At 61.4% G+C, this 56,441-nt stretch carries 51 protein-coding genes, 1 tRNA gene and 1 other RNA gene (2 of these 53 cut by a window edge); 29 read left to right on the top strand and 24 right to left on the bottom strand.

The features are described 5' to 3' along the window. Window positions 1-627 carry the 3' portion of an NTP transferase domain-containing protein gene (locus ACOYNB_RS06670; protein ID WP_422838332.1) on the top strand. 117 nt of this gene lie to the left of the window's left edge, so 627 of the gene's 744 nt are visible here — the last part of the coding sequence; the start codon falls outside the window, past its left edge; it ends in the stop codon at window positions 625-627. 15 nt (window positions 628-642) lie between these two features. Here the strand turns inward: ACOYNB_RS06670 and ACOYNB_RS06665 are convergent, their stop codons facing one another. The 7 genes from ACOYNB_RS06665 to ACOYNB_RS06635 form a co-directional block, all read right to left on the bottom strand. Beyond that, window positions 643-1,677: a glycosyltransferase gene (locus ACOYNB_RS06665; protein ID WP_422838331.1), complete on the bottom strand. Its 1,035-nt coding sequence runs from the start codon at window positions 1,675-1,677 to the stop codon at window positions 643-645. Between the two features lie 2 nt (window positions 1,678-1,679). Then, the gene (locus tag ACOYNB_RS06660; protein ID WP_422838330.1) at window positions 1,680-2,807 is read right to left on the bottom strand and encodes a deoxyguanosinetriphosphate triphosphohydrolase; all 1,128 of its coding nucleotides are present in this window, start codon (window positions 2,805-2,807) and stop codon (window positions 1,680-1,682) included. 15 nt (window positions 2,808-2,822) lie between these two features. Further along, window positions 2,823-3,947, bottom strand: coding sequence for a 3-dehydroquinate synthase (gene aroB, locus ACOYNB_RS06655; RefSeq protein ID WP_422838329.1), 1,125 nt, complete (start codon window positions 3,945-3,947; stop codon window positions 2,823-2,825). A gap of 91 nt (window positions 3,948-4,038) precedes the next feature. Beyond that, window positions 4,039-4,136: signal recognition particle sRNA small type (gene ffs / locus ACOYNB_RS06650), an RNA gene on the bottom strand. Window positions 4,137-4,159: 23 nt separating this feature from the next. Further along, window positions 4,160-6,856: an ATP-binding protein gene (locus ACOYNB_RS06645; protein ID WP_422838328.1), complete on the bottom strand. Its 2,697-nt coding sequence runs from the start codon at window positions 6,854-6,856 to the stop codon at window positions 4,160-4,162. Between the two features lie 8 nt (window positions 6,857-6,864). After that, a complete protein-coding gene (locus ACOYNB_RS06640) occupies window positions 6,865-8,010 on the bottom strand; it encodes a response regulator transcription factor (protein WP_422838327.1) in 1,146 nt (381 codons plus the stop codon). A gap of 152 nt (window positions 8,011-8,162) precedes the next feature. After that, the gene (locus ACOYNB_RS06635; protein ID WP_422838326.1) at window positions 8,163-9,284 is read right to left on the bottom strand and encodes an AIR synthase-related protein; all 1,122 of its coding nucleotides are present in this window, start codon (window positions 9,282-9,284) and stop codon (window positions 8,163-8,165) included. A 109-nt stretch (window positions 9,285-9,393) separates the two neighbouring features. On the opposite strand from ACOYNB_RS06635, the gene ACOYNB_RS06630 reads away from it, so the two are divergent. The 7 genes from ACOYNB_RS06630 (at window position 9,394) to ACOYNB_RS06600 (ending at window position 13,972) form a co-directional block, all read left to right on the top strand. Further along, on the top strand, window positions 9,394-9,768 hold the full coding sequence (locus ACOYNB_RS06630) for a DMT family protein (RefSeq protein ID WP_422838325.1): 375 nt from the start codon (window positions 9,394-9,396) through the stop codon (window positions 9,766-9,768). Window positions 9,769-9,987: 219 nt separating this feature from the next. Then, the gene (gene rpsP / locus ACOYNB_RS06625; RefSeq protein WP_374256311.1) at window positions 9,988-10,248 is read left to right on the top strand and encodes a 30S ribosomal protein S16; all 261 of its coding nucleotides are present in this window, start codon (window positions 9,988-9,990) and stop codon (window positions 10,246-10,248) included. A gap of 10 nt (window positions 10,249-10,258) precedes the next feature. Further along, window positions 10,259-10,891 carry a ribosome maturation factor RimM gene (gene rimM, locus ACOYNB_RS06620; RefSeq protein ID WP_422838324.1) on the top strand — a complete coding sequence of 211 codons (633 nt, stop codon included), beginning with the start codon at window positions 10,259-10,261 and terminating at the stop codon, window positions 10,889-10,891. Between the two features lie 24 nt (window positions 10,892-10,915). Next, complete coding sequence (gene trmD, locus ACOYNB_RS06615; RefSeq protein WP_422838323.1) at window positions 10,916-11,704, top strand: tRNA (guanosine(37)-N1)-methyltransferase TrmD; 789 nt, start codon at window positions 10,916-10,918, stop codon at window positions 11,702-11,704. A 94-nt stretch (window positions 11,705-11,798) separates the two neighbouring features. Next, window positions 11,799-12,155 (top strand): 50S ribosomal protein L19, encoded by a 357-nt coding sequence (gene rplS, locus ACOYNB_RS06610; protein WP_374256305.1) that lies wholly within the window; start codon window positions 11,799-11,801, stop codon window positions 12,153-12,155. Window positions 12,156-12,231: 76 nt separating this feature from the next. Further along, window positions 12,232-12,924 (top strand): CoA pyrophosphatase, encoded by a 693-nt coding sequence (locus ACOYNB_RS06605; protein ID WP_422838322.1) that lies wholly within the window; start codon window positions 12,232-12,234, stop codon window positions 12,922-12,924. 55 nt (window positions 12,925-12,979) lie between these two features. After that, entirely contained in the window at window positions 12,980-13,972 is a 993-nt protein-coding gene (locus ACOYNB_RS06600) for a CobD/CbiB family protein (protein WP_422838321.1), read from the top strand. An 85-nt stretch (window positions 13,973-14,057) separates the two neighbouring features. Here the strand turns inward: ACOYNB_RS06600 and ACOYNB_RS06595 are convergent, their stop codons facing one another. Genes ACOYNB_RS06595 through ACOYNB_RS06585 form a run of 3 tightly spaced genes read right to left on the bottom strand, consistent with a single transcriptional unit; the run spans window position 14,058 to window position 16,602 of the window. Then, window positions 14,058-14,321 carry a hypothetical protein gene (locus ACOYNB_RS06595; RefSeq protein ID WP_422838320.1) on the bottom strand — a complete coding sequence of 88 codons (264 nt, stop codon included), beginning with the start codon at window positions 14,319-14,321 and terminating at the stop codon, window positions 14,058-14,060. 35 nt (window positions 14,322-14,356) lie between these two features. Next, window positions 14,357-15,322: a ribosome small subunit-dependent GTPase A gene (gene rsgA / locus ACOYNB_RS06590; RefSeq protein ID WP_422838319.1), complete on the bottom strand. Its 966-nt coding sequence runs from the start codon at window positions 15,320-15,322 to the stop codon at window positions 14,357-14,359. After that, the gene (locus ACOYNB_RS06585) at window positions 15,319-16,602 is read right to left on the bottom strand and encodes a M48 family metallopeptidase (protein WP_422838318.1); all 1,284 of its coding nucleotides are present in this window, start codon (window positions 16,600-16,602) and stop codon (window positions 15,319-15,321) included. Before ACOYNB_RS06585 ends, rsgA begins: the two co-directional genes overlap by 4 nt. Window positions 16,603-16,712: 110 nt before the next feature. On the opposite strand from ACOYNB_RS06585, the gene orn reads away from it, so the two are divergent. Together orn and ACOYNB_RS06575 are read left to right on the top strand one after the other, a co-directional pair. Further along, window positions 16,713-17,300, top strand: coding sequence for an oligoribonuclease (gene orn, locus ACOYNB_RS06580; RefSeq protein ID WP_422838354.1), 588 nt, complete (start codon window positions 16,713-16,715; stop codon window positions 17,298-17,300). Window positions 17,301-17,302: 2 nt separating this feature from the next. Further along, the gene (locus tag ACOYNB_RS06575; RefSeq protein WP_422838317.1) at window positions 17,303-17,668 is read left to right on the top strand and encodes a cupin domain-containing protein; all 366 of its coding nucleotides are present in this window, start codon (window positions 17,303-17,305) and stop codon (window positions 17,666-17,668) included. Here the strand turns inward: ACOYNB_RS06575 and gluQRS are convergent, their stop codons facing one another. The 5 genes from gluQRS to ACOYNB_RS06550 all read right to left on the bottom strand — a co-directional run bounded on the left by gluQRS (window position 17,669) and on the right by ACOYNB_RS06550 (window position 22,378). Beyond that, the gene (gene gluQRS / locus ACOYNB_RS06570; protein WP_422838316.1) at window positions 17,669-18,547 is read right to left on the bottom strand and encodes a tRNA glutamyl-Q(34) synthetase GluQRS; all 879 of its coding nucleotides are present in this window, start codon (window positions 18,545-18,547) and stop codon (window positions 17,669-17,671) included. Between the two features lie 10 nt (window positions 18,548-18,557). Beyond that, entirely contained in the window at window positions 18,558-19,502 is a 945-nt protein-coding gene (locus ACOYNB_RS06565; protein ID WP_422838315.1) for a LysR family transcriptional regulator, read from the bottom strand. Between the two features lie 14 nt (window positions 19,503-19,516). Next, window positions 19,517-20,383 (bottom strand): 23S rRNA (adenine(2030)-N(6))-methyltransferase RlmJ, encoded by an 867-nt coding sequence (locus ACOYNB_RS06560; protein ID WP_422838314.1) that lies wholly within the window; start codon window positions 20,381-20,383, stop codon window positions 19,517-19,519. A 76-nt stretch (window positions 20,384-20,459) separates the two neighbouring features. Continuing rightward, window positions 20,460-21,407, bottom strand: a complete 948-nt coding sequence (locus ACOYNB_RS06555) for an alpha/beta fold hydrolase (RefSeq protein WP_422838313.1) — start codon at window positions 21,405-21,407, stop codon at window positions 20,460-20,462. Window positions 21,408-21,457: 50 nt separating this feature from the next. Then, window positions 21,458-22,378 carry an alpha/beta hydrolase gene (locus ACOYNB_RS06550; protein ID WP_422838312.1) on the bottom strand — a complete coding sequence of 307 codons (921 nt, stop codon included), beginning with the start codon at window positions 22,376-22,378 and terminating at the stop codon, window positions 21,458-21,460. A 79-nt stretch (window positions 22,379-22,457) separates the two neighbouring features. Here ACOYNB_RS06550 and ACOYNB_RS06545 point away from each other — a divergent pair, with 79 nt between their 5' ends. Continuing rightward, complete coding sequence (locus ACOYNB_RS06545; RefSeq protein WP_374256288.1) at window positions 22,458-23,126, top strand: TetR/AcrR family transcriptional regulator; 669 nt, start codon at window positions 22,458-22,460, stop codon at window positions 23,124-23,126. A gap of 40 nt (window positions 23,127-23,166) precedes the next feature. Continuing rightward, on the top strand, window positions 23,167-26,709 hold the full coding sequence (gene dnaE / locus ACOYNB_RS06540) for a DNA polymerase III subunit alpha (RefSeq protein WP_422838311.1): 3,543 nt from the start codon (window positions 23,167-23,169) through the stop codon (window positions 26,707-26,709). 26 nt (window positions 26,710-26,735) lie between these two features. Here dnaE and ACOYNB_RS06535 read toward each other — a convergent pair whose 3' ends face one another. The 4 genes from ACOYNB_RS06535 to ACOYNB_RS06520 form a co-directional block, all read right to left on the bottom strand. Further along, window positions 26,736-28,517 (bottom strand): acyl-CoA dehydrogenase, encoded by a 1,782-nt coding sequence (locus ACOYNB_RS06535; RefSeq protein WP_422838310.1) that lies wholly within the window; start codon window positions 28,515-28,517, stop codon window positions 26,736-26,738. Window positions 28,518-28,537: 20 nt separating this feature from the next. Next, the gene (locus ACOYNB_RS06530; RefSeq protein ID WP_422838309.1) at window positions 28,538-30,208 is read right to left on the bottom strand and encodes a cation acetate symporter; all 1,671 of its coding nucleotides are present in this window, start codon (window positions 30,206-30,208) and stop codon (window positions 28,538-28,540) included. Continuing rightward, window positions 30,205-30,513, bottom strand: a complete 309-nt coding sequence (locus ACOYNB_RS06525) for a DUF485 domain-containing protein (protein ID WP_422838308.1) — start codon at window positions 30,511-30,513, stop codon at window positions 30,205-30,207. The genes ACOYNB_RS06530 and ACOYNB_RS06525 overlap by 4 nt, the downstream gene beginning before the upstream one ends. Before the next feature lie 91 nt (window positions 30,514-30,604). Next, a complete protein-coding gene (locus ACOYNB_RS06520; RefSeq protein ID WP_422838307.1) occupies window positions 30,605-32,251 on the bottom strand; it encodes an acyl-CoA synthetase in 1,647 nt (548 codons plus the stop codon). 217 nt (window positions 32,252-32,468) lie between these two features. On the opposite strand from ACOYNB_RS06520, the gene ACOYNB_RS06515 reads away from it, so the two are divergent. From ACOYNB_RS06515 to ACOYNB_RS06505, 3 genes are read left to right on the top strand one after another with little or no spacing between them, the layout of a single operon-like run. Further along, the gene (locus ACOYNB_RS06515; RefSeq protein WP_422838306.1) at window positions 32,469-34,496 is read left to right on the top strand and encodes a PAS-domain containing protein; all 2,028 of its coding nucleotides are present in this window, start codon (window positions 32,469-32,471) and stop codon (window positions 34,494-34,496) included. Further along, the gene (locus tag ACOYNB_RS06510; protein WP_422838305.1) at window positions 34,493-35,209 is read left to right on the top strand and encodes a response regulator transcription factor; all 717 of its coding nucleotides are present in this window, start codon (window positions 34,493-34,495) and stop codon (window positions 35,207-35,209) included. Before ACOYNB_RS06515 ends, ACOYNB_RS06510 begins: the two co-directional genes overlap by 4 nt. A gap of 51 nt (window positions 35,210-35,260) precedes the next feature. Further along, window positions 35,261-36,385: a PA0069 family radical SAM protein gene (locus ACOYNB_RS06505; protein ID WP_422838304.1), complete on the top strand. Its 1,125-nt coding sequence runs from the start codon at window positions 35,261-35,263 to the stop codon at window positions 36,383-36,385. Window positions 36,386-36,410: 25 nt separating this feature from the next. On the opposite strand, the gene ACOYNB_RS06500 is transcribed toward ACOYNB_RS06505, so the two are convergent. Next, window positions 36,411-37,076, bottom strand: a complete 666-nt coding sequence (locus tag ACOYNB_RS06500; RefSeq protein ID WP_422838303.1) for a glycine zipper 2TM domain-containing protein — start codon at window positions 37,074-37,076, stop codon at window positions 36,411-36,413. Window positions 37,077-37,242: 166 nt separating this feature from the next. Between ACOYNB_RS06500 and ACOYNB_RS06495 the strand changes: the two genes are divergently transcribed. Both ACOYNB_RS06495 and ACOYNB_RS06490 read left to right on the top strand, forming a co-directional pair. Continuing rightward, window positions 37,243-38,718: an argininosuccinate synthase gene (locus ACOYNB_RS06495; protein WP_422838302.1), complete on the top strand. Its 1,476-nt coding sequence runs from the start codon at window positions 37,243-37,245 to the stop codon at window positions 38,716-38,718. 60 nt (window positions 38,719-38,778) lie between these two features. Next, entirely contained in the window at window positions 38,779-39,096 is a 318-nt protein-coding gene (locus ACOYNB_RS06490) for a pyrimidine/purine nucleoside phosphorylase (protein ID WP_422838301.1), read from the top strand. An 84-nt stretch (window positions 39,097-39,180) separates the two neighbouring features. Here the strand turns inward: ACOYNB_RS06490 and murB are convergent, their stop codons facing one another. Next, on the bottom strand, window positions 39,181-40,245 hold the full coding sequence (murB, locus tag ACOYNB_RS06485; RefSeq protein WP_422838300.1) for a UDP-N-acetylmuramate dehydrogenase: 1,065 nt from the start codon (window positions 40,243-40,245) through the stop codon (window positions 39,181-39,183). 35 nt (window positions 40,246-40,280) lie between these two features. Between murB and ACOYNB_RS06480 the strand changes: the two genes are divergently transcribed. Genes ACOYNB_RS06480 through ACOYNB_RS06470 form a run of 3 tightly spaced genes read left to right on the top strand, consistent with a single transcriptional unit; the run spans window position 40,281 to window position 42,195 of the window. After that, the gene (locus ACOYNB_RS06480) at window positions 40,281-40,772 is read left to right on the top strand and encodes a YajQ family cyclic di-GMP-binding protein (protein WP_420816370.1); all 492 of its coding nucleotides are present in this window, start codon (window positions 40,281-40,283) and stop codon (window positions 40,770-40,772) included. Between the two features lie 18 nt (window positions 40,773-40,790). Then, on the top strand, window positions 40,791-41,444 hold the full coding sequence (locus ACOYNB_RS06475) for a retropepsin-like aspartic protease family protein (RefSeq protein WP_422838299.1): 654 nt from the start codon (window positions 40,791-40,793) through the stop codon (window positions 41,442-41,444). 13 nt (window positions 41,445-41,457) lie between these two features. After that, the gene (locus ACOYNB_RS06470) at window positions 41,458-42,195 is read left to right on the top strand and encodes a pseudouridine synthase (protein WP_422838298.1); all 738 of its coding nucleotides are present in this window, start codon (window positions 41,458-41,460) and stop codon (window positions 42,193-42,195) included. A gap of 12 nt (window positions 42,196-42,207) precedes the next feature. Here the strand turns inward: ACOYNB_RS06470 and ACOYNB_RS06465 are convergent, their stop codons facing one another. After that, window positions 42,208-44,499 carry a putative bifunctional diguanylate cyclase/phosphodiesterase gene (locus tag ACOYNB_RS06465; protein WP_422838297.1) on the bottom strand — a complete coding sequence of 764 codons (2,292 nt, stop codon included), beginning with the start codon at window positions 44,497-44,499 and terminating at the stop codon, window positions 42,208-42,210. Between the two features lie 227 nt (window positions 44,500-44,726). On the opposite strand from ACOYNB_RS06465, the gene ACOYNB_RS06460 reads away from it, so the two are divergent. From ACOYNB_RS06460 to ACOYNB_RS06445, 4 genes are all read left to right on the top strand, one after another. Further along, window positions 44,727-45,698, top strand: a complete 972-nt coding sequence (locus ACOYNB_RS06460) for a bifunctional riboflavin kinase/FAD synthetase (RefSeq protein WP_422838296.1) — start codon at window positions 44,727-44,729, stop codon at window positions 45,696-45,698. A 17-nt stretch (window positions 45,699-45,715) separates the two neighbouring features. Continuing rightward, window positions 45,716-48,637 (top strand): isoleucine--tRNA ligase, encoded by a 2,922-nt coding sequence (ileS, locus tag ACOYNB_RS06455; RefSeq protein ID WP_422838295.1) that lies wholly within the window; start codon window positions 45,716-45,718, stop codon window positions 48,635-48,637. After that, complete coding sequence (lspA, locus tag ACOYNB_RS06450) at window positions 48,637-49,173, top strand: signal peptidase II (protein WP_422838294.1); 537 nt, start codon at window positions 48,637-48,639, stop codon at window positions 49,171-49,173. Before ileS ends, lspA begins: the two co-directional genes overlap by 1 nt. Before the next feature lie 108 nt (window positions 49,174-49,281). After that, complete coding sequence (locus tag ACOYNB_RS06445; protein WP_422838293.1) at window positions 49,282-50,418, top strand: aminotransferase class V-fold PLP-dependent enzyme; 1,137 nt, start codon at window positions 49,282-49,284, stop codon at window positions 50,416-50,418. 1 nt (window position 50,419) lies between these two features. Here ACOYNB_RS06445 and ACOYNB_RS06440 read toward each other — a convergent pair whose 3' ends face one another. Then, window positions 50,420-51,040: a rhomboid family intramembrane serine protease gene (locus ACOYNB_RS06440; protein ID WP_422838292.1), complete on the bottom strand. Its 621-nt coding sequence runs from the start codon at window positions 51,038-51,040 to the stop codon at window positions 50,420-50,422. Window positions 51,041-51,238: 198 nt separating this feature from the next. On the opposite strand from ACOYNB_RS06440, the gene ACOYNB_RS06435 reads away from it, so the two are divergent. The 4 genes from ACOYNB_RS06435 to ACOYNB_RS06420 all read left to right on the top strand — a co-directional run bounded on the left by ACOYNB_RS06435 (window position 51,239) and on the right by ACOYNB_RS06420 (window position 54,384). After that, on the top strand, window positions 51,239-53,020 hold the full coding sequence (locus ACOYNB_RS06435; protein ID WP_422838291.1) for a methyl-accepting chemotaxis protein: 1,782 nt from the start codon (window positions 51,239-51,241) through the stop codon (window positions 53,018-53,020). 33 nt (window positions 53,021-53,053) lie between these two features. Then, window positions 53,054-53,138 (top strand) — tRNA-Leu (locus ACOYNB_RS06430). Between the two features lie 76 nt (window positions 53,139-53,214). Next, complete coding sequence (cysM, locus tag ACOYNB_RS06425; RefSeq protein ID WP_422838290.1) at window positions 53,215-54,117, top strand: cysteine synthase CysM; 903 nt, start codon at window positions 53,215-53,217, stop codon at window positions 54,115-54,117. Window positions 54,118-54,144: 27 nt separating this feature from the next. Further along, window positions 54,145-54,384 (top strand): sulfurtransferase TusA family protein, encoded by a 240-nt coding sequence (locus ACOYNB_RS06420; protein WP_374257400.1) that lies wholly within the window; start codon window positions 54,145-54,147, stop codon window positions 54,382-54,384. An 18-nt stretch (window positions 54,385-54,402) separates the two neighbouring features. On the opposite strand, the gene ruvB is transcribed toward ACOYNB_RS06420, so the two are convergent. After that, window positions 54,403-55,497: a Holliday junction branch migration DNA helicase RuvB gene (gene ruvB / locus ACOYNB_RS06415; RefSeq protein WP_422838353.1), complete on the bottom strand. Its 1,095-nt coding sequence runs from the start codon at window positions 55,495-55,497 to the stop codon at window positions 54,403-54,405. 205 nt (window positions 55,498-55,702) lie between these two features. Between ruvB and ACOYNB_RS06410 the strand changes: the two genes are divergently transcribed. Further along, window positions 55,703-56,441, top strand: the 5' portion of a protein-coding gene (locus ACOYNB_RS06410) for a porin (protein ID WP_422838289.1). Its footprint extends 317 nt past the window's final position; 739 of the gene's 1,056 nt are visible here — the first part of the coding sequence; its start codon is at window positions 55,703-55,705; its stop codon lies beyond the right edge, outside the window.

Below are 56,441 nucleotides of genomic sequence, written 5' to 3'. Positions count from 1 at the left end.
TGGCGTTTGCTGGATGTGTTGAGGCCCCATGATCCGCAGCCCACGGTGGTGGTCAGTCCAGGTGGTCAAGCGGATGTGGCCGCCAGCCTTCAGTTGGGGGGCTATACGGCACACCTCGTGGTGCAGCCCGAGCCCCGGGGCATGGGGCATGCGGTGTCCTTTTTCAAGGATTCACCCGCCTATGCCTGCGTCGAGCATGTGATTCTGGTCTGGGGTGATATCCCGTTTGTGCAAGCGGAAACGATCAGCGAGATGGTGCGCGTGCATCGGACACATGTCAATGATTTCACCTTCGTGACGCGGGTCGTTGATGAGCCGTACACCATCGTTACGCGCGATGCGCAGGGGCAGGTGAGGGGCGTTGTCGAAACGCGCGAGGCCGGCAGTGAGAAGCAAGCGCATGGCGAACGTGAGATGGGGCTCTTCCTGTTTCGCAAGGAGGCCGTCATGTCGTTGCTGCAAGACGAGCTGCCAGGCAAGTGGGGCGGCCACACGGGTGAGCATGGCTTCCTGTACCTGATCGGCCACCTTGTGGCGAAGGGCTACAAGGTGGAGGCCATTCCTGTGGCCACCGACATGGATCTGGTATCGCTCAACAGCCTGAGTGACATTCGCGACTATCTGTGAGTTCGCAAAAGAGGATCAGCTTCCCAGTAGCTGATCCAGCAGGTTGAGGTTCTGACGGGCGAGCACGCTGCCTCGTCCATGCACAGCGCCCTCCAGCGATGGGTTCTCGCCGATCGCCACGCAGCGTTCCCAAGCTTGACGAATCATGGGGACCAAGTGCCCGGCTTGTTCCGGGTTGGCCACAACGAAGTCCAGCAACACATCGCCCAAGACAAAGTAAAAGTCGGGCGAATCAGGCCAGGTGGGCATTTCTGTCTCGGCGTATTGCACCGCTTCAGACAGATGGCCCAATGCCTTGAGCGTGAACAGTCGGCGCAACACCAGGTCGTGGCGCCAACTGGGTTCACGGCTTGTCTCCGGGGGCAGCAACGACAGCGCCTGGTCGTAAGCTGTCAAGGCTGGCTCAAAGCGGTCGTGCACTTCATGGTCCTTGCCCAACTGGTAGTGCAAATAGGCGTTGTGAGGGGCTTGCTGTACGGCCAGTTCAAGTAACTGGCGGTTGCGGTCGCCCTTGGTACGCATCTGCTCTGGCAGGTAGCCATCGTGGTCGAATCGGATGGGCAGATTGCGCTTGGGCAGCGTGGAAGATGGCTGCTCGTGAATCCGACCTTCAAAGCGGACGCTGTGGGGCAGCACACGAGGCAACCAACTGGATGCCTCCTGCGACGAACCTGAGGTGCCTGTTGCACCATAGCCGCTACACACCTCCACCCGTCCCACGAAGTCGGGTTGCCGCTCACGCAGGTCCAGCAATTGTTCGCCACCGTGCTGAAGGACTTCGTCGGCATCCACGATGATGTTCCAGTCCGCGTCGCTCAGATCCAGTGCCGCATTGCGTGCGGCCGAAAAGTCGTTGACCCAAGTGAAGTGGGCCACGCGAGCGCCTGCCGTCTTCGCGAGCACGACGGTGTCATCGGTGGACCCGGTGTCGAGCACGATCATCTCATCCACCCATGGCTTCATGCTGTGCAGCACGGCCGAGATGAGGCGGGCCTCATTGCGCGCAATCATGACCAGCGCCGTCTTGAAACGACCGTGGGAGGCAGTCATCGTCAAAACACCTTCCGCCCAGTCAGCCGCTCGTGCTCGCGCACGGCAAAGCGGTCTGTCATGCCAGCGATGTAGTCCGCTACGGCGCGATGCAGGTCGTCGCGGCGCGCGAAGTCGTCGCGCATGGCCGATGGCTGTTCGACATAGGCGGCAAACAACTCCGACAGCACCTGCTTGGCTTTGGCGGTGGTTTCATTCACCTGCGGATGGCGATACAACTCTTTGAACAGAAAACGCTTCAGTGCCGTACTGGCTTCGCGCATGGGCTGACTGAATCGCACAAGGGGTGGGCACTGACGCGCCTCGTCGGCCGATGTGGGCCGATGCTGATCGAGGTTGGCTCGGGTGGCGTCAATCACGTCGTACACCTGTTGCGAGAGCATGCGGCGGATGGTGTCGAACAGCAAGCGGCGACCCTGGAGGTTCGGATACTCGGACAGGGCCTCGTCCCGGAATCGAGTGAACAAGGGCACGGCCTCCAGTTGAGTCATCGTGATCAGTCCTGACCGGACTCCGTCATCAATGTCGTGTGCGTTGTAGGCAATTTCATCGGCCAGGTTGCACAACTGTGCTTCAAGGCTGGGTTGCGTGCCATCCAGAAAGCGTCGGCCCACGCCACCGGGCTCGCGGGCGTCCAGCATCTCTGCGTGCTTGCGAGAGCAGTGTTTGAGAATGCCTTCTCGCGTTTCGAACGCCAGATTGAGGCCGTTGTAAGCGGGGTAGCGCTCTTCCAGTTCATCCACCACACGCAGCGACTGCAGGTTGTGCTCGAACCCGCCGTGGGTCTGCATGCATTCGTTGAGGACATCCTGACCAGCGTGCCCAAATGGCGTGTGGCCCAGATCGTGAGCCAGTGCCACGGCTTCGACCAGGTCCTCGTTGAGGCCCAGTGAGCGTGCAATGGACCGGCCGAGCTGCGCAACTTCCAAAGAGTGGGTCAACCGTGTGCGAAACAAGTCGCCCTCGTGGTTGAGAAAGACCTGCGTCTTGTAAACCAATCTGCGGAAGGCCGTGCAGTGCACGATCCGATCTCGGTCGCGCTGGAAGTCACTGCGGGTGGGGGCGGGTGACTCGGGGAAGCGGCGCCCCCTTGTCTGCGCTGAATGGCTGGCGAAGGGAGCGAGTGTCATGGGCTGTCGACTGGATCAGCAGGTATGTGCGGCGATCACGTCGCGCACCACAGACTCGGGTGCTGGGCGCATGCCGGCTTGCCCCAGCGGCCCGATTACCACGAAGCGAATTTCTCCGCCCTCGGCCTTTTTGTCGACCTGCATCAATTCCAGATAGCGGTCGGCGCCGAGATTGGGGCCCTTGGTGGGCAGGCCTGTGCGTTCGATCAGGGCCGTGATGCGTGTCGCAGTGGCGGCATCGATCAATCCCAGGCGTGCAGACAGGTCTGCAGCCATGACCATGCCGCAGCCGACCGCTTCACCGTGCAACCACTCGCCATAACCCAAGCCTGCCTCGATGGCGTGCCCAAAGGTGTGGCCGTAGTTCAGGATGGCGCGCAGTCCCGACTCCTTCTCGTCCTGGCCCACCACCCACGCCTTGATTTCGCAGGAGCGCTTGATGGCGTGTTTCAACGCTTGGCGGTCGCGGGCCAGCAGGCGATCCATGTTGACTTCCAGCCAGGTCAGGAACTCGGCATCGGCGATGGGGCCGTACTTGATGACTTCAGCCAAACCAGCCAGCAGTTCGCGCTGGGGCAGGGTATCGAGCGTCACCAAGTCGCAAATCACCCGCTGAGGCTGGTAAAACGCACCGATCATGTTCTTGCCGGCGGGGTGGTTGATGGCGGTTTTGCCACCCACGCTCGAATCCACCTGGGCCAGCAGGGTGGTGGGGACTTGCACAAAAGGGACACCGCGCATGTAGCAGGCCGCGGCAAAGCCGGTCATGTCACCTACCACGCCGCCGCCCAGTGCATACAACACGGTCTTGCGGTCGGCGGCTTCTTCCAGCAGTTTGGTGAAAATCTGGTTCAGTGCAGGCCAGTCCTTGTACTGTTCGCCATCTGGCAATTCAACGTCCAGCACTTCTTTGTGCAAGGGCGCAATGGCTTCGCGGAGACGGGCTGTGTACAGCGGGCCAACGGTGGTGTTGGTGACGATCAGGCCCTTGGATGATTTGGGCAGGCCAGCGAATGTTGCCGCTTCTTGCAGCAACCCCTCACCGATCAGGATGTCGTAGCTGCGATCACCCAAGTCGATGGCGACCGTGGTGTGGCCGGCGCTGGGAGCTGTCGCGGGAGAGAGGGGAGTCGATGCCATGAATAGACCGTCGCTGAAAGAGAGGCGTGGCGCCCCGAACTTCGCGGAAGTCCGGTCCCAGCCGCGACGCGTGGGGCATCAAACAAAATAAGGTGACGAGCCTTGACCTGGCACTGTTGGCTAACGGTTAGGGCTGCTTCGTTCCCGACCTGACCCGGTTGGCCGCGCCCCCATGCAGGGAGGCCCGTCAACGTCGATTGTACGCGAAGTACTTACGACTTGTCGGCGGCCAACCACACTGCCAGTGCTTCCAGATGGGTTTGTAACGCCGCCTGGAACTGATGGAGTGCCGAGCTAATCTGGACGGCATCGCGCAGGACCAAGGCTTCCTCCAGCACGCCAGCTTGTGTGGACAGCGCAGCCATACCCAAGTTGCCTGCCGAGCCCTTGATCGTGTGAGCTTGTCGACGCGCTAACTCAGGATCTTGTGCGACCCATGTCGCCCAATTGGGCAAGGACAGGCGCTGTTCGTCGTGGAACCGTCCCAACAACTTGCGCAGCAAGGCGTCCTTGCCCGCGCAACGTGCCAGTGCGGCGGGGATATCCAGCAGGGGGGAGTCGGTGACTGTCGGTGTCGATGCGAGCACGCGGGCGGCGGGCTCGGAATGCGGTGGGACCTCATCCAGTGCACCGCTGATCGTGTCTTGTGCTCTGCTGCGTGACCACTTCAATACCATGCGGATGACATCCTCTGGCTCGAATGGCTTGGGCAGATGGTCGATCATGCCGGCATCTTTGCAGCGCTGGGTTTCTTCCGGCATGGCGTGTGCAGTCAGTGCCACCACGGGCAGGTCCGGATCACGCATCTGCAGCAACTCAGTGGCCTGCAAGCCGTTCATCACGGGCATTTGCACATCCATCAGCACGATGTCGTAATGACCCTTGCCATGCTGTTTCAGCAATTCGACCGTGCGCTTGCCATCTTCCACGCAGTCGACGATGGCCCCTTCTTGCTCCAGCAGCGTGGCCACGATGTCGCGGTTGATCTCCACATCATCGGCAGCCAAGATGTGCAAGCCCCGCAGGCGTGGCCCTTGCTCCTTGGCCGCCAGCGGCGTGGCGGTGGGTGCTGGGGCATTGGCCAATTCCAGCGGGATGCACAACGTGAAGGTTGCGCCCTCTGCCAGCGCGCTCACCAGTTCAATGGTGCCGCCCATCAATTGCGCCAATTGCTTGCTGATGCTCAGGCCCAAGCCCGTGCCACCATACCGACGCGATGTGGAGCCGTCCGCCTGTTCAAAAGGCTCAAACACACGTGCCTGGGCGTCAGGGTGCATCCCAATGCCAGTGTCTTTGACCGCAAAGCGCAGTTGCCGCTCGTTGGCAGAAATGGTCAGTGAAACTTCGCCCTGCTCGGTGAACTTCACCGCGTTGGACAAGAGGTTGATCAAGATCTGATTGATGCGGAGCGGATCACCCATCACAGCTTGAGGTGCTGCTTCGCAATGCAGGGTCAGTGCCAGCCCCTTGTCACGAGCCCGCTCGGCGATCACGGCGATTGCGTCTTCTGCCAGTTCTTGCGGTGACAGGGGGGTGTGCTCAATTAGCAGTTTGCCAGCTTCAATCTTGGTGAAGTCAAGGATGTCGTTGATGACGCCAAGCAAATGCTTGCCAGAGTGACTGATGCGCTCCAACACCGTTTTCACCTGGGGATCGCATGGTGGCAAGTTCAGACCCAGTTGCGCCAGACCCAGGACGCCATGCAGGGGCGTACGGATCTCGTGACTCATGTTCACGAGGAACGAGCTCTTGACCTTGGCCAGTTGCTCCGCCTCGACCTTGGACGCTGCCAATTCTCGCAACAGGGCGTTTTGCTCGGAAATGTCGACGGTCAGTGACATGATGGCAGCGGGGTTGCCATCGCGATCTGGCAGGGTAATGGATGTGGTCAGGTAATCTTTGCGTGAACCATCCGGCAAGAAATTGGCGATTTCGTAACGCAGCAGCGGGGTGCCACTCAGCAGTTCGTGATCGTGCTTGATGATTTGCTCGGCCACCGCGGGTGCGAACACATCTTCCACGCGCTGGCCAATCAGCTTGTCCATGCTGGACCCTGCCAAGCCCGCAAACACCCTGTTGCAAAGCTGATAGCGATTGTCCAGTCCGCGGATGCTCATGCTCAGGGGCATGGCTTCGATGATGGTTTGCAGGTGTTGCTGCTGCAGGGCCAACCGTTCGGTGCGTTCCAGCACCAGCTCTTCCAGTTGCTCTCTGTGTTCGATCAGGGCTCGCTCACTGGCCAGCAAGCGGGCTTGTGTCTGATCCTGCATCTCCACTTTTTTTTCAAGCTCCATGCGAGCTTGCTCAATCGTGGTCATCGCATTCCAGAACAACCGGCTGAAGTGCGCAATCACGGTTCCGATGGTCATGAACACGATGACCTGAACCACTGCGTAAGACAGCGACGGCGGCGCCGCCCCCTGGCTGATGCCTTTGATCCACCCGCCGAATTCCAGCCCGAACAGCGCCAGGCTTCCCAGTACGGCCACACGTGTGGTCCAGATGGCGGCTCTGGCACTCAGTACAAAGCCGGCGACCACGATGAGGCATGCTGGGACGACCGCCGCAGAGGAGCCGACCCCTGACCCCAAGTAAATGCTGATGCCGACGATCAGCACATACACGGCAATGCCAAAGAAGGCGATGGCTCGCCGGATGCCCAGGTATCGCTTGGTCACGAGTGCCCCGAGGGCAATCAGTGTCAGCAGCAGGCCGCTCCCCATCCGCGCAATGCGCACTTCGTCCGACTGATGCGGAATGAATGCCAGTGCGATGTTCAGGAAGATGCCGCCCAGAGCAGCCACCACCAAGACAGACGTGACGGTCGCAGTCAGCGCATCTTTCAGCCCTGAGCGAACGTGCTCAAGCGTGGGGGGAGCGTCGGCGTGGTTTGCCGTGGGCGCACTCATCTGGGCGATTAGCCGTTGGACGCCAGTTTGGCGATCAGTCGAGCCATGTGCTGATCAATCTGGTTGCTTTGGTCAAAGACGCTCATGGCTTGATTAATGTGCCGACGCAATGTGTTGGAGAGTGTCTCCTCCTGCGTTTCGCTCAGTCCAAGGTGAATGAACGACTCTTCGACTTCTGCATGCATGTGCTGGAGGATTTGTTCGAGTTGAACGCGAATGGCGTGTTGCTGCGCCGAAATGTCCACCAGTGTGTCGCGGGTGAGGTCGACAAGTCTTTGCGTGTGCTCAAGGTCAGTCTTTTCGCTTTCAACATCCAGGGATTGCAGCCGGGCGAGTAGCCCTTCTGCCATCAGGGCGACGTTGTCACGCGCGCGCGCCAAACGGTCAATTTCTTCACTGCTGTATTGGTTGGGATCGGGCGCCTGGGGCAGTTTGCGCACCAGCATGATCACATTGCCGTACTTGTAGCTGGTGTTGTCTGTACCGACGGGCTGAATGCTGACGCCGTTCTTCACCTCGATGTGATCAAGGATCGAATTCTCCAGGGCGCTGCATTCGGCTCGCGCCGTGCGAGACAAGACGCCTTGGCGGCCAGATAGCCGCAGGCAGCCATCAAACCCCAATCGCTCCAGCGAGTTGAAGAAGGCGTTGGCCAGTTCGGGATAACTATGGCAACTGGAAAGTTGCCGCTGAAACTCCAGCACCAGCCCCACTTCGCCATACATGTCTGCCGTACTCAAGACGGTGTTCATGGCCTCCTCGAACTGTCCGTTCAAGGCTTGATGGCGTGCGCGTTGCTCGACCGCACGCTCAATCTTGGCGGTCAATTCCGCCACATCGAATGGCTTGGTCAGGTAATCATCCGCGCCGACCCGGTAGCCGCGAAGTCGCTCGTCGATGTTGACGCGTGCGGACAGGAATATCACGGGCAGGTCTGGGAACTGGCCCTTGATGGACTCGCAGGCTTCATAGCCATCCATCTCAGGCATGTCCACATCCAGCAAGACCAGATCAAAGGTGTCTTGCTGCACGTTCTCAACAGCGGGGCGTCCGCCCGTCACGGTGCACACGTCGTAATGATCCTGGAGTGCTGCATCCAGCATTTCCAGGGTCAATTCATCGTCGTCTGCAATCAGGATCTTGGCTCGATTCATGGCCTGCTTCTGTTTCAGGCAAAAAACCTCTCAGGACCATTCATGGTGTCCAAAGAGGGCCTGAAGCTCCCTAGCGACCTTATCGGCGATTCCTGGCAAAAATTGAGTACTGAACACATGCGGGACACGGCTTGTGCCCCGCTGCCCAGTGTTCAGCGCAGTTGCAGTTCTTCTGCGCCGTAGGTGACGTTCAGGGGCTCGATGACCACCTGCTTGGGACCCTCTTCCACGCGGCCGGCTACCAACGCAGGAATGCCCAGACCTTGTGCCACTTCGACCACGCGCTGCGCCTGATCGGCCGCCACGTACAAGGCAAAGCCCGCGCCCATGTTCAGGGTGCCATAGGCTTCGTGATCGTCCAGGCCACATTCCTGTTGCATGAATGCCAGCACGGGCGTCTTGTCTGGCAGGGCGGTGATGCGGTAGGTCAGTGCCTTGGGGTGACGCAGCAGCTTGCGCCAGCCGTGACCGGTCACGTTTGCGCAGTAGTGAGGAATGATGCCTTCCTTGGCCAAGGCTTCGGTCACGGGGGAGTACAGCACCGTGGGGGCCAGCAGGGCTTCACCGTAGGTCTGCCCGTTGCCGACGTCGGTCAGGTAACCCTTGGGCAGGCGCTCGGCCAGCTTGCGGGCCAGCGACAGGCCGTTGGCGTGGATGCCGCTGGAGGCCAGCAGCACGATGGCATCGCCTGCGCCCAGCTTGTCGCCCACCGACAGGCGCTCCTTCGGGCTGATGATGCCGGTGCACGATGCGGCCAGGTCGACACGGTTGTCTGCCACGATGCCGGCCAGTGCGGGTGTTTCACCACCGCCCCAGGCCACATTGCAGATTTCGCAGGCCTTCTTCCAGCCCGCGACCAGTGCATTGGCGCGGATCTTGTCGCCGAACCAGTCCGAGCCGCCGGCAGCCCAATAAGCCTGCACCACCAGCGGGGTGGCGCCGACGGTGATCAGGTCGTTCACGGCCATGGCAATCGTGTCTTGCGCAATGCCGTCGTAATAGCTCTTGCCCGTCAGCGTGGCCATCTCGTCGGCCACCAGGGTCTTGGTGCCCAGGCATTCCACGATCGAAGCCAGGTACATCGGGCCCACGTCCACCACATAGGCCGATTCGCCGCGCGAGGCCAGCACTTCCGAGAAGCCGTGGCTGGCCAGGTTGGCCCCCGTTTCAGCGGCGGCGCGCTGGGCAGCGACCTTCAGCGGGTCGATCAGGTCGTAGTTGACACCGGCCTGGTCATAGGTGAGGGGCGCGTTCGGTTGGGTGGGCGTGGTCATGGCGCGTCGGTAAGCTGAGGGTTCGCAAAACCCGGGATTATCCGGTATGGGCGAGCGGATGTCGCCCCCTCTTGGCAAGGTGTGTGCAAGGTTACATAGACTGTGCTCCATGAACAGCCTCTTCTCCAGCCTTTCGTCTGCCTTGCCCATCCCGCTGCAAACCGCGCTGTTGCTGGTGGCGTCCAATGTGTTCATGACCTTTGCGTGGTACGGCCACCTCAAAAACATGGCCAGCAAGCCGTGGTTCGTGGCTGCGCTCGTCAGTTGGGGTATCGCGCTGTTTGAATACTTGCTGCAGGTGCCCGCCAACCGTATCGGCGCGCAGTCGCTCAATGTGGGACAACTCAAGGTCATGCAGGAGGTGATCAGCCTGAGCGTGTTTGTGCCGTTCGCCGTGTTTTACCTTGGGCAGCCCTTCAAGCTGGACTATGTGTGGGCAGCGTTGTGCCTGGTCGGGGCGGCGTATTTCATGTTTCGAGCTTGAGGCTCAGGCAAAAGCTGCACAAAGCGATCGACTTGGCTCTATAATCCGCGGTTTTCCGGCCCGAGTTGGGTGCTTTCACCTGCGTGAGAGTGGACCAACGCGTATCTAGGCGGGGCGGATCGCGGTCTGAGCGGGTGAGTGCCTGTTCGGCCTATGGCTGTTTAACCCTGAGTGTCTCCCGGGGAGATCAGCCGCTCAACACCATTTGAAGGACACATCATGGTCGTGATTCGACTCGCACGTGGCGGCTCCAAGAAGCGCCCTTTCTACAACATCGTCGTCGCTGAACAGAAGAACCGTCGTGACGGTCGCTTCCTGGAGCGCGTGGGTTTCTACAACCCCGTGGCTTCTGGCAACGCTGAAACCCTGCGCCTGTCGCTGGATCGCGTTGACGCATGGGTGAAGAACGGTGCTCAACCTTCCGACGCCGTGAACCGCCTGATCGGTCTGGCCCAGAAGGCTGCCGCTCCTGCTGCTTGATTGAAGCTGCATGAACGATCGCTCGACACAGTCGCCGGTGCTGGAAGACGGAGTCGTCTGGCCCGAGGATGCGGTAGAAGTCGGGCGCATCGTTGACGCCTGGGGTGTCAAAGGCGGGCTCAAGGTTCAACCTTTCTCGGCCGACCCTCAGGCGCTCTTTTGCACCAAGAAGTGGTTCTTGCGTCCAGCCGAAGCGGCTGCCGGTGCAGTGACCAAGCCTGGTGTGGCAGAGGCTGCCAAGCCTGCTGCTAGCAAAGTGCCTCCTCGTTTGTCTGCGCCTCGTTTCCTCAAGGTCAAACAAGCGCGAGAGCAGGGCGATGTGATCGTGGTGACTGCAGAAGGTCTGGACGATCGCAATGCCGCTGAGGCGTTGAAGGGCTCGCGCATTTTTGTGTCGCGTTCCGCCTTCCCGACTCCCGACAGTGATGAGTTTTACTGGGTGGACCTCATTGGTCTGGCTGTGGTCAACCGCGAGGGTGAAGCCCTCGGTCAAGTGGTGGATCTGATCGAGACCGGCCCCAACTGCGTGTTGCGTTGCGAGGCAGAGGGCACCGAGCGACTCATTCCTTTTGTTTCTGCGTACATCGACAGCGTCAGTCTGGCCGACAAGCGCATCGTGGCCAACTGGGGCCTCGATTACTGAGCCCGGCGTTGAACGGGTCCGATCATGGCCGTTCGCTTCGACGTCATCACTCTCTTTCCCGAATTGTTCGCCCCGTTTCAGACGGTGGGTGTGACGCGTCGCGCGTTTGAGTCGCGTGCTGTGGACGTGCGGTTGTGGCCGCTGCGGGATCACGCTGAAGGCATGTACCGTCGTGTGGATGACCGTCCATTTGGTGGCGGGCCTGGCATGGTGATGCTGGTCGAGCCCTTGGTGCGCTGCATGCGTGCCATCCGGGCGGATCAGTCGGCCGGTGGCGCCCCGCGTTTGCCGGTGATCCTGTTCAGTCCGGCGGGCAAGCCGCTCACACAACAACGTGTCCAGCAATTGGCCGAAGGGCCGGGTGCGGTCCTGTTGTGCGGTCGTTACGAAGGCATCGATCAGCGATTCATTGATGCCCATGTGGACGAAGAGGTCAGCTTGGGGGATTACGTGCTGTCAGGCGGTGAACTGCCTGCCTTGACCCTGATGGATGCGGTGGCTCGATTGCAGCCTGGTGTGCTGCATGACGCGGCCTCCCACGAGCAAGACAGTTTCTCGGATGGTTTGCTGGATTGTCCGCACTACAGTCGCCCGGAGGTGCTGAGCGTGCCCGCACAAGGCGACGAACCGGGGGGCGAGGCGGCGGTGCCGGATGTGCTGTTGTCGGGACATCACGCGAAGATTGCCCGCTGGCGCCGGGAGCAACAACTGGCCATCACGGCCCGTCGTCGTCCTGAATTGATCGACGCTGCGCGAGCTCGTGGCGAACTATCGAAAAAAGACGAAGACTTTTTGTCTCAACTCACGCTATAATCTGCGGTTTTCCGATCCTCTACCCGGCTGTATTCTTTCATCCCGGTCATGTCGACCGATTTTGAGCGCGGGCAAGATCATCAAGGAGCTTTTGATGGCCAACATCATTCAACAGCTCGAGCAAGAAGAAATTGCTCGTCTGAACAAGAACATCCCTTCGTTCGCCCCTGGCGACACCGTGATCGTCAGCGTGAACGTGGTTGAAGGTACCCGTAAGCGCGTTCAGGCTTACGAAGGCGTCGTGATCGCCAAGCGTAACCGCGGTCTGAACTCCAGCTTCATCGTCCGCAAGATCTCCAGCGGCGAAGGCGTTGAGCGTACGTTCCAACTGTACAGCCCGCTGATCGCTTCGATCGAAGTCAAGCGTCGTGGTGATGTCCGTCGTGCCAAGCTGTACTACCTGCGTCAGCGCAGCGGCAAGTCTGCACGTATCAAGGAAAAGCTGGCCTGAGCCCCGCTCGGTTAACAGCCTTCCCAAGCCGCCTGTTGCGAAAGCCAGGCGGCTTTTGTTTTGTTATGGTGGCACCATGGCTTTGATATTTGATCCCCATGCGGCCGATTTGCTGGGCCATGACGTGCACCTTCCGGCGGTCTCTGCCGAGGCTTGGCGCCGAGATGCGTTGGTGCAGCGTTTCCTGCAGCCTCCGGTGTGGACGCCTGAGGTCCGGGTGGACCGTGCATTGCCTGTGCAGGGCAGCACGCCCGCTGCGGTGCTGATCCCCTTGGTGATGCGGCCACGGCCCACGGTGCTGCTCACGCAGCGGACCTCTCACCTGAGCAAGCACGCGGGGCAAATCAGCTTTCCGGGTGGACGCAGCGAGCCGGATGACGGCAGCCCCGAAGCCACGGCCTTGCGAGAGGCGCAGGAAGAGACCGGCTTGGCGCCAGATCGGGTGCGCATTTTGGGTCAAATGCCCACCTACACGACGATCACAGGCTTTCTGGTCACGCCCGTGGTGGGTTTGATCACGCCCGAGGCCCATGAGCAGCAGGGGTTAGCCTTGCAGCCCGATCCGGGGGAGGTTGCGGAAGCCTTCGAGGTGCCGCTGGATTTTTTGATGGACCCACGGCACCACCAACGGCGGGCGTTCACGGTAGGGGATCGGCAGGCCGAGTTTTTTGCCATGCCCTGGACGGCACCCGGGCGCACGGAGCCGTACTTCATCTGGGGTGCCACGGCTGCGATGTTGCGTAATTTGTACCGCTTCCTCTCCGCATGAGAGGCTCTGCGCAATTCCGCCTGTGTGGGCCTGACGAGGCAGCTATCATCTGCATATGAGCTTCTTTGCCGTGCTGTTCGCTTTGCTGGTCGAACAGCTCAAACCCCTTGCCAACCAGAACCCCATCCATGACTTGTTGTCGGGCTGGGTGCGTTGGGCCGGTCGCAACTTCGATGCCGGTGCCCCGGTGCATGCTCGGGTGGTGTGGGCCATCACGGTCGCGGCACCTGCGGTGCTGATGGGTGTGGTGTATGCCTTGGTGAATCGTTACAGCACGGTATTGGCCTTGTTGCTGGATGTGATCGTGCTGTATTTCACCTTGGGCTTTCGGCAGTTCAGTCACCACTTTACCGACATCCGTGATGCCCTCGAGGCCGGTCGGGAAGACCGTGCGCGTGAGTTGCTGGCACATTGGCGTCATCTGGATGCCAGCGAACTGCCCCGCACCGAAATCCTGCGTCACGTGCTGGAGTATTCGCTGCTGGCCGCACACCGCCACGTGTTTGGGGTTTTCTTCTGGTTTGTGGCTTTGTCGACCGTTGGACTGGGGCCAGCGGGTGCCATCTTGTATCGCATGGCTGAATTTGCCAGCCGCTATTGGTCGTATCGCAGCCAGGTGACCGGAGCGGCCACGCATGATCGCCTGATGAACCTGTCGCAAACCTTGTTTGCCTGGTTGGACTATGTGCCGGCGCGTCTGACGGCATTTGGTTTTGCCGTGGTGGGCAACTTTGAAGATGCGGTGGACGCTTGGCGCCGTCATGCGGTGTTGTGGGTGCGTCCGAACGAGGGCACGATCTTGTCGGCGGCCGCCGGGGCACTGGGGGTCCGTTTGGGCGGTCAAGTGGCGCCGACGGTGGACGGCCCCGATGTGAGCCGTACCCTGAGTCGGGGTGAAGACGCCGAAGTGATTGAGGCCGAAGGCAGCACTGCGGGCGCCGAGCCGCAAATGGCCCACCTGCGCAGCGTGGTGGGTTTGATCTGGCGTTCGGTGGTGCTGTGGATGTTGCTGCTGGCGCTGCTGTCCTTGGCCAACCTCATCGGCTGAGCAGATCACTACGCAGACGAAACAAGGGCCGGATGATCCGGCCCTTTTGCTTTTCAGTCGCCCGGTGAGGGCGATGCCGTGTGGCTCAGAGTGCGCGCGCCCGGCTCAGCCAGTCTGCCAGCGCACCGACCATGTCGGACTGGCTGAACGAGCAGCTTTCCTCGGTGAACAGCGCGGCACTTTCCATTTGGTTCAACACCCGCTCCAGCACATCGAGGTAGCGCTGGGGCAGGGCGGGCTCGTGGCCATGGGCAGCGTCGCGCCAGGCCCAGACCAGATCAGGCAAGGGCATGCTGCCTTGTTGGTAGGCTTCGAGCGTGGCGGGCAGGTCGGCAAGGCGATCGGTCATGGTGTCAGAAGAGTTGCTTGTTCAGATGAGGTGGCTCACCAGCGCGGGCGGCTGAGTTCGTCAAACAGATCGGTGTACAGACTCAGTCGAATGGGGCTGATTTCGCCTCGTTCGACGGCAGCTTGCACCGCGCAGCCCGGCTCTTGCCGGTGCGTGCAGTTGTGGAAGCGGCAATCGTTCATGTGCGCGGCGATGTCTGGCATCCAGCGTGCCAAATCGGTGGGGGCAATGTGGTGCAGCCCGAATTCCTGGAAGCCTGGCGAGTCGATGATGGCGCTGTGATGGCTGTCGTCCAGCCAATACCAGAGGCTGGTGGTGGTGGTGTGCCGGCCCGAGTTCAGCGCTTGGGAGATCTCACCCACCTCGGCACGGGCGTGGGGCAACAGGGTGTTGATCAGCGTGCTCTTGCCAGAGCCGGACGGCCCCAGTACCAGCGTAGCTTTGCCTTCCAGCAAGGGCATGACCTGCTCGCGGGCCACCTCGGTATCGGACTTCAGCGACAACTCGACCACGGGGTAGCCCATGGCCTTGTAGGGCGCGAGGCGCTCGCGGGCAGCGGGCGCGCCGGGCAGGTCAACCTTGTTGAGCACGATGGTGGCGGGGATGTCGGCAGATTTGGCCGCCAGCAGGGCACGAGTGAGCTGTGCTTCGCTGAACACGGGCTCGACGGCAATCCACATCAGCATCTGATCGAGGTTGGCTGCGAAGGATTTGCTGCGCCACTCGTCTTGGCGATAGAGCAAGTTGCGGCGCTCTTGCACCTGAACGATCAGGCCTTCGTCGCCGCCTTCCAGGGTGTGTTGCCAGTGCACACGGTCGCCGACCACGGCTTCGCTTTTCTTGCCGCGGGGGTGGCAGATCAGCCGCTCACCGTCGGACGATTCGACCACCACGTGTCGGCCGTGGGTGGACACCACCAGCCCCTCGTGGCACTGACTGGTGTCGACGTCACGGGACTTGTTCGGGCGCCGCTGGGGCGCGTTGTGGCCGTGGCGCTTCATGCTGTGGCCGCTTGGGTGAGCTGTTGCATGGCGCTCAGTCGCTCTAGGGCAGGGGGGTGAGAGTAGTAAAAGCTCACGTACACGGGGTCGGGCGTCAGGGTGGCTGAGTTGTCTTTGTACAGCTTGATGAGCGCCTGAGACAGATCCTGCCCGCTGGATTGCGCGCAGGCGTACGCGTCGGCTTCATATTCGTCGCGGCGCGAGAGGTAAGCGAACACCGGTGAGACAAAGAACATGAAGGGGGGCAGGGTCAGCATGAAGAGCAGCAGGGCCACGGCATCGTTGGGGGCACTCAGGTTGGGGCGCACACCCAGGCCGGTGTAGAAGAACATCTGTTGCGTCAGCCAGCCCAGCAGCGCAAAGCCCAGCAGGCTCATGACGAACATCATCACCATGCGCTTGAGCACATGGCGGTGCTTGAAGTGGCCGAGTTCATGGGCCAGTACGGCTTCGACTTCACCGTGGGTGAGTTTGCTCAGCAAGGTGTCGAAAAACACGACGCGCTTGGCCGCGCCCAGACCGGTGAAATAGGCGTTGGCATGGGCCGAGCGGCGGCTGCCATCCATCACGAAGAAGCCCTTGGCGGTGAAGCCGCAACGGGCCATCAGCGCATTCACGCGTTCAATCAGAGCCAGGTCTTCCAGTGGGGTGAACTTGTTGAACAAGGGGGCGATGAAGATGGGAAAGATCACCATCAGCAACAGCGTGAAGCTGACCCAGGCACCCCACGCCCACAACCACCATTGCGGCCCCGCTGTGCCCATGATCCACAGGATGAGCGCGGCCAGGGGGGCGCCCAGCACCAAGGTGAGCAGGATCTGTTTGACCTGATCGCCCACCCACATGCCCCAGGTCATGCGGTTGAAACCGTGGCGTTGTTCCAGCTTGAAGGTGTTCCAGGCCTCCAGCGGCCACTCCAGGACGGCGCCGATGAGGGCAAATGCGCCCAACAAGGCCAGCTGGTAGGGCAGCGCCCCCCAGCGTGGCAGAACGGCTTCACGCACGACGGTGTTGAGCAGGTCCAGACCGCCCAGCAAAGTCCAGCCGATCAGGATAGCGGTGCTCACGCTGGTGCTGATCAGGCCAAACTTCAGCTTGTCGAGGGTGTACGCCGCGGCCCGTTGGTGGGCGCTCAGCATCACGTCTTGGGCGAAGGCGGGCGGGACGGCATCGCGGTGACGCGCCACGTGGCGGGTCTGGCGGCCATCAAGCCACAGCTTGGTCAGCAGGGACGCAACCACGAAGGTTGCAAAAAGCAGGGTGAGAGAGCTGGATTGCATGGTGCGAAGTGTACGTTTGCCCGCACAATCGGCCCGTTCTGGTTGCGACAAATCCTTGTCGACAACCGTTGTTCCCCCGCGATGCCTTCACGAGTGTGACCTTGAGTGACTTGCCCGCCGATTTGACGACCGATGTGTCAGCGCCGCCCAGCCTGGCCAAAAGTGACCTGAACTTGATCTGGATCGACCTGGAAATGACGGGGTTGAAGGTGGACAGTGACCGCATCATCGAGCTGGCCGTGGTGGTGACCGACCCGCAACTGACGGTTCGGGTCGAGGGGCCGGTGTTTGCCATTCACCAGTCGGATGAAGCGCTCAACGGCATGGACAAGTGGAACAAGGGGGTGCATGGCCGCAGCGGTTTGATCGATCGGGTCAAGGCATCGACCGTGACCGAAGACGAGGCGGCCAAAGCCACCATCGCCTTTCTCAAGCAATACGTGCCGACCAACAAGTCGCCCATGTGTGGCAACTCGATTTGCCAGGATCGGCGCTTTCTGGCGCGCTACATGCCCACGTTGGAAGCCTTCTTCCACTACCGCAACCTCGACGTGAGCACCTTGAAGGAGTTGGCGCGTCGCTGGAAGCCCGAGCTGGTGAGCGGCTTCAAGAAGGCGCAAAAGCACACGGCGCTGGCCGACATTCACGAATCGATTGATGAGTTGGCGTACTACCGCCAGCATTTCCTGTTGCCTTGATCATGACTGCGCCTCACATTGTTCGCCTGGATCCACCCGTGACACCCGGAGCGGTGGACTTTCCGCGTCCGGATCGGCTGGAGCAAGGCAACCCGCGTCGGGAGACCTGGTCCTTGTATGCGTCGGCAGATGGACAGATGACGGCCGGGATCTGGGCGTGCGAGGTGGGCCGGTGGCGCATTGTGTTTCCAGCCGACAAGGACGAATACTTTTTTGTCCTGGAAGGGCATGTGCGCTTGCATGACCAGCAAGGCGGGTTCACCGACGTGCTGGCCGGGCAAGGTGCTGTGATCCCCGGCGGCTTCGAGGGAGCGTTTGAGGTGCTGGAGCCCGTTCGCAAGCACTTCGTGGTGGTCGAACGTCGCTGATCAGTTCCGCCAGGGCCAGGCCTGTGTGGCGGCTTGCAGCCACTCACTCACGGTGCGGGCCTGGATCTGCAGGCCCAGGGCTTGGCCGGCGGTGTGCAGAGCGGCCAACGGATCGGTGAGGTCCAGCGGCGTGGCCCCGTTTTGTTTGGAGAGCTTTTCGCCATTGGGGCCGAGCACCAGTGGTGTGTGCAGGTAGCGAGGGGTCTGGATGCCCAGACACTGTTGCAGCCATTGCTGGCGTGGGGTGTTATCGGTGAGGTCTTCGCCGCGCACGATGTCGGAGATGCCTTGCGTTGCATCGTCCACCACCACGGCCAATTGATAGGCCCACAGCCCATCGGCACGTCGGATCACAAAGTCACCTACCTCGCGGGCCAGACACTGGGTTTGCGGTCCCAGTCGACGGTCCTGCCATGACCAGACTCCGGATTCGGGCACCAGCAGACGCCAGGCGCGCGCGGGCTTGCCCTTCAGCCCGCCTTGGCTGGGGCGGCAGGTGCCGGGGTAGACCAGGTCGCCGTGGCGTTCTTTGTTGAGTCCCAGCGCAGCATTGGCTTGCGTGATGTCCGCACGGGTGCAGCCGCAGGGGTAGGCCTGCGCACGGTCCACCAGGGTGTCGAGCGCAGCCTGGTAGGCCGTGTGGCGCTGGCTTTGGTAGAGCACCGGGCCATCGGACGTGAGGCCGACTTGCGCCAGTTGTTGAAGGATGAGGGCGTCTGCCCCTTGGATGCAACGCGGCAGGTCTACATCTTCGATGCGGATGAGCCAGCGTCCCCGATGGGCGCGGGCATCCAACCAACTGGCCAGTGCCGCGACCAGCGAGCCCGCGTGCAAGGGGCCGGTGGGGGAAGGCGCAAAACGTCCGACGTAAGTCGACATGATCCTTGGGCTATTGCAGCAGGTCGCCATGAGACGACAGCAGGGCCTGGCGCGTCTTGTCGCTGCCCAGTTGCTTGATCCACCAGGATAAAGCCAGCCCTGGTTGGGATTCGCCCTGACGCCAGGCGTAGTGCAGGCGAATCGTGCGGGGCGAGCCGGCCACATCCTTTTGGATCAGGCGTCCTGTGGCCAGATGCGGGGCCACCATCGGGTGAGGCAGGAAGCCGCAGCCCAGTCCGCGCAGTTGTGCTTCAAGTTTGGCCGACATCGACGGGACGGTCAGCACATCTTGCCCGGGCACGATGCCGACGGTCATAGGCTCCAGCCGACGTGCCGTGTCGGCGACCGCGATGATGCGGTGCTCGGCCAACGTGCCGGTGTCAATCGGGTTGGGTGCCTGGGCCAAAGGGTGGTGCGGTGAGACGGCCAGGGTGAAGGGTAGGTCGCCAATCAACTCGGCCCGCACGCCGGCATTGCTGAGGTGCTGGCCGGGTAGGCCGATCGCCAGATCGGCGGCGCCACTGGTGAGTGCTTCCCAGGTGCCATTCATCACCTCGCTGAGGATGCGCAGGCGCGTGGGGGACTGCTGCGCGCAGAAGGCTTCGACCAGATCCAGAATGGCCTGGTGGCCGATGACCTTGTCGACCGCGAGCGTGAGTTCGGTTTCCCAGCCGGAGGCCACCCGTTTGACACGGTTGGCGACGGCATCCATTTGCAGCAGCAGCAATCGACCTTCGCGCAGCAGTTCTTCGCCGGCGGCGGTCAGTTTGGCCTGACGGCTGCGGCGGTCAAACAGCAGCACATCCAGGCTTTCTTCCAGCTGGCGTACGCCATAGGTCAGGGCCGATGGCACCTTGCCCAACTCGCGTGCGGCCGCTGCAAAGCTGCCCGTGCGTGCGATGGTGTCCATCATCTGCAGGGCTTCCGGCGAGAGGGCGAGTCGTCGCTCCGTCATCTCGGTGCGGGAGGTCAGCTTTGCTGCGCTTCCAGTGTGTAGGCCGCGTGGTCGTCCTGACCAATCGTCTCGACCAGCCAAGGCAGGGCCTTGGCCAGGCGGTCGTACAGGGTCCAGGGCGGGTTGATGATGAACATGCCGCTGCCATACAGGCCCACGCCATCCCGCTCGGCGCCCTTGACGCGCAGAGTGGCGTGCAGCCAGTCCACCTTGGGCATGTCGCCCGCCAGGCGCTTGAGTTGGGCCGGGAACTGCAGGGACTCGCGACGGGCCACTTCCGGATACCAGATGGCGTAGGTGCCAGTGCTGAAGCGGCTCACGGCATCCTGCAGGGTTTGCAGCACGCGGCGGTAGTCTTCCTTGATCTCGTAGGGCGGATCAATATGGACTAGTCCGCGACGGGGGGGGGGCGGCAGGCAGCCACGCAGGCCGGCAAAGCCATCGGCGTGCTGGATGCTGACACCGCGGCGCACCGAGTCAAAGTGCGATTCGAGCAGTTTGATTTCGGAGGGGTGCAGTTCATACAGGCGCAGGTGATCGCCCTCGCGCAACATTTGCGCTTCAATTTGCGGGGAGCCTGGATACCACTTGAGCTCATCGCCCTCGTTCAGGGCTTGCACCTGTTTGAGCAGGCTGCGCACGGCTTCCGGGATAGACTTGTCCTTGCGCATGGGCCACAAGGTGGCGATGCCGGACTCGAATTCGCCACTCTTGGTGGCGTAGCCGCTGGTCAGGTCGTAAACGCCCCCGCCCGCGTGGGTGTCGATCACCCAGAAAGGTTTGTCTTTGTGCAGCAGGTGCTCAAGCACCTGCACCAGCACCATGTGCTTGAGCACATCGGCGTGGTTGCCCGCGTGAAAGCCGTGTCGATAACTGAACATGGCCGAAGGGTAGCCGGTTTATGGGCCAACGGGCAGGTAGCAGGCGCAGTTTTTAGTGGGAAATGCTGCTTTTTGTTCAGGGCGTGACCAAGAAGGCGCGCAGGGGGGCCAAGGTGGCGGGCGGATCTTCTTCTTGAGGGATGTGCCCCAGATCCTTGAACATCACCAGCTTGCAGTGGGGGATGTCGTGGCAGAACTGCGCGCCCTGATCGGACGAGATCATGCGATCCCGCTCGCCCCACAGGACCAACGTGGGGGTTTGAATGCGCCGAATCAGCACCGAACTGTTGCCGAACTGCGCCTGATCCATGCGCTGAAACAGCGCACGTCGATTACCGACGCGCAGGTTCAGTTCGAAATAGCGGTCGATCTTGTCGGGGGTGGCCTTGCTGGGGTCTCCGTACACGCTGCGCACGCTGGAGGCCATCAAGCTATGGGGCATGACGCGCTCGGCGATCCAGCGCAGACCGCGCATGCTTGCAAACCGAAAGCCCAGGGGCATGGATTGCACCGAGGGCTGGTAGCCATCGGCATCGATCAGGACCAGCTTGCTGACGCGCTCGGGTGCCAGCACCGCGGTTTGCCACGCGATTTCGCCGCCCAGGGCGTTGCCAATTAACACGACGCGCTTGAGGCTGAGTACATCCAGCAAGCGCAGCACGAAGCGGGTGTAGGCGTCAATGCGGTAGTCGCCTTGAGGGCTGGGGCCGGTCAGGCCAAAACCCGGCAGGTCCACGGTGATGACGCGATGCTGGCCTTGCAAGGCCGATTGCCAGTCTTCAAAGGTGTGCAGGCTCGACGACATGCCGTGCAGCATGAGCAAGGGGTGGGGGTCGTCGCGCGGGCCGGTGTCCCGGAGGTGGACCTGCATGCCGTCCAGCTCTAAAAAAGTGGAGGGTTCAGGCGCCCAGCGTCCCACCAACTGGCCCAGTTGCCGATCGGGCTGCCAGGTGGCGTACACCCCGACGGCCACCAGCAGCCCGAGCAGGACCGCACTCCACCAAAGACGTTTGAGCCAATTCATGTGCAAATGATGCCGTGCTTTCCAAGGCTTGGCCGCACGGCAGCCCTGCTTCAGGGTGCGGGAGCGCGGCTGGGGGTCACCTGACGGGCAAATTCGCCACAGTGCTTCAAGGTTTCCCGGGCCTCCGGGAGCAGCAGCATGGTGGGCCAGACGTGCGGCATCTTGGCTTTCAGGTGCAACTCGCTGCGCACGCCTTGCTGTTGCGCCCGGTTGTGCAGGCGCTGCGAGTCATCCAGCAGGATTTCGTGTGTGCTGGCGTGGATCATCAGCGGGGGCAGGCCTCGCAAGTCGGCAAACAGGGGCGATGCCAGCGGAGTGTCTGTGGGCTGTCCGTTCAGGTACAGCGCAGCGGCTTCGGGCAGCGAAGCAGGGTTGAACATCACGTCCACATCGGCCAGGGTGCGCATGGTGTCCCCCGAGCAGGACAAGTCGGTCCAGGGGGAGAACAAGATGGCGCCCGCAGGCATGGGCAGGCCACGATCACGGGCGGCGACCATGCACGCCAGCGCCAAGCCACCGCCGGCCGAGTCCCCGGCGAACAGCACCTCGGTGGGCGAGGTGCCATCGCGCAGCAGTTGCTGCCACCAGGCCACGGCATCGTCCACGGCCGCCGGGAACACATGCTCCGGTGCCATGCGGTAGTCCACCGACAGCACCCGGGCCTGCGCCACGCGTGCCAGGTAGCCGGCTACCGGGCGGTGTGTGTCGAGCCCGCAGAAGAAGTAGCCGCCACCGTGGAAGTACACGATGGTGCGCTGAGGCTGGTCCACGCTCAGCCACTCGGCGGCACACAACTGTGCATCAGGGCGAGCCGGCACGGGCGTGTGGCGGATGTCCTTGGGCAGCGGCGGGGCCCGCTTGGCCATTTTGTTGACCATGTACCGGGCCTTCTGGACGTTCAAGGGGCCGCGACCTGCGCGTTTGAACTGGTGGCGCAGGATCAGATTCGTCAGAAAGGCCTGGATACTCATGTTGGGGGGGAGGTTGGGTGTGACAATTTTTGTTGTCACACTATTGTTGACAAGACTTCATGTCAATATAGTGATCCCTATGGACCACCTCACGCCAGAACCCTCTCAACCCAGTCGTCGACGGTACGGCGGTGTGTTGCCCGAAGAGCGGCAGCGCCTGCGTCGTGCGAAATTGATCGAAGGCGCGATCGAGGTGTTCGGCACCAAGGGCTTCCACACAGCCACCGTTCGCGAGATCTGCGTGGCGGCCCACTTGACCGAGCGTTACTTCTACGAATCGTTCAAGACCTTGTCGCAACTCTTTTTGGCCACTTATGCTGAGTTGCGCGAGCAGTTGATGGGCTTGACGCTGTCGGCGATGAAGCAGTCTCAGGCCACCGGGCCGATCGACATGCTGGAGTCGGCCATGCGGGTCTTTCTGGTGTTCATTCGCGACGATCCGCGGCGCGGGCGCATCATGCTGGTGGATGCGCTGGCCGTGAGCGACGAGGTGGCGGCGCTCAGCGGGGCCACGGCGCGGGACTATGCAGCCCTGCTGCGCCAATACCTGGTTCACATTCTGTCGCCCGAGCAAATGGATCGCATCAACCTGAATTTGCTGGCCGACGGCATGATTGGCCTCAATGTGCTGCTGGCCGCCCGGTGGATGCAGGACGGGTTTGAAGAGCCCATTGACAAGGTGGTGCGCACCAACATGCTGCCGTACCACGGCTTGCTGGCGCTGCTGCCGGGTGCAAAAAACCGCTGACGCGAAGGGGTAAGTCCGCTGGCATTCATACAATGCCCGGATGCCTTTCGTTCACCTGCGCTCTCACTCCGAATATTCGGTCGTTGACGGTACCGTCCGCATCGACGATCTGGTCAAGGCGGCGGCCAAAGATGGTCAGCCCGCCGTGGCCGTGACCGACCTGAGTAACCTGTTTGGTGCGATCAAACTTTACTCATCTGCGCGTAAAAGTGGGGTTCAGCCCATCATCGGCGCAGATGTCTGGCTGGAGCCAGAGGAGCCGGGCAAGGCGCCCACGCGTCTGTTGCTCATCATCCAGAACCGACAAGGCTACCTGCGTTTGTGCGAGTTGCTGGGCGAGGCCTGGACGGCGCCGGGGCACCGTTCGCATGCCTGGGCGCACTGGCAGTCGCTAACCGAGCGCAACGAGGGGCTGATCTGCTTGTCGGGGGCCGAAGGCGGCCACATCGGCCAGGCCTTACAGATGGGTGATGAGGCCAAGGCCGAGACCTGGGCCCGCAAGTTGGCCGAGGTGTTCCCCAACCGCTTCTACATTGAACTGCAGCGTGCGGGGCACAACACCAACGAGCCCTACATCCGTGCGGCGGTGCCGCTGGCGGCCAAGCTGGGCTTGCCGGTGGTGGCCACGCACCCCATCCAGTTTCAAACCCCGGCTGACTTTGAGGCGCATGAGGCGCGTGTGTGCATTGCCGAGGGCGAAACCCTGGGCAACCCCCGTCGCATCAAACGCTTCACGCGCGAGCAGCATTTCAAGACCACGGCCGAGATGGAGGCCCTGTTTGCCGACATCCCCTCGGCCCTGGCCAACACGGTGGCCATCGCGCGCCGGTGTTCGCTGACGTTGGTGCTGGGCAAGCCCCAGTTGCCCGACTTCCCCACGCCCATCATGCCGGACGGCAAGCCGCAGCCGATGGACGAATTTTTCCGCCAGTTGTCGCACGAGGGCTTGGAAGAACGTTTGCTGCACCTCTTCCCCAACGAGGAAGAGCGCAACGCCCAACGGCCGCACTACGTGGATCGACTGGAGTTCGAGATCAACACCATCCTGAAGATGGGGTTCCCGGGCTACTTCCTCATCGTGCAGGACTTCATCAACTGGGCCAAGAACAACGGCTGTCCCGTGGGACCCGGCCGGGGCTCAGGGGCCGGTTCGCTGGTGGCGTATGCGCTGAAGATCACCGACCTGGATCCGCTCAAGTACAACCTGCTGTTCGAGCGCTTCCTGAACCCGGAACGGGTGTCGATGCCAGACTTCGACATCGACTTCTGCCAGGGCAACCGCGACCGTGTCATCGATTACGTGAAAGAGCGCTACGGCCGCGATGCCGTGTCGCAGATCGCGACGTTCGGTACCATGGCGGCCAAGGCCGCGCTGCGTGACGTGGGCCGGGTGCTGGGCATGGGTTATGGCCATGTGGACAGCATCGCCAAGCTGATCCCGGCGCCACCAGGCAAGACCGTGACCCTGGCGAAACTGCCGCCCGATTTCGATCCTGCCAAAGCCAAGGTGATTTACGCGCGCCATGAAGCGCCCGAACTCAACGAGCGCGAGAAGGCCGAAGAGGAAGTCGCGGCGCTGCTGGAGTTGGCCGAAAACGTGGAAGGCATGGTCCGCAACATCGGCATGCACGCCGGGGGGGTGCTGATCGCGCCGGGCAAGATCACCGACTTCTGCCCGCTGTACCAGCAGCCCGGCAGCGAATCGGCTGTGAGCCAGTACGACAAGGACGACGTTGAACAGATTGGCCTGGTGAAGTTCGACTTTCTGGGCCTGGCCACGCTGACCATTCTGGAAACGGCCAAAGAGTTCATCATGGCCCGCCATCCGGACCAGAAGGACTTCGACTTTGCCAAGATTCCGCTGGATGATGCACCCACGTACCGCTTGCTGTCAGAGGGCAAGACCGTGGCCGTGTTCCAGCTGGAATCCCGCGGGATGCAGGGCATGCTGCGCGACGCCAAGCCCAGCGTGTTCGAGGACATCATTGCCCTGGTGGCGCTGTATCGTCCGGGCCCCATGGACCTGATTCCTTCCTTCTGTGCGCGCAAGCACGGACGGGAAGAGGTGACCTATCCGCATCCGCTGATGGAGGCCGTGCTCGCCGAGACCTACGGGATCATGGTGTATCAGGAGCAGGTGATGCAGGTGGCGCAGCGGCTGGGCGGCTACTCGCTCGGTGGCGCCGACTTGCTGCGCCGTGCGATGGGCAAGAAAAAGGTCGAGGAGATGCAGCACCACCGCGGCCTGTTCGCGGAAGGGGCGGCCAAGAACGGCATCAGCGCCGAACTGGCCAACGAAATCTTCGACTTGATGGAGAAGTTCGCGGGCTACGGCTTCAACAAGTCGCACGCGGCCGCGTATGCCTTGCTGGCATATCACACCGCCTGGCTGAAGCACCACTACACGTCCGAATTCTTCGCAGGCAACATGACGATTGCCAGCGATGACACGGACAAGCTCAAGATCTTCCACGACGACGCCGTTGCCAACTTCGGCATCACGTTCACGCCGCCCAATGTGAACGAAGGCCAGTGGCGCTTCATCCCCACGGGTGACAAAACCATCTGCTACGCGCTCGGTGCCGTCAAGGGCACGGGGCAGGGGGCAATCGAAGCCATCGTGCGCGAACGCGAAGCCAATGGGCCCTTCACCAGCTTCTTCGATTTCTGCGCGCGGGTGGACCGCAAACAAGTCAACAAGCGGGTGGTGGAGGCACTGATCAAGGCGGGCGCTTTCGATGCGCTCAACCCGCATCGTGCAGGCCTGCTGGCCTCGGTGGCGCTGGCGTTTGAATATGCCGACAACCTGGCAGCCAATGCCGACCAAGGCGGCTTGTTCGACTTCGGTGACAGCCATGCCGCTTCCACGAATGAGCCCGATCTGGTCATCACCGAGCCGTGGACGCTGAAGGAGCGCCTCAGCCTCGAGAAAACCGCCATTGGCTTCTACCTGACAGGCCACCTGTTTGACGAAGCCGAAGGCGAGGTGCGTCGCTTTGCCAGGCAGCGCATCAGCGATTTGCGCGACAGCCGTGACATTCAGGTCGTGGCGGGCATCGTCAGTGGGATGCGCATCATCAATGGCCAACGCGGCCGGGTCGCCATCTTCAGTCTGGATGACAAGAGCGACACGATCGAGGCCGTGGCCAACCAGACCACGCTGGATGCCAACAAGGATCTGCTCAAGGATGACGAACTGGTCATCATTTCCGGCAAGGTCCAGACGGATCGGTTCTCGGGGGGCTTGCGCCTGAATGTGCAAGACGTGATGAGCCTGGCGACCGCACGGTGTCGCTATGCGCGCTTCATCCGCCTGATGGCGCGTGGGCAGCAGTTGCCCATGGAGGAGTGGCTCAAGGAGCACGCCGCCAAGCGCATCGAGTCAGAGGACCCCGGCCTGCCCGACACCTATCAAGGCTTGGGCGTGCGGGTGGTGATCGAGCGGCATACCGAAGCGCTGAGTGCGCGTGGTGAGCTCGACCTTGGCGACCGGGCGCGTGTCTACCCGACCGACGAGGCCCTGCAGCGCATCAAGGAGTTGATGCCCGATGCGCAGGCCATGGTGGTGTACGGCGAGGGCTGAGGCCCCCGCGTTCAACTCCCGCTGACTCAGAACTGCTCGTCGTTCAAAGTCAGTGTCGATTGCGCACCGTTGACCACGCGGTCACGCCAGGCCGGGGCTTCCACCAGCATGTGCAGATGGAAGTGTTGGGCCGTGACCACCTTGGCCTGCAGGAAGGCGTCATCGGAGCCGGGGCGCCCCTTCTGAGTATGAGCGGCTTCGGCTGCGCGGCTCATGAGCCAGGCGCCCATCACGGTGCCGCACAGTTTCAGATAAGGCACGGCACCCGCAGCGGTCGAGGCTGGTTGCTGTGCCGACTGGACGAGCAGCCAGTCTGTCGCCTGTGCCAGGGCATCCAGACCGCGTTGTAGGCCTTGCCCCAGTTGCCGCAGGATGGCGTCAGAATGATCGCTCAATCTTTGAGCCTCGGCCCACATTGTGCGTTGCAGGGCCTTCATCGTGGCACCTTGATCGCGGGCAAGTTTGCGGCCGATCAGGTCGTTGGCCTGGATCCCGGTGGTGCCTTCGTAGATGGTGGTGATGCGCGCATCGCGCACGTACTGTGCCGCGCCGGTCTCTTCGATGAAGCCCATGCCGCCGTGGATCTGGACGCCATCGGCCGTCACGATCTGGGCCGTTTCCGTGCACCAGCCTTTGACAATGGGGATCAGCAAATCCACCAGAGCCTGGCTTTGCACTCGGGTGGCTTCGCTGTCGTGGCCATGCGCGCGATCCATCTGGCCGGCGGCAAAGTAGGCCAGCGAGCGCATGGCTTCCACACGGGCCTTCATGTCCATCAGCATGCGACGCACATCGGGGTGGCCGATGATGCCCTTGCTGCCCGACAAGGTTTTGCCTTGCACACGGTCTATCGCATACGCTCGGGCACGCTGGTAGGCACGGTCGGAAATGGCCACGCCTTCCAGACCCACGTTCAGGCGAGCGTGGTTCATCATCGTGAACATGTAGCCCAAGCCCTTGTGGGCTTCGCCCACCAGGTAGCCCACGGCGCCAGGGCCATCGCCAAACGACATCACCGCGGTGGGGCTGCCGTGGATGCCCATCTTGTGCTCGATGGACGTGCACAGCAGGTCATTGCGAGCCCCCAGCGAACCATCGTCGTTGACCAGGTACTTGGGGCACAGAAACAGCGAGATGCCTTTCACGCCGGGAGGCGCATCGGGCAGGCGGGCCAGCACCAGATGGACGATGTTCTCGGCCATGTCGTGCTCACCCCAGGTGATGAAGATCTTGGTGCCGCTGATGCGGTAGTGATCGCCTTCGGGGACGGCCTTGCTGCGGATGGCAGACAGGTCCGACCCTGCCTGGGGTTCGGTCAGGTTCATGGTGCCGGTCCAGCGGCCAGACACCATGTTGGGCAGAAAGCGTTGTTGCAGCGCAGGACTGCCGTGCTGTGCAATGGCTTCGATGGCGCCCAGTGTCAGCATCTGGCACAGCGAAAACGCCATGTTCGATGCCTTCCACATTTCCAGTACCGCGGTCGAGACCAAGGTGGGGACACCCTGGCCACCGAACTCGGGTGACGCGGGCATGCCATTCCAGCCTGTTTCGCAGAACTGCTCGTAAGCCTGCTTGAAACCGTCGGCACTGCGGACCTCACCTTGGTCCCAGCGCGCGCCTTGCTGATCGCCAGGCCAGTTCAGGGGGTCCAGAACGCCAGTGGCGAAGCGGCCGGCTTCGTCCAGAATCGCTTCGACCAGATCGGGCGTGGTCTCTTCGTGGCCAGGCTGGGCGCAGATGCCATCCAGTCCGGCCACCTCTTGCATCGTGAACAACATGTCACGAATAGGGGCTTGGTAAGTCGACATGGTTTACTCGTCTGTGAAGGTCAATGTGCGTTGGCGGCAGCAGCACCAATGCCGGTTTGCGCCCGCACGTTCTGGTCATGGAAGCCCGCTTTGTCCAGCGCGGCGCGTTCGCTCTTGTCCGTGACCGAGAACAGCCAGGTGAAGAAGAAGGCCAGTGGCATCGAGAACAGGGCCGGGTGTTCGTAAGGGAAGACCGGCTTCTCAAAGCCCAGCACAACCACCCACACTGCCTTGGACAGCACCACAAAGGTCACGGCCGACAGCAAACCGACGATGCCGCCAATCAGTGCACCACGTGTGGTCAGGCCCTTCCAGTAGATGGACAGCAGCAGCACAGGGAAGTTGGCCGAGGCCGCAATCCCGAAGGTCAGCCCCACCAGGAAGGCCACGTTTTGCTTCTCGAACAAGATGCCCAGGACCACCGCCACCACGCCCAGCACGATGGACGCGATCTTGGAGACACGCATTTCCTCGGCCTCGCTGGCCTGACCTTGCTTGATCACACGGGCATAGATGTCGTGCGCAATGGACGACGCACCGGCGAGTGCCAGACCCGACACCACCGCCAGGATGGTGGCAAACGCCACCGCCGACAGGAAGCCCAGGAACAGGTTGCCACCGACTGCCTTGGCCAGGTGCATGACCGGCATGTTGTTGCCGCCCACCAGCTTGCCGGCCAGATCACCCTTTTCAAAGAACTGCGGATCTTGCCCCACGATCACGATGGCGCCCAAGCCCAGCAGGCACACCACGATGAAGAACAGGCCGATGAAGCCACTGGCCACAAACACGGACTTGCGGGCTTCCTTGGCGTTGGGCACGGTGAAGAAGCGCATCATGATGTGCGGCAAGGCAGCCGTGCCAAACACCAGCCCCAGCGACATGGACACCGCAGTGACCGGGTCTGCCAGCAAGGTGCCTGGGCGCATGATGGCTTCGCCATCCTTGTGGGCTTCGACGGCGCGAGCCGCCATCGTTTCGATGTTGAAACCGAAGTGACCCAAGGTCAGCACCAGCAGAAGCAGCCCACCGGCCAGCAGCAACACGGCCTTGATGATTTGCACCCAGGTGGTGGCGATCATGCCGCCAAAGGTCACATACATCACCATCAACACACCCACCACGACCACCGCAATCGGGTAGTCCAGACCGAACAGCAGTTTGATCAGTTGGCCCGCACCGACCATTTGCACGATCAGGTAAAAGCAGACCACCGTCAGCGAGCCAAAGGCAGCAAAGGTGCGGATGGAGCCTTGGTGCAGGCGATACGATGCGATGTCAGCAAAGGTGAAGCGCCCCAGGTTGCGCATGCGCTCGGCCAGCAGGAACAGGATCACCGGCCAGCCGATGAAGAAGCTGATGGTGTAGACGAAGCCGTCATAGCCACGCAGGAACACCATCGAGCTCAGGCCCAGCAGGGTGGCGGCCGACATGTAGTCGCCTGCAATGGCCAGGCCGTTCTGGAAGCCGGTGATGCCCCCGCCTGCAGTGTAGAAGTCTGCGGCCGAGGTGGTGCGCTTGGCAGCCCAATAGGTGATGCCCAGCGTGGCCAGCACAAAAGCGAGGAACATGCCAATGGCCGTGAAGTTGATGGGTTGCTTTTGGGCTTGGCCCACATCGCCCGGTCCGGCCATGGCCACGCCTGCGGTCAGCAGCAGCGCGACGGCGCTCAGTTTCACAAATTTGTTCATTGATGGCGCTCCACCAGGGATTGGGTCAGTTGGTCAAACTCGGTGTTGGCTTTGCGGACGTACCAGCCCGTCAACAGCCAGGATCCGAGGATCAAGGTCACCCCCATGGGCACACCAATCGTCAGCGTTCCGCCTTCGAACATGGTGGTGTGCAGGGACTTCGGGGCGAAAGCCACCACTGCCATGAAGGCGTAATAGCTCAGCAAGGTGATGAAGGACAGCGCCAGGGCGAAGCGGCCCCGGCGTTGGGTGAGTTGCTGGTAGGCAGGGTCAGCCTCCACGCGGCGATAAATGTCCGTGGTCATGGTCTTTCCTTGTGGGAGATGCAAGAGATGCGGGCGCCAGGGGTGCGGCGCCCATTCGGGATCAGCGGGCGGGCTGGTGCTTGCGCCGCGCTTACTCGATCGCGCTGGCCGACTTCATCTGCTGGCGCAGCATGTACTTCTGAATCTTGCCGGTCGACGTCTTGGGCAGCGTGCCAAACACGATGCGCTTGGGCACCTTGAAGCGAGCCAGGTGCTCGCGGCAGAAGGCAATCAAATCTTCCTGGCTCACATCGTGATCCGGCTTGACTTCCACAAACGCGCAGGGCACCTCGCCCCACTTTTCGTCGGGCTCGGCCACCACAGCGGCCGACATCACGGCGGGGTGGTGGTACAGCGCATCTTCCACCTCGACGGACGAGATGTTTTCGCCACCCGAGATGATCACGTCCTTCGAGCGATCCTTGATCTTGATGTAGCCACTGGCATCGCGCACTGCCAGGTCACCCGTGTGGAACCAGCCACCCGCAAAGGCCTCTTCGGTGGCTTTCTCGTTCTTCAGGTAGCCCTTCATGACGACATTGCCGCGGAAGCAGATTTCGCCAATGGTCTCACCGTCACAGGGCACGGGCTGCAGGGTCAGCGTGTCGAGCACGGTGACGTCTTCCTGCAGTGCATAAGGCACGCCTTGACGCCCATTGAGGCGTGCACGCTCTTCCAGGGGCAGGTTCTGCCACTCGTCGTGTTTGGCGCAGACGGCGGCCGGGCCGTACACCTCGGTCAGGCCGTACACGTGGGTGATGTTGATGCCAGCGGCCTCGCAGCCTTCGATCACGGCAACGGGCGGCGCCGCGCCGGCGATCAGGCCATTGACCGTGTGCGTGAGGCCTTCACGCAAGCCTGCTGGCGCACTGATCATCAGGTTGTAGATGATGGGCGCACCGCACATGTGGGTGATGTGGTGGGCTTTGATCAGTGAGAAGATCGCAGCGGGGTCGATGCGGCGCAAACACACGTTGGTGCCGGCGATCAACGCCATGGTCCAGGGGAAGCACCAGCCATTGCAGTGGAACATCGGCAGCGTCCACAGATAGACCGTGTGCTGTGGCATGTTCCAGGAAATCACGTTGCTGGCCGCATTCAGGTACGCGCCACGGTGATGGGTGACAACGCCCTTGGGGTTGCCCGTGGTGCCGGAGGTGTAGTTCAGGCTGATGGCATCCCATTCATCTTCGGGCAGCGACCAGACGTACTGGGGATCGCCCTCGGCCAGCAAGGCCTCATAGGTGAGGGTGCCGACGCGGTCGCCGGGCGGGGCGAGCTCGTCTTCCACGTCGACCACCAGCAGATCGTGCTTGCCCAGCAAGTCGAGGGTGGCGCGGATCACGCGTGCATATTCGCGATCGGTCAGCAACACCTTGGCCTGGCCGTGAGTCAGTTGAAACGCGAGGGCTTCTGCATCCAGACGGGTGTTGAGCGTGTTGAGCACGGCGCCGGTCATTGGCACGCCAAAGTGGGCTTCAAACATGGCCGGCACGTTGGGCAGCATCACCGCCACCGTGTCACCCTTGCCGACGCCATGCTTGATCAGGGCGCTGGCCAGGCGGCGGCAGCGTGCGTCGGTCTCAGCCCAGGTCTGGCGCAGGTCGCCGTAGATGATCGCCACGCGGTTTGGATAGATGCGTGCGGTGCGAGTGAGAAAGCTCAGTGGCGACAAACTCACATAGTTGGCTGCATTTTTGTTTAAACCGATCTCATAAGGGTTTACACTGATCATCATGGTCTCCGTGTGTCTCGCTGCAGGCACCACAAAAGGGTCGCTTGACCCACCTGCGCGACGTAGGGCCGGATGATCGGGGAGGACTTTTTCACCACCTCCCAGCAAATGTGACGAATGTTTGCAAGCCCGTCACAGGTCTGCTGTATCAAGGGCGCCTGCCTAGAATCCCGAAGCTTTGTGTTTCATCGGCCGTTGTGGGCCGAGCCGGGAGACCCATGTGACCGACCCCATTCCAGTGCCTCGCCCTGACAACGGCAATTGGCGCCAGCTCACCTTGCAAGCGGGATTGGACCTGCTGGACCAGGGACTCACGGTGTTTGATGCCAACCTCAAAATGGTGGCCTGGAACCGTGCCTTTCTGGCCTTGCTGGCCTTTCCGCCTGAGCTTGCATACGTTGGAGCCCCCTTCGAGAGCTTCATCCGATTCAACGCCCAGCGAGGGGAGTACGGTGAAGACGATGTGGACGAAGCCGTGCGCAAGCGCGTGGAGGTGGCGCAACTGTTTGTGCCGCATGACATCGAGCGGGTCCGGCCCGATGGCCGCATCTTGCGCATCACCGGTCAGCCCTTGCCGGGCCACGGTTTCGTGACCCTGTATTCCGACATCACGGAGCAACGTCGGGCCGAGCAGGCCTTGCGTCAGGCCAATGCCGAGCTGGAAACGCGGGTGTCGGCCCGCACGGCGGAACTGCAGGCCAGCAACCAGCGTTTGCTGGAAGCCTTGCAGGCCAACGAGGAGATCACGACGTCCTTGCGCCGCAGCGAACACCAGATGCGGCTGGTCACCGACTCCATTCCAGCCCTCGTGGCGTACTTCAAGAGCGATCGCAACTACACCTACATCAACCGCGGCTACCGAGACTGGTTCGGGCTGGACCCCTTGCGGCCCGAGGCGGTCAGCGCGAGGGAGTTTCTGGGCTCTGAGGTGTATGAGCGCATCAAGCCCAATGTGACGCGGGCCTTGGGCGGCGAAGCCGTGACCTTTGATTACGAGCTTCAAACCCAGGCGGGGCAGGTGCTGTCGGTGCGCACCTCGCTGATCCCGGATCTGGGGCCCGATGGCGAGGTGCTGGGCTGCTTTGAACTGACCTTCGATGTCACGCAAGAACGACAGTCCCAGGCCTTGGTGGTGCGAGCGCAGAAGATGAAGGCCATGGGGCAACTGACCGGGGGCCTCGCGCACGACTTCAACAACATCCTCACCGTCATCATCGGTAATCTGTCTGCGCTGGCCGATGCACGCCCCGGCGACCCCATGGTCAATGAATTTACAGGGCCCGCCATTGCCGCGGCACGCCGTGGGGCTGAGCTGATCCGTGGCTTGATGACTTTTGCCCGCCAGCAACCCTTGCAGGCAGGTGCTGTGGACAGTTGCGCCTTGGCCGCGTCGGTCGTAAAGCTGGTGCGCCCCGCTTTGCCGGCCACCTTGACCCTGGCCTGCGAGGTCGCGCCCGAGTCCGTGTGGATCTGGGTGGACCCACCTCAACTGGAGAACGCCCTCGTCAACATGATGCTCAACGCCCGCGATGCCACGGAGGGGCAAGGGCATATCGAGGTGCGCGTTCGCACCGCCTGGCTGGATGCCAAGCAGGCCGAGCGCCTGCAGATTCAGTCAGGCGCCTATGCCTGCCTGTCGGTGCAGGATGATGGGGTCGGGATGGACGCGGCCACGGTGGCCCGTGTATTCGAGCCATTCTTCACCACCAAGCGCCCGGGCAGTGGCACGGGCTTGGGCATGTCCATGGTGTACGGTTTTGTGCGTCAGTCCGGTGGCAGCGTCGAGGTGCAAAGTCAGCCCGGCGTAGGCACCACCGTGTCCCTGTGGCTGCCCCTGGTCGACATTCCCCCAGAGGTCACGTCGGCTGCTGAGCCCGGTATCGCCCCGCATGTGCCCCGTCAGGGCGTGGCCTTGCTGGTAGAGGATGATCCGGACGTGCGGCGCGTGGCGCGGCGCAACCTGCTGAATCTGGGCTACGCAGTGATCGAGGCGGCGAACGGGCAAGAGGCGCTGGACATTCTGGGCCAGATGTCTGACATCAATTTGCTCTTGACTGACATCGTGATGCCCGGTGAGGTCGATGGCGTCGCGTTGGCGCACTTGGCTCGCCTGCATCATCCGCACATGAAGGTGCTGCTGATGAGCGGCTATGCGCCGGATGTGGATGCCCTGGCGGACCTGCCCGTGTTGTCCAAACCCTTCACCGCCAAGGAGTTGGCCGCAGCCGTGGCAGGATTGATGCCATGAACGCGCCCACCCACGCATTGATTTATGTGATCGAGGACGATCCCTCCATCGCGCGGCTGGTGTCGTCGGTGTTGCAGGAGTTCGGTTTTCAGACCGAGTCTTTCCAGACGGGGGCGTCCGCCCTGCGGCGCCTGCAGACGCAGGGGCCGGACCTCTGCATCGTGGATCTGGGCTTGCCGGACATGGACGGGATTGAACTGGTCCGGCAAATCAGCCTGCAAAGCCATGCGGGCCTGTTGATCCTCAGTGGCCGTGGGCACTCCGTGGATCGCATCATGGGCCTGGAGTTGGGTGGGGATGATTACGTTACCAAGCCTTTTGAGCCGCGCGAATTGGTGGCCCGTGTGCGCAGCATCTTGCGGCGGCGGGCCGTGGCACCTGGCGCGTCACACGGTGAGGTCCGGCGGCAGGCCCGATTCCTGAACTGGACTCTGGACTGTGCGGCCAATGCCTTGCGATCCGACGACGGGGCCGAACACATTCTGGGCGTGGCCGAAGTGCAGGTCTTGCGTGCCTTCCTGGAGCGCCCGCATCAGATCCTGACGCGGGAACAGCTGGTGGGCCATCGCAACCTGTCGCCCATGGACCGCAGCATCGATGTGCGCATTTCCAGATTGCGACGCAAGATCGAATCCGACCCCATGGACCCGCGCATCATCAAGACGGTGTACGGCGCTGGCTATGTGTTTGCCGCAGCGGTCGAGTGGTCTTGAACTGAAAGGCGTTTGGCGCCCAGATTTAAAATACTGTATAAATATACAGTTATGAGTGCCGTGCCAGATTGCCGTGTGGAAGCCGCGCCTGTGAAGGGGCGAGGTACGGCCACGCAGGTCATCCACCGTTTTGTCAGGCAGTCGCGCGAAGCCGTGGATGACGGCTGGATGCGGGCCGAAGTCGAGGCGGGTGATGAAGGGCTCGCTCCGGTTACCCAGGTGACACCCGAGCAGGCGCGCAGCATCCTCTCGCGCAATGACTCGCCTGACATTCCGTTCACCTGGTCCATCAATCCGTATCGAGGGTGTGAGCACGGTTGCATTTATTGCTATGCCCGCCCCACGCACAGCTACCTCAATCTGTCGCCGGGGCTGGACTTCGAAACCCAGTTGGTTGCCAAAGTGAACGCGGCGGCATTGCTGGAAGAGGCCTTGTGCAAGCCCAGCCATGTTTGCAGTCCCATCAACATCGGCTCGGCCACCGACCCATACCAGCCCATTGAACGCGAATGGGGCATCACGCGCAGCGTCTTGAGTGTGCTCGAGCGATGCCAGCATCCCTACACGGTCATCACGAAAGGCAGTGGCATTGAACGAGACCTGGACCTGTTGGCGGAGTCGGCCGCGCGGGGGCAGGCGTGCGTGACCATCAGCCTGACCACGCTGGACGGGCGCTTGGCGCGAACCTTGGAGCCGCGTGCGGCCGCACCATTTCGCCGGTTGGAAACGGTTCGGCGCCTGGCGCAGGCGGGCATTCCGGTGGGAGTCAATGTGGCGCCCATCATCCCGTTTCTCAACGAGCCTGAAATCGAACACCTGATTGCCGCCGCGGCCGAGGCAGGGGCCCGCAGCGTGCACTACACCGTGGTGCGCCTGCCGTGGGAGGTCAGGCCCTTGTTTGAAGAATGGCTGCAACACCATGTGCCGGACCGCGCCGAGCGCATTCTGGCGCGCATTCGTGAGTTGCGTGGCGGGCAGACCTACGACGCAGACTTTCGCTTGCGCATGAAAGGCGAGGGTGTGTGGGCCCAGTTGATTCAGCAGCGTGTGCGCAAGGCTGCGGCACGTCATGGCTTGGACACGACCCTGCCGTTGCTGGATGTGTGCTCGTTCCGTGCCAGTGCTCTGCGTCGGACCTCAGATGCCCCACAGCCTCAATTGAGTTTGTTTGATTGAGCCACTGAGGGGTGACGGTCAGATATCAATGCCAGTGACGCGGGCCCCGCGGGCGCTCCCAACGGTCATCGTCGTCATACATGACCGCCGGTGGCGCTGCCCAATAGTTGGGCTGGCCCACATAGCCGCTGGACTGCGTCGGGGTCGATACCATGGGCGTCAAGGTGACCTGCAGCGGGATGGTGGCGCCGGGTTCCTGCGACATCTGGGTGCTGTAGCGCTGGCCTCCGAACTCATACGTCACGTTGTAGGCCACCACACGGTTCTCGTAAGCGGCCTGTTGCTCGCAGCGGCGAACCGGCGTGGCCGTGCCCGGGCGGCCATTCGTTTCAATCTGGTTGCCCAAGATGGCGCCGGCCATGATGCCAACTCCGGTGGCCAAGGCCTTGCCCGCCCCTTTGCCGACCGCGTTGCCGGCGGCGCCGCCAGCAATGGCCCCCATCAGCGCACCGGCGCCAGATCCTTGTGCGGCGCCTTGCTGCCATTCGTCGCGACACACCTGTGCGGGCACGCTGACTTGCGCCACCACGGGGGTGGACGCCACCACCCGGGCTTGCACCACCGTCGTGGTCACGCTGGGGGTCCCCATCACTTCACCGACGCGAGGGCCTGCACAGGCGGCGGTGCCCAGCACCGTCAGACCTGCTGCACCCAAGGTGGCCACGCGTTGAACAAGATGGCGAACCGTCATGAAAGACTCCTGTGACAGGGCTGCCCATCACCGTGAGGGCAGTTGTCATGACATAACGCGGCGACACGCCCCGCGGCAGACAGCGCACTTGTTTGCACGCGTAAAGATCCGTGAAGCGTGCAGGCGACTAAAATCGGAGGTTTCGTCTCTCTCAACTGATTCGACCATGTCCAAAACTGCCAAGCCCGTGAAGGCCGCCAAGCCTGTCAAGGCCACCAAGGCTGCCGCTCCTGCAGCCCAACCGGTTGCCGCTCCTGCTGTTGCCGCCGACAAGGCCCAGAAGATCAAGAAGGTCGTGCTGGCCTACTCGGGTGGTCTGGATACGTCCATCATCCTGAAATGGCTGCAAGACGAGTACAACTGCGAAGTCGTCACCTTCACCGCCGACATCGGTCAGGGTGAAGAAATCGAGCCCGCACGCGCCAAGGCTCTGAAGATGGGCATCAAGCCCGAAAACATCTTCATCGAAGACCTGCGTGAAGAGTTCGTCCGTGACTTCGTGTTCCCCATGTTCCGCGCCAACGCGCTGTACGAAGGTGAATACCTGCTGGGCACCTCCATCGCTCGTCCGCTGATCGCCAAGCGCCTGATCGACATCGCCAAGAAGACCAAGGGCGACGCCATTTCGCACGGCGCCACCGGCAAGGGCAACGACCAGGTTCGTTTCGAGCTGGGCGCTTACGCGCTGATGCCCGGCGTGAAGGTCATCGCCCCATGGCGTGAGTGGGACCTGCTGTCGCGCGAGAAGCTGCTGGCTTACGCTGACAAGCACGGCATCCCTGTGGACTTCAAGAAGCGCAAGGGCGGCGCCCCTTATTCGATGGACGCCAACCTGCTGCACATCAGCTACGAAGGCGGCGTGCTGGAAGATCCGAACTTCGAGCCCGAAGCCAATATGTGGCGCCTGACGGTGTCGCCCGAAAGGGCCCCCAACAAGCCCCAGATCATCGAGCTGACCTATGAAAAGGGTGACGTGGTCGCGATCGACGGCGTCAAGATGACCCCTGCACAAGTGCTGACCAAGCTCAACGAGCTGGGTGGCAAGCACGGCATCGGCCGCCTCGACAAGGTCGAGAACCGTTACGTGGGCATGAAGAGCCGTGGCTGCTACGAAACCCCTGGCGGCACCATCCTGCTGTCGGGTCACCGCGCCATCGAATCCATCACGCTGGACCGCGAAGTCCTGGCGCTGAAGGATGACCTGATGCCCCGTTATGCACGTCTGGTCTACAACGGCTACTGGTTCAGCCCTGAGCGCGAACTGCTGCAAGGCCTGATCGACAAGAGCCAGGAAACGGTCAACGGTACCGTCAAGCTCAAGCTGTACAAGGGCACGATCATGTGCGTCGGCCGTGCGTCGGAAACCGACAGCCTGTTCGACCCCACCATCGCCACGTTCGATGATGACGGCGGTGCGTACAACCAGGCTGATGCCGCTGGCTTCATCAAGTTGAACGCCCTGCGTCTGCGCATCGGTGCCAACGTCAAGGCCAAGCGTGCTGCAGCCGTGAAGACGGCCAAGGCGGCGACCGCCAAGCCCGCGGCGAAGCCTGTCGCCAAACCTGCGGCCAAGCCCGCTGCGAAGCCCGTCGCCAAGAAGGCCGTTGCCAAGCCAGCTGCCAAGAAGGCTGCAGCCAAGTAATTGCTGCCATGAAAGGCCGGTGCCAAGGCGCCGGCCTTGTTTCATTCCGGAGATTCATACATGACCACCACCACCCTGGCCGGCACCGTTGCCACCCAAGCCAACGTCTATTTCGATGGCAAGTGCGTGTCCCACACCATCACCCTGGCTGATGGCGTTCGCAAGTCTGTTGGCGTGATCCTGCCTTCGACGCTGACCTTCAATACCGGCGCCCCTGAAATCATGGAAACCGTTGCGGGCAAGGCCACCATCAAGCTGGCCGGCTCCGACGAGTGGAAGACCTACGCCGCCGGCGAAAGCTTCAACGTGCCCGGTAACTCGTCCTTCGAAATCAAGGTCGAGGGCGAGCCCTACCACTACATCTGCCACTTCGGTTGATGACAGATCGGGCCCTTCCAGCAAGCGGCCCGCAGTAAGCAAAAGGGCGCCTCATGGCGCCCTTTGTGCGTTGTGCGGCAAGCGTCAGATCACCACCGGCTCGGGTTCCAGGCGGATGCCGAAGCGGCCGTACACCGATTCCTGAATCGCGCGCGCCAGGGTCACCACTTCCGCGCCGCTGGCGCCGCCACGGTTCACCAGTACCAGGGCCTGTTTCTCATACACGCCGGCGCGGCCAATCGATTTGCCCTTCCAGCCGCAGGCATCAATCATCCATCCGGCCGCCAGCTTGAACGTGCCGTCTTCCAATGGGTAGTGCACGATCTCCGGGTCTCGGCCGATGATGTCGCGGCATTGCTCGGCCGTGACCACGGGGTTTTTGAAGAAGCTGCCCGAGTTGCCGATGACCGCCGGGTCCGGCAACTTGGCTCGGCGCACCTCGCAGATCCACTGAAAGATCTGCCGTGCATCCGGGGCCGCAGTGCCGGTCTCTGCCATCTTGCGTTCCAACTCGAGATAGCCCGTGACGGGCTGCCAGGGGCGTGGCAAGCGCAGTCGGACACGCGTGATCACGCTCTTGTTGGTCAGCTCTTGTTTGAAGACGCTGTCGCGGTAGGCGAACCGACACTGTGCAGCGTTGAGTGTGACGCTGCGCCCCGTGATCAGGTCCACGGCGTCCAGGGACTCAAAGCGGTCCTTCAATTCCACCCCGTAGGCGCCAATGTTCTGAACCGGCGCAGCCCCCACCGTACCAGGTATCAAGGCCATGTTTTCCAGGCCTGGCATGCCTTGATCCAGGCACCATTGCACCGTATCGTGCCAGGATTCACCGGCCCCCACTTCCACAATCCAGGCATCTTCCCGCGATTCGACGACTCGCCGACCCTTGATTTCCACCTTCAGAACGCATCGGTTGAGGTCTTGGGTCAGCACCAGGTTACTGCCGCCGCCCAGTATGAATTTGGCAGCAGGTCCCAGTTCCGGGTCATTGACCACCCGCTTCACATCGGCTTCGGAGTGGATCCGCACCAGGCAAGAGGCCGTCGATGGCAGCCCAAATGTATTGAATTCCCGCAGGCTGGCACCACGCTGCAGGTCGAGCGCGGAAGAAGAAAGCGATGAAGAAGCGGCTGCGTGTGTGGTGTGCATGGCAGAATTTTCGCAGACAAAGGAGAACAACACCCATGCCAAGTTTTGATACCAAGCTCGATCCCAATCTGGAAGCCGTCGGCAACGCCGTGGACACCACGTCCAAAGAGATCGGCACCCGCTTCGATTTCAAGGGCACCAGCGCCGCCGTCGAGTACAACAAGAAGGACAAGCAGGTCACCGTCTTCGGTGACAGCGATTTCCAGATCGACCAGGTCCGCGACGTGCTTTACAGCAAGCTGACCAAGCAAAAGGTCGACATCCGTTTCATGGACATCGGTAAGGTCGAAAAGATCGGCGGCGACAAGGTCAAGCAGGTGCTGACCGTCAAGGCTGGCATCGAATCCGATCTGGCCAAGAAAATCGTCAAGCTGATCAAGGACAGCAAGATGAAAGTCACCGCCAGCATCCAGGGGGATGTGGTGCGTGTGCAAGGCACCAAGCGCGACGACCTGCAGGCCGCCATGGCGCTGATGCGCAAAGACATCGACGACGTGCCGCTGTCGTTCGATAACTTCCGCGATTGATGACCACGGAGTCTGTTCATGCACTCATCGCATTTCGTTTGGCTCCGGTGGCTGGTGTGCAGTCAGCTGGCTTTGGCTCTGGGGTCAACGTTTGCACAGAGTGTGGCCATGACAGGCTCCATGGGCAGCAAGGCACTGTTGGTCATTGACGGTGGGGCGCCCAAGGCCCTGTCTGGCGGTGAGAGCTACCAGGGCGTGAAGGTGGTGAGCGTGACCTCGGATCGCGTGGTGGTTGAAACGGCCGGCAAGCGTCAGACCGTGTTGCTGGGCGGTGCGCCTGTCAGCATCGGCGGGGGCAGCGGTGGCGCCCAGATTGTGCTGGTGGCCGCGGAAGGCGGGCATTTCCTGGCGCAAGGCACCATCAATGGCATGAGTACCCGCTTTGTCGTGGATACGGGGGCCACGTTGATCTCGATGGGGGTCGATGAGGCGAAGCGACTGGGTCTGAATTACGAGTCTGGCAAGCGCATTCAGACCAGTACGGCCAACGGGCCTGCGTTGGGCTGGAAGTTGTCCCTGACGTCTGTTCGCATACAGAACGTGGAAGTGAACCAGGTGGATGCCGCGATCTTGCCTATGTCGATGCCTTTTGTGCTGCTGGGAAACAGCTTTTTGCAGCGCTTTCAGATGCAGCGCGACAATGACACTTTGACGCTCAAGCGTCGTTTTTGAAGATTGAAACCGAATGGCTCGACGCCCCCGATTACCCGCTGGTCATGAATGTCTGGACCAGATTCTCTTTGCACAAGGTTTTGGCGAGCGTCGCGTGTGTGAGGGCTTGGTCCTCAACGGGATGGTCCAGGTCAACGGCGAGGTGGTGGATGACCCTGATGCCGTCTTTCCCGAAGACCGCTTGCAGTTGGTTGTGGGTGGACAGCCATGGGTGACGCATGTCAAGGCGTTGATCATGCTGTACAAGCCGGCTGGCTATGAGTGTTCACTCAAGCCCGGGGCGTGGCCTGGTGTGCACAACCTCTTGCCCGTCCCCTTGCGCAGGCGAGGTCTGCAACCTGTTGGGCGACTCGATCAGGACACGACAGGCTTGCTGTTGTTGACCGATGATGGCCCCTTGCTCCACAAGTTGACGTCACCCAAGCATCACGTGCCCAAAGTGTATGAGGTCACCTGCAAACACCCCGTCGCGCCAGCCATGTGCCAGAAGCTCTTGTCTGGCGTGGTGCTGGATGACGATCCATTGCCCGTCAAGGCCGATGCGGCCGAGATTGTGGGGGAGGGCGAGTCTACGCACCTTCGCCTGACCTTGTTGCAAGGCAAGTATCACCAAGTCAAGCGCATGGTCGCGGCAGTGAGCAATCGCGTCGAGGCGCTGCACCGCAGTCAAATTGGTCGCCTGACGCTGCCTGAGGACATGGCGCCAGGGCAGTGGCGTTGGATCGAAGACCCTGCCATCGTGCTGCCCTGAGGCGTGTCGCGTTCAGATGATGTTGTTGAAGTCGGTATCGAGCCTGACGTTCTGAACGTTGGGCGCGGTCCATTCATGGACCCAGTCTGCAAACTCTTCGGCCGGCATGGGGCGACTGATGAAGTAGCCCTGCGCCTCGTCGCAGCGCAGGCCATCCAGAATCTTCCAGCCTTTGTCTGACTCCAGCCCTTCCGCCACCACGGTCATGCCCAAGTTGTGGGCCAGATCGATGGTGGAGCGCACGATCATGGCGTCGTTGAGGTCGTTCTCCATGTTCATCACGAATGACCGATCGATCTTCAATTCCTGCACGGGCAGCGTCTTGAGATAAGCCAGAGACGAATAGCCGGTTCCAAAATCATCAATCGACAACAGGAACCCCATGTCGTGCAAACGTGTCAGGATCTGCTGCGCGTGCTGCGGATCCTCCATGGTGGCGCTCTCGGTGATTTCGAGGACGATGGAGCCACGGCGTACACCGTGTCGCACAGCGATCGCTTGAAGCTTTTGCGGCAACTCTTTGTCGATCAGGTCTCGTGTCGACAGATTGACGGACAACTTCATGTCCAGACCGGCCAAGTGCAGTTGTTTCCAGGTCATGGCCGTTTGCTCGACGACCCACAAACTCAAGGCGCGGATGAAGCCTGTCTGCTCGGCAAATGGGATGAAGCGATCGGGTGGCACCATGCCGCGACTGGCATGCGGCCAGCGGATCAGCGCCTCCGCACCAATGACTTCCTTGGTGCCCAGCTTGATCTTGGGTTGCAGGTAGAGCTTGAACTCATTGCCCTCCAATGCCTGCTTCAGTTCGGTGAGCAGCGTGAGCGATGATTCCGCGCCGGTCTCCATGCTCGGGTCGTAAATCTGCACGGGCTGGAACTGCTTGCGCGCAGACGTCAAAGCTGCCTCGGAGTGGGAGAGCACCTCGTCAGCATTGACGCCATCACGCGGGAACAAGGCCAAGCCGACTTGCGCCATCAAGTCAATGGCTTGCCCCTCAATGTCAAACGGTTCATCCATGGCGCGAAGCAAGCGCTGCGCCATTTTCAAGGCGTTGGCTTCATCGCAGTAGGGGATCAGGCAACTGAACTGATTGCCTCCCGTGCGGCCCAGCATGCAGCGCTTGTCGGGCAGCGTGCTGGCAAGACGCTGCCCCACCTTTCGCAACAGCAGGTCGCCGGATGCCTGTCCCAGCACCACGTTGACTTGCTTGAACCGCTGGATGTCGAGTGTCAGCAAGGCGCCAGAGCGGTTCTTGCGTTGGGTTTCACGGATGTCCTTGCTCAGACGCATCCGGAAGTAGGCGCGATTGGGGAGGTGGGTCAGGGAGTCGCGGAACGCCGTTTGACGGATTTCTGCTTCGCGCTCCTGGTAATAGTTGCTCAGACGCGTCAGCAGCGCGGTCAATCGTTTCATCTCGGAGGCGCCCCGAATGGCAGGGACCTCCGGAAACTCATCTTTGGTTGCTTGGTGTGCCCAGTTGCTGAGCCGAACCAATCCGCTTCGGATGTAGGCCGCCTCGCGCCACAGAAAAAAGGAGAGGATGGCGACGCCGGCAACCAGCAGGGCCGAGATCTGAAGGGTCGCATCTCGCCACTTCGGTAGGTCAATGCTGGACGCGGTGTGCAACCACATCACGATGCGACTGGCCCCTGGTGCCGTTGGCAGATCGAAACGCAAGTCCTCATCGGCTACCGAGTCACCGTCCAATTCCTTCGGGTGCTCGGCCGAGGGGGTCGTCAGCCAGGTCTGCATGTCGGCTGGCAGATCGGTTAGCGCGCTGGGCGTCATGGGGGTGCTGACATGTGCAGGCATGCGGCTCCAGTTACCTTGTGGGCCGTCTTGGGTAATCAGGTGTACCTCAACGTTCGGCCAGCCTTGCAGCACGTCATTGAGCGCAGGCTGGATGGAGGTCATGGCCACGTGCACCACCGGCCTGCCGTCATTGCTCAAGATTTCATTGCGCGCCCACAGCAGGTACAACTTGCCTTTGACGACCAAGGGTGTGGTGATGCCTTGTGCTGGTGGCTGAGGCGTGCCCGTGCGACGCCAAGTGATCAACACGTCTTGAGCCTCGCTGGGGAAATCCGTCAAAGGTGTCAGATCTTTGGCCAGCCAACCTCGCCACACGCTTGGCTCAACCGTCGCGGATTCACTCCGATTTGCCAGCATTTCAAGGCGGTTAGCCTGGGCCGATAGCAACAGCTTCAGCGCTTGTTCGCCCGACTGCAATTGCATTCGAGCATGCAATTCATCGGCGTGATGGCCGTGATGTTGCAGGATCAGGACTGTGCCTGCGATCAAGGTGATCAACAGCGCCAGGGTCGGTAAAACGAGCCTCACTGGCAGCGATATGGACAAACGCCTGATCCGCATGGGTTCCCAAAAGTTTTGGAGGCAAGTCAGCAACTTAGCCGGCTTTCACTTGCTAGTGTGCCAATGTTGACAGAAAGCTTTTGCTTTCGATGCGGCAAACAGTGGGCAAGGTTGCGCACTTCTGGTTACTTCGTGCGGGGGGATAATCTGTCCCCATGCAAGTCTTTCGCGGTTTTCACCACGCGGCGCTGGCACCGGCCTGCGCGCTGACCATCGGCAATTTCGATGGCGTCCACCGTGGCCACCAGGCCATGCTGGCGCTATTGCGCAATGAAGCGCAGCACCGCCGGTTGCCGACCACCGTCCTGACTTTCGAGCCGCATCCCCGGGACTACTTCGCTGCGCTGACCGGCAAGACAGACCTGGCGCCCGCCCGCATCGCTACTTTGCGTGACAAACTGTCCGAACTGGAGCGCTGCGGCATTGATCAGGTGGTCGTGTTGCCGTTTGACCAACGCGTGGCCAGCCTGACACCGCAGGCATTCATCGATGACGTGCTGGTGCGAGGTCTGAACGCTCGCTACGTTCTGGTGGGCGATGACTTCAAGTTTGGTGCCAAGCGTGCGGGCGACTACGATCTGCTGGACGCTGAAGGCAGCCGCCAGGGTTTTGACGTCGCGCGCATGATGAGCTACGAGGTCCATGGCCTGCGGGTCTCGTCGTCGGTGGTGCGCGATGCGCTGGCGGGTGGCGACATGCCGCAAGTCGAGCGTCTGCTGGGGCGTCCGTACACCATCAGTGGCCACGTCATCCACGGCGCCAAGCTGGGACGCAGTCTGGATTGCCGCACGCTCAATGTACGCTTCGGGCACGAAAAACCTGCCACCACAGGCATTTTTGTGGTCCGTACGCACGGCTTGTCCGAGCACCCCCTGGAAGGGGTGGCCAGCCTGGGTGTGCGCCCCACGGTGGAAGACGCCGGACGCGTGTTGCTGGAGGTTCATTGCTTCGATTGGCCGACCCATCTCGGGAAAGAAGGGGGCTACGGTAAAATCGTGCGCGTAGAGCTCTTGCACAAGTTGCGAGACGAGGCCCGATATGACGGCCTGGAGGCCTTGCAGGCCGCTATCCACCAAGACATTGCCGACGCGCGCGGGTTTTTCGAGGCTCAGCGGCGCGGCGCCTAAGCCGAACCCTGAGCCCCATGAGCCAAGACCAGAACGCCAAGCCTGCTAACGCCAAAAAGGGCGGTGCCAAACCTGCAGAGTCGGTGCCCGAGTCCAAGTACCGTGCCACGCTGAACATGCCGGACACCCCCTTCCCAATGCGGGGGGATCTGCCCAAGCGTGAACCAGGCTGGGTGGCCGAGTGGGAGCAAAATGGCCTGTACGACAAGCTGCGTGCGGCCCGTCAAGGTGCGCCGAAGTTCGTGTTGCACGACGGCCCCCCCTACGCCAACGGCAACATTCACATTGGTCACGCGGTCAACAAGATCCTCAAGGACATGATCGTCAAGGCGCGCCAGCTCAAGGGCATGGACGCGATCTATGTGCCGGGTTGGGACTGCCACGGTCTGCCCATCGAAAACCAGATCGAGAAGACCTTTGGCCGCAATCTGAGCCGCGACGACGTGCAGGCCAAGGCCCGCGTCTATGCAGCCGAGCAGATCGACGGCCAACGAACCGACTTCAAGCGCCTGGGCGTGTTGGCCGACTGGGCGCATCCCTATCGCACCATGGACTTCGGCAACGAAGCCAACGAAATCCGCGCGCTCAAGAAGATCATGGAGCGTGGCTACGTCTACCGCGGTCTCAAGCCCGTCTACTGGTGCTTCGACTGCGGCTCATCGCTGGCCGAGTTCGAAATCGAGTACATGGACAAGAAGTCCCAGACGCTGGACGTGGCCTTCCTGAGCGCCGAGCCTGCCAAGCTGGCGACGGCCTTCGGCCTGAGCGAGCTGACGAAGGACGCCTTTGCCGTGATCTGGACCACCACCGCGTGGACCATTCCCGCCAACCAGGCCTTGAACGTTCATGCTGAGCTGAACTACGCTCTGGTCGACACCCCCAAGGGCCTGCTGGTGCTCGCAGAATCGCTGGTGGAAAAGGCCGTGGCCCGCTACGGCTTCGAAGCGGACGATTGCAAGGTCATCGCCACCACCGTGGGTGCCAAGCTGGAAGGCCTGAAGTTCAAGCATCCGCTGGCCCATGTGCACGAAGGCTACAACCGCGAAGCCCCTGTTTACCTGGCCGAGTACGTCAGCGCCGAAGACGGCACTGGCATCGTGCACGCGGCCCCCGCCTACGGTGTGGACGACTTCAACTCCTGCATCGCGCACGGCCTGAAGTTCGACGACATCCTCAACCCCGTGCAAGGTAACGGCGTCTACGAAGCCGATCTGCCGTTGTTTGGCGGCCAGCACATCTGGAAGGCCGCACCCGTGGTGCTGGAAACCTTGCGTGAGCACGGTCGCCTGCTGGCCACCAAGGACATCGTGCACAGCTATCCGCACTGCTGGCGCCACAAGACCCCGGTCATCTTCCGTGCCGCCGCCCAGTGGTTCGTGCGCATGGACGAAGGCGAGGGCGTCTTCACCGTCAACAAGGCCGAGAAGACCCTGCGCCAAACTGCGCTGGACGCCATCGACCAGACCACCTTCTACCCGGAAAATGGCCGTGCGCGCCTGCGTGACATGATCGCCAACCGTCCGGACTGGTGCATCAGCCGTCAACGCAACTGGGGTGTGCCACTGCCATTCTTCCTGCACAAGGTGACGGGCGAGTTGCACCCCAACACGCTTGCGCTGATGGACCAGGCCGCTGACCTGGTTCAACAAGGCGGCGTAGAAGCCTGGGCCAAGCTGGATCCGGCCACATGGCTCGGCGCTGAGGCAGCTGAGTACAGCAAGTCCACCGACATCCTGGATGTCTGGTTTGACTCGGGCACGACCTTCTTCCACGTGCTCAACGCTCAAAACGGCAGCCACACCAACGCGGGGCACCACGAAGGCCCCGAGGCAGATCTGTACCTGGAAGGCCATGACCAGCACCGTGGTTGGTTCCATAGCTCCTTGCTGGCCGCCTGCGCCATCTACGGCCGTGCGCCCTACAAGGGTCTGCTGACCCACGGCTTCACTGTCGACGGCCAAGGCCGCAAGATGTCCAAGTCCGTGGGCAACGTCGTGGCGCCGCAAGAGGTGTCTGGCAAGATGGGCGCCGAAATCATCCGTCTGTGGGCGGCGTCCACCGACTATTCCGGTGACTTGGGCATCGATGACAAGATCCTGGCCCGCGTGGTCGACGGCTATCGTCGCATCCGCAACACCCTGCGCTTCCTGCTGGCCAACACGTCCGACTTCCATCCTGAAACGGATGCCGTGCCGCTCAACGAGTTGCTGGAAATCGACCGCTATGCGCTGGCCCGTGCCTCGCAGTTGCAGGAAGACATCCTCGCTCACTACGAGCGCTACGAGTTCCACCCCGTGGTGGCCAAGCTGCAGGTGTACTGCTCCGAAGACCTCGGTGCCTTCTACCTCGACATCCTCAAGGATCGCCTCTACACAAGTGGCGCCAACAGCAAGGCCCGCCGCGCCGCCCAAACGGCGCTGTGGCACATCACGAACGGCATGTTGCGCTGGATGGCCCCGTTCCTGAGCTTCACCGCCGAAGAGGCGTGGAAGATCTTCAACGGCGGTGAAACGATCTTCACCGAAACCTACTGGGACTTCCACGAGGCCGACAAGGACACCGAACTGCTGGCCAAGTGGTCTCGCATCCGTGCCTTCCGCGAAGAGGTCAACCGTCAGATCGAGGAAGTGCGCACCCGCGGCGAAGTGGGCGCCTCGCTGCAGGCCAACCTGTTCGTCACCATCAATGGCGATGATGCACGTCTGCTGGCCGATCTGCGCAGCCTGGGCGATGACCTGAAGTTCGTGCTCATCGTCTCCAGCGTCGAATTGGCCGAAGGCCACAGTACGCAAATCGAGGTCAACCCCTCCAAGGCCGTTAAGTGCGAGCGCTGCTGGCACTACCGTGACGACGTGGGCGTCAACCCCGAGCACCCCACCTTGTGCGGCCGTTGCGACAGCAACCTGCATGGTGACGGTGAACACCGCGAGCACGCCTGATGGCCACCAAGAAGTCCCCGGTCGCCGCCGGGCGCGGCAGCAGCCAGGGGGTGTTGCCCTGGCTGGGCATTGCCTTCATCGTCATCTTGCTGGACCAGTTCACCAAGGTGTTGATCGTGGGCTGGATGCAGCATGGCGACAGCCGTGAGGTCTGGTCCTTCTTCAACATTGTGCGGGCCCACAACACCGGTGCAGCCTTTTCCTTCCTGGCCCAAGCCGGAGGGTGGCAGCGCTGGTTCTTCGTCGGCCTGGGCTTCGCTGCGACCGGCTTCATCGTGTACATGCTGCGGCAGCACGGCGGGCAAAGGCTTTTCGCCTGGGCGCTGTCGCTGATCCTTGGGGGGGCGCTGGGCAACGTCATCGACCGTTTGGTCCATGGCTATGTGGTGGACTTTCTGGACTTCCATTGGGCATTCCTGTCGCCCACGTTCCCGGGCGGTCACTTTCCCGCGTTCAATGTGGCCGATTGCGGCATCACCATCGGGGCACTTTTGCTGATTCTCGATGAGCTGCGTCGCGTGCGTCAGGGCGCTTGATCTGACGCAGCTTTTCCCCAAACGGGGCAGGGTGGGGTAAGGCCTCACCCGGCTCGGATCCAGCCCTGTGCTACGCTGGCTCAAACATTGACTTTGTTTGAAGACCCTATGCCCGGCCTGCTTTCCAACATCGATCCCGACGGTCTGCTCGAGTTCTCGGTCGTTTACACCGACCGTGCGCTCAATCACATGTCCAAGCGTTTCCAGGGCGTGATGACCGACATCTCGGCCATGCTCAAGCGCGTCTACAACGCGCATGCCGTGGCCTTGGTGCCAGGTAGCGGTACGTTCGGTATGGAATCTGTGGCTCGCCAGTTTGCCCACGGCAAGCATGTGTTGGTGATTCGCAATGGCTGGTTCAGCTATCGCTGGACTCAGATCTTCGACATGGGGCAGATCCCGGCCAGCCACACGGTGCTCAAGGCCCGTCGCACGGGCGAGGCAGCTCAGGCCCCTTGGGTCCCGGCACCGATCGACGAAGTGGTGGCGACCATCGCGCGCGAAAAACCTGCCCTGGTGTTTGCCCCCCATGTGGAAACTGCCGCTGGCATGATCCTGCCCGATGACTACCTCAAGGCCGTGGCCGACGCCGTGCACGCCGTGGGGGGGCTGTTCGTGCTCGACTGTATCGCCTCGGGTGCCATGTGGGTCGATATGCAAGCCACGGGCGTGGACATCCTCATCTCTGCGCCACAAAAGGGCTGGAGCAGCTCACCCTGTTGCGCCATGGTGATGTTCAGTGAGCGCGCCCGCCAGGCCATCGACGGAACCCAAAGCACCACCTTTGCCATGGATCTGAAGAAGTGGCTGCAGATCATGGAAACCTACGAGGGGGGGGGGCATGCGTACCACTCCACCATGCCCACCGATGCCTTGGCCCGTCTGCGCGAGGTGATGGTTGAAACCGAGGCCTACGGGTACGACAAGGTGCGTGCCGAGCAAATCGAACTGGGCCAGTCGGTGCGTGCTTTGATGGTGCGCCACGGCTATCCCAGCGTGGCTGCCGAGGGGTTTCAGGCACCCGGTGTGGTGGTGAGTTACACCACCGACCCGGACATTCAGTCCAGCAAGAAATTCCTGGCACTGGGGTTGCAAACGGCTGCAGGGGTGCCGCTGCAGTGCGACGAGCCGCCCGACTTCCGCACCTTCCGTGTGGGCCTCTTTGGTCTTGAGAAGTGGCATAACGTGCAGCGCACCGTTGCGCACCTCGATCAAGCGTTGACAGCGCTGGATGCTGGTCAATGAATCAGGCGCGCCAACCGCCTCCGCGGTTGCGGCCTGAAGAAAACGGCGGTTGGCCACGCCAGTAGCGAATCATCAGCCAGCCGCCCAGCATGCCCCCCAAGTGGGCAAAGTGCGCCACGCCAGACGCGGTGCCTGTCACGCCCAAGAACAACTCCAGCCCACCATACAAGGCCACAAACGTGCGGGCCTTCATTGGAATGGGGGGGAACAGCGGCATGATGGTTCGCGTGGGAAACACCATGGCATAGGCCAGCAACAGGCCAAACAGGCCACCCGACGCACCCACGGTCGGGTTGATCCAGCCGCCCAGCGCTGACATCAGCAACTGACATGCAGCGGCGGTCAAGACACTGGCCGTCAGGAACGACAGGTAACGTCGGCCGCCCCAGATGCGTTCCAGTTCCGCCCCAAACATCCACAAGCCCATCATGTTGAAAAAGATGTGGCTGAAGGAGCCGTGCAGGAACGCGTAGCTGATCACCTGCCAAGGCATGAACCGACCGCTGTCGAAGGGCCACAAGGCAAAGTACACGGAAAGCATGTGCCCGAACACTTCGTCCAGGCAGAACACGGCCACGTTGATCAACAACAGAGCCTGGGTAATCGGGGGTAACGGCGGCATGCGGCGTGGTCCAAGTTGAGGTTCTCATCATAGCGACCACCAGACTAGGCAAAGGTTCCGGAATTATTGGTCGATCGGTTGCATTTCTTGCATTTCATCGATTGATGATCGTTTAAGTTGCTGCATTGCTGGCCGATAAGCGTGAAGAAGTCGGCCGTCGGTCGTGCTGGCGTATGCCCGTTACTTTGTGAGGCTTGTATGCATTGGTTTGCCAACTTCAAACTGCGATCCAAACTGATGCTGGCATTTGCTGGCGTTCTGATGGCCATGTCGCTGCTGGGCTTCGTCAGCATGAGCAGCATGTCTGCAGTGAACGACGCGTCTCAGGAGATATCGGATCACTGGTTGGCCAGCGAAGCGCTGGTGGCCAAGATGCGGGCATCCGCGGGAGATGTGCGAGGCTTCGAGGGGCAGCACATTCTGTCCACCGAGGCCAGTGACATTGCGAAATACGATCAACAGATCAATGGCTTGGTTGATGACTTGCGCAAGAGCATCGATGCCTATGCCGCATTTGCCACCACACCGCAAGACAAGGCCTTGCTGGAGGATTTCAAATCGGCTTGGGCAAGTTTTTGGCAAGTCAGTCAGTCGATGTTGTCCTTGTCCCGGGAAAACAAGAATGACGAAGCTCGGGTGCTGATGACGGGCCCGACGCATCAGGAATACCTGCGCATCATCGAAACCCTCAACCGCCTGCAGGAATTCAATGTCAAAGGTGGCATGCAAGCCAGCGAACACGCTGACAACTTGTACCACAAGGCATTTTTGTTCAGCATGATCGGCGTAATGGCTGTTTTTGCCATTGGCTTGGTTGTCGCATGGGCCATTGCGGGGCAAATTGCCCGTCCGTTGGAGCAAACCGTCACGGTGCTGAATGCGGTCGCACAGGGTGATCTGTCCTCGCGCATTGACGTCAATCGACAAGATGAAATTGGGCACATCCAGCGCGCGCTATCGACCATGGTCGACAACTTGGCTGGCATGGTTCGCCAAGTTCGTGCGGGGGCAGACTCTGTGGCCACCGCATCCTCGCAGATCGCACAGGGCAACTCGGATTTGAGTGCTCGCACCGAAAGCCAGGCGTCCAGTCTGCAACAGACGGCTGCCTCGGTCGAAGAAATGGCAGGTACCGTTCGCACCAATGCAGACAATGCCCGTCAGGCAAACCAGTTGGCATCTGCTGCGTCCGAGGTGGCTGCTCGTGGAGGGGACATGGTCAGCGAAGTGGTGCAAACCATGAATGGCATTCAGTCTTCCAGTCAAAAGATTTCGGACATCATCGGTGTGATCGACGGCATCGCGTTTCAAACCAATATCCTGGCGCTCAACGCAGCCGTCGAAGCAGCCAGAGCGGGCGAGCAAGGTCGTGGCTTTGCGGTCGTGGCAGGCGAGGTTCGCACCTTGGCGCAGCGCAGCGCACAAGCTGCCCGTGAAATCAAAACCCTCATCAATGACTCTGTTGAGAAGGTCAATGCGGGTAGCCAGTTGGTCGGTGCTGCAGGCAACACCATGAGTGACATCGTGACGCAGGTTCGCAAGGTGACCGACTTGGTGGGCGAGATCGCCCATGCCAGCACCGAACAGAGTCAGGGCATCGGGCAAATTAACCAAGCAGTCAGCCAACTGGATCAGAGCACCCAACAAAATGCAGCCTTGGTGGAAGAGAGCATGGCTGCGGCTGAGAGCCTGAAATCCCAGGCGCAGAAACTGGCAGAGTCTGTTGCTGTCTTCCGTGTGCGAGATGACGGTAGCATGGCGCGATCTGTGACGCCGCTCCAGGCGAGTGTGGCGGCGCCAGCGCCTCAGCCTGCGCAGGCAAGCAAAGCAAAGGCGTTGACAACGCCCAAGCCGTCCGCCGCCCCCAAGCAACTGAGCAAGCCGACTTCAAGTGCGAACAAAGCTTTGCCGGCCATTCCTGCCCCACCTGCGAGCAAGCCAGCGTCGGCAGTTGACGACAGTGATTGGGAGACCTTCTAAGTTTGTGCTATCCTTTTGGTCTTCAAAGCACCTGCCCTGGTGGTGAAATTGGTAGACGCGCCGGATTCAAAATCCGGTTCCGAAAGGAGTGACGGTTCGAGTCCGTCCCGGGGCACCACCTGATCGTTCAGGTAAGCCGTAACCCGCACGTCGCCTGACGATGCGGGTTTTTTATTTGCTGAAACGAGGCTGCAATGATCTATCCAACACTCGAAGACGCCATTGGCAAAACGCCGCTCATCCGTTTGCAGCGTGTGCCGGGTGCCGAGTGTGATGCGCGCGGCAATGTCATTCTGGCCAAGCTGGAGGGTAATAACCCCGCGGGCTCCGTGAAAGATCGTCCGGCCATCAACATGATCCGGGGCGCGGAAGAGCGTGGACTGATCAAGCCGGGTGACACCCTGATTGAGGCCACATCTGGTAACACGGGCATCGCCTTGGCCATGGCCGCAGCGATCCGTGGCTACAGAATGGTGTTGATCATGCCGGAAGATCTGAGCATCGAACGTGCTCAGACCATGAAGGCCTACGGTGCTGAGTTGATCCTCACGCCAAAAAGCGGAGGCATGGAGTACGCGCGTGATTTGGCCGACCAAATGGTGCGAGAGGGCAAGGGCGTGGTGCTGGACCAGTTTGCCAACCAAGACAACCCCGCAGTGCATTACGACACCACTGGGCCTGAGATTTGGGCTGACACGCGAGGGCAGATCACTCACTTTGTGAGTGCCATGGGGACGACCGGCACAATCACAGGCGTCTCGCGATTTCTGAAAGAGCAAAGCCCGTCCGTTCGCGTTGTCGGTGCACAGCCGCAGGATGGCTCCCGCATTCCAGGCATTCGCAAGTGGCCGGAGGCCTACCTCCCCAAGATCTATGACCCGTCATGTGTGGACGAGATGATTCACGTTAGCCAAGTCGATGCCGAGGAAATGGCGCGACGTTTGGCACGCGAAGAAGGCCTCTTCTGCGGCATCTCGGCGGCAGGAGCGTGCTGGGCTGCTCTGCAATTGGCGCAGAATCTCCATAACGCCACCATCGTGTTTGTGGTTTGCGACCGAGGTGATCGCTATCTTTCCACAGGTGTCTTCCCCGCCTGACGATCAACGCCCACAGCCAGTACTGCCATGGACACTCATAAAGAAATTGATGCACGCGGCCTGACTTGCCCACTGCCTATCTTGCGAGCCAAAAAGGCGCTCTCAGACATGCAGAGCGGTGAGGTGCTGAAGGTGCTGGCAACCGATCCCGGCTCTGTCCGAGACTTTCAGGCGTTTGCTCGCCAGACGGGCAATGACCTGCTCGACCAGCAGGCACACCACACAGAAGCGGGTGACGAATACACCCACTTCCTGCGTCGACGCTAAGGCCGCCTCTTTCCGTCCTTAGCCCAGAAGGTCGCCACCTTGTGGTGCGAGCAAACCAAGGTGCCTGTACGCAGCCGCCGTGGCAATGCGCCCTCTAGGCGTGCGTTGAAGGTAGCCTTGCTGGATCAGGTAAGGCTCGATCACATCTTCAATCGTGTCGCGCTCTTCGCCAATGGCCGCTGCCACATTGTCCAGACCAACGGGGCCACCATCAAAGCGGTGGATGATCGCCTCCAGAAGTTTGCGATCCATGATGTCAAAGCCAACGGGGTCGACGTCGAGCATGGCCAAAGCTTTGTCGGCCATGTCTTTGGTGATGCGTCCCGTGCCTTTGACTTCGGCATAGTCTCGTACGCGGCGCAGCAATCGGTTGGCGATCCGCGGTGTGCCGCGTGAGCGCCTGGCCACTTCCATGGCGCCATCAGGATCGATCGGCGCCCCCAGTAATCTGGCTGATCGCGTCACGATTCTCTGCAATTCGGACGCGGAGTAAAACTCCAGGCGGGCAACGATGCCAAAACGATCCCGAAGAGGGTTGGTCAGCATGCCGGCCCGTGTCGTGGCCCCAACCAGCGTGAAGGGCTGCAAGTCCAGCTTGATCGAGCGTGCAGCAGGCCCCTCGCCGATCATGATGTCAATCTGATAGTCCTCCAGCGCCGGGTAGAGGATTTCTTCTACGACAGGACTCAATCGGTGAATCTCGTCAATGAACAGCACATCGTTGCGCTCAAGATTAGTCAGGATGGCAGCAAGGTCTTTTGGCTTCTCAAGCACGGGGCCTGAGGTCTGACGCAGGTTGACGCCGAGTTCCGTTGCGATGATGTGACTTAGCGTGGTTTTGCCCAGTCCAGGGGGGCCAAACAGCAGGACGTGATCCAGCGCTTCTTGTCGTTTACGCGCCGCGCCAATGAAGATTTCCAACTGCTCACGTGCTTTTTCCTGGCCGACGTACTCTTCCAGATCCTTGGGCCGCAAGGCGCGCTCCAACACATCCTCGCCCTGAGATGTCACAGTTGCCTCCACCATCCGTGACGCCGAAGCGTCCTCAAATTCGGCGGTCGAGGCCTTTTTCCCTCTGCGAGTAGGGTTGAAATCGTCGGTTTGGATGCTCATGCAAGCATTATCTCTTCGTAGGAGGGTGTTGCCACATGACAACGAAATGAGTCCCGGTTTGGTGCTTATGACATCGCTGTCATAAACAGGTTCATAAATTTCTGCTGCAATGAGCACGTTCTCAGCGCTCTGCTTGCACCAAAAGTGTGCGCAGATATAAACACCAGATAGCGCTGAAGCATCTGGATCAACTTTGGAGAAGTCCATGAAAAAGACTCTGCTGGCTCTGGCCGCTATCGCCGCCTCTTCTGCTGCTTTTGCTCAATCCTCCGTCACCCTGTATGGCGTGCTGGACGCTTCCGTTGAAAGCGTGAAGGGCACTCAAACGCTGACTCGCGTTGCCTCTGACAACCTGTCTTCGTCGCGCATCGGCTTCAAGGGCACCGAAGACATCGGCGGCGGCTTGAAGGCCAACTTCGTTCTGGAGTCCAACGTCAAGGTTGACACCGGTGCTCAAGGCAACACCCGCTTCTTCGACCGCGCCGCATGGGTGGGTCTGGCTGGCGGTTTCGGCGAAGTGCGTCTGGGTCGTCAAGACACCCCGATCGGCGACATCGCTGGCAACGTGCTGAGCGCCCAAGCCTATGACGACCTGAAGGTTGTGAAGACCCGCGGTGGCGATCTGTATCGTCGTACCGACAACGCCATCACCTACATCCTGCCAACCGTCATTCCTGGCCTGACCGCTTCGCTGCAATACACCACCGCTGTGGGTGCCTCGGCAACGACTGGTACTGAAGCTGTGGGCGATGCTGCCAACGGCGCCGCATCCAAGGCTTATGGCCTGGCTGTGAAGTACGCTGCTGGCCCTCTGTCCGCTGGCGTGGGTTACGAACTGGCTCGTGACGAGCAAGCTGCTGCTAGCAAGCAAAAGTCCAACGCTACGCTGGGCTACGCTGGCTATGACTTCGGCGTGGCCAAGGTCACCGCTTACTACGACACCG

This window comes from Aquabacterium sp., from assembly GCF_049317225.1.
Taxonomy (GTDB): domain Bacteria; phylum Pseudomonadota; class Gammaproteobacteria; order Burkholderiales; family Burkholderiaceae_C; genus Aquabacterium.
Note: the sequence above shows the minus strand (reverse complement) of the source record. Positions and strands in the feature narration are given on the sequence as shown.

Coding starts and splice junctions, on each gene's coding strand:
- ACOYNB_RS06665 (WP_422838331.1), bottom strand. CDS start 1,677: ATGACTGCCTCCCACGGTCGTTTCAAGACGGCGCTGGTCATGATTGCG.
- ACOYNB_RS06660 (WP_422838330.1), bottom strand. CDS start 2,807: ATGACACTCGCTCCCTTCGCCAGCCATTCAGCGCAGACAAGGGGGCGC.
- aroB (WP_422838329.1), bottom strand. CDS start 3,947: ATGGCATCGACTCCCCTCTCTCCCGCGACAGCTCCCAGCGCCGGCCAC.
- ACOYNB_RS06645 (WP_422838328.1), bottom strand. CDS start 6,856: ATGAGTGCGCCCACGGCAAACCACGCCGACGCTCCCCCCACGCTTGAG.
- ACOYNB_RS06640 (WP_422838327.1), bottom strand. CDS start 8,010: ATGAATCGAGCCAAGATCCTGATTGCAGACGACGATGAATTGACCCTG.
- ACOYNB_RS06635 (WP_422838326.1), bottom strand. CDS start 9,284: ATGACCACGCCCACCCAACCGAACGCGCCCCTCACCTATGACCAGGCC.
- ACOYNB_RS06630 (WP_422838325.1), top strand. CDS start 9,394: ATGAACAGCCTCTTCTCCAGCCTTTCGTCTGCCTTGCCCATCCCGCTG.
- rpsP (WP_374256311.1), top strand. CDS start 9,988: ATGGTCGTGATTCGACTCGCACGTGGCGGCTCCAAGAAGCGCCCTTTC.
- rimM (WP_422838324.1), top strand. CDS start 10,259: ATGAACGATCGCTCGACACAGTCGCCGGTGCTGGAAGACGGAGTCGTC.
- trmD (WP_422838323.1), top strand. CDS start 10,916: ATGGCCGTTCGCTTCGACGTCATCACTCTCTTTCCCGAATTGTTCGCC.
- rplS (WP_374256305.1), top strand. CDS start 11,799: ATGGCCAACATCATTCAACAGCTCGAGCAAGAAGAAATTGCTCGTCTG.
- ACOYNB_RS06605 (WP_422838322.1), top strand. CDS start 12,232: ATGGCTTTGATATTTGATCCCCATGCGGCCGATTTGCTGGGCCATGAC.
- ACOYNB_RS06600 (WP_422838321.1), top strand. CDS start 12,980: ATGAGCTTCTTTGCCGTGCTGTTCGCTTTGCTGGTCGAACAGCTCAAA.
- ACOYNB_RS06595 (WP_422838320.1), bottom strand. CDS start 14,321: ATGACCGATCGCCTTGCCGACCTGCCCGCCACGCTCGAAGCCTACCAA.
- rsgA (WP_422838319.1), bottom strand. CDS start 15,322: ATGAAGCGCCACGGCCACAACGCGCCCCAGCGGCGCCCGAACAAGTCC.
- ACOYNB_RS06585 (WP_422838318.1), bottom strand. CDS start 16,602: ATGCAATCCAGCTCTCTCACCCTGCTTTTTGCAACCTTCGTGGTTGCG.
- ACOYNB_RS06575 (WP_422838317.1), top strand. CDS start 17,303: ATGACTGCGCCTCACATTGTTCGCCTGGATCCACCCGTGACACCCGGA.
- gluQRS (WP_422838316.1), bottom strand. CDS start 18,547: ATGTCGACTTACGTCGGACGTTTTGCGCCTTCCCCCACCGGCCCCTTG.
- ACOYNB_RS06565 (WP_422838315.1), bottom strand. CDS start 19,502: ATGACGGAGCGACGACTCGCCCTCTCGCCGGAAGCCCTGCAGATGATG.
- ACOYNB_RS06560 (WP_422838314.1), bottom strand. CDS start 20,383: ATGTTCAGTTATCGACACGGCTTTCACGCGGGCAACCACGCCGATGTG.
- ACOYNB_RS06555 (WP_422838313.1), bottom strand. CDS start 21,407: ATGAATTGGCTCAAACGTCTTTGGTGGAGTGCGGTCCTGCTCGGGCTG.
- ACOYNB_RS06550 (WP_422838312.1), bottom strand. CDS start 22,378: ATGAGTATCCAGGCCTTTCTGACGAATCTGATCCTGCGCCACCAGTTC.
- ACOYNB_RS06545 (WP_374256288.1), top strand. CDS start 22,458: ATGGACCACCTCACGCCAGAACCCTCTCAACCCAGTCGTCGACGGTAC.
- dnaE (WP_422838311.1), top strand. CDS start 23,167: ATGCCTTTCGTTCACCTGCGCTCTCACTCCGAATATTCGGTCGTTGAC.
- ACOYNB_RS06535 (WP_422838310.1), bottom strand. CDS start 28,517: ATGTCGACTTACCAAGCCCCTATTCGTGACATGTTGTTCACGATGCAA.
- ACOYNB_RS06530 (WP_422838309.1), bottom strand. CDS start 30,208: ATGAACAAATTTGTGAAACTGAGCGCCGTCGCGCTGCTGCTGACCGCA.
- ACOYNB_RS06525 (WP_422838308.1), bottom strand. CDS start 30,513: ATGACCACGGACATTTATCGCCGCGTGGAGGCTGACCCTGCCTACCAG.
- ACOYNB_RS06520 (WP_422838307.1), bottom strand. CDS start 32,251: ATGATGATCAGTGTAAACCCTTATGAGATCGGTTTAAACAAAAATGCA.
- ACOYNB_RS06510 (WP_422838305.1), top strand. CDS start 34,493: ATGAACGCGCCCACCCACGCATTGATTTATGTGATCGAGGACGATCCC.
- ACOYNB_RS06505 (WP_422838304.1), top strand. CDS start 35,261: ATGAGTGCCGTGCCAGATTGCCGTGTGGAAGCCGCGCCTGTGAAGGGG.
- ACOYNB_RS06500 (WP_422838303.1), bottom strand. CDS start 37,076: ATGACGGTTCGCCATCTTGTTCAACGCGTGGCCACCTTGGGTGCAGCA.
- ACOYNB_RS06495 (WP_422838302.1), top strand. CDS start 37,243: ATGTCCAAAACTGCCAAGCCCGTGAAGGCCGCCAAGCCTGTCAAGGCC.
- ACOYNB_RS06490 (WP_422838301.1), top strand. CDS start 38,779: ATGACCACCACCACCCTGGCCGGCACCGTTGCCACCCAAGCCAACGTC.
- murB (WP_422838300.1), bottom strand. CDS start 40,245: ATGCACACCACACACGCAGCCGCTTCTTCATCGCTTTCTTCTTCCGCG.
- ACOYNB_RS06480 (WP_420816370.1), top strand. CDS start 40,281: ATGCCAAGTTTTGATACCAAGCTCGATCCCAATCTGGAAGCCGTCGGC.
- ACOYNB_RS06475 (WP_422838299.1), top strand. CDS start 40,791: ATGCACTCATCGCATTTCGTTTGGCTCCGGTGGCTGGTGTGCAGTCAG.
- ACOYNB_RS06470 (WP_422838298.1), top strand. CDS start 41,458: ATGGCTCGACGCCCCCGATTACCCGCTGGTCATGAATGTCTGGACCAG.
- ACOYNB_RS06460 (WP_422838296.1), top strand. CDS start 44,727: ATGCAAGTCTTTCGCGGTTTTCACCACGCGGCGCTGGCACCGGCCTGC.
- ileS (WP_422838295.1), top strand. CDS start 45,716: ATGAGCCAAGACCAGAACGCCAAGCCTGCTAACGCCAAAAAGGGCGGT.
- lspA (WP_422838294.1), top strand. CDS start 48,637: ATGGCCACCAAGAAGTCCCCGGTCGCCGCCGGGCGCGGCAGCAGCCAG.
- ACOYNB_RS06445 (WP_422838293.1), top strand. CDS start 49,282: ATGCCCGGCCTGCTTTCCAACATCGATCCCGACGGTCTGCTCGAGTTC.
- ACOYNB_RS06440 (WP_422838292.1), bottom strand. CDS start 51,040: ATGCCGCCGTTACCCCCGATTACCCAGGCTCTGTTGTTGATCAACGTG.
- ACOYNB_RS06435 (WP_422838291.1), top strand. CDS start 51,239: ATGCATTGGTTTGCCAACTTCAAACTGCGATCCAAACTGATGCTGGCA.
- cysM (WP_422838290.1), top strand. CDS start 53,215: ATGATCTATCCAACACTCGAAGACGCCATTGGCAAAACGCCGCTCATC.
- ACOYNB_RS06420 (WP_374257400.1), top strand. CDS start 54,145: ATGGACACTCATAAAGAAATTGATGCACGCGGCCTGACTTGCCCACTG.
- ruvB (WP_422838353.1), bottom strand. CDS start 55,497: ATGAGCATCCAAACCGACGATTTCAACCCTACTCGCAGAGGGAAAAAG.